The following is a 55,807-nucleotide window of genomic DNA, read 5'->3' as shown; positions in this document are numbered from 1 at the left end:
GACGAAAAACCAGCTGTGCGTGCTCGAGAAGCTCGAGACCGCCAGTGGGCCGCTCAGCGCCTATACCTTGCTCGATCAGCTGCGTGAGCGGGGCTTCCGCGCCCCGCTACAGGTCTACCGCGCGCTCGACACGCTGGTGAAATCCGGCTTCGTGCACCGGCTGGAAAGCATCAACTCCTTCGTCGCCTGCGCCGAACCGCACGACCACAGCCATTCGATGACCGCCTTCGCCATCTGCGACGCATGCGGGCAGGTGACCGAAATGTCCGATCACGACGTCGATCACCGGCTGAACGAATGGGTCAACTCGACCGGCTTCGCCGCCAAGAAGGCGGTGATCGAATTTCGTGGGACGTGCGCCAAGTGTCGGGCTGAAGCGGCTTAGAAGGCCGTTCGAGGGCAACTCGCCCCGTAGGGCTTCAACTCAACGCGCCGTCGACCAGGCGAACCACGAGGCAACCAGCGCCAGCAAGCCCGAAAGCGATCGTCGGGCGATGCGTTCCCGATGCGGATCATTCAGAAATGGTTCCAGTGTTCCCGCCAGCACGACGATAGTTCCATGCACGAGGGTCGCTACGACCACGTAGGTTCCAGTCAGCAGGAAGGTCTGCGCAAATATCGGCCGTTCAAGCTCAATGAATGTCGGCAGAACGGCCACGTAGAAGATCGCCGCCTTCGGGTTGAGGAGGTTGGTGACAAGACCTCGCGTAAAATATTTGCTACCTGAATCTTCTTGAGCCGAAAGCGCGCCTGTCTCGGTGGTCCATCCGTCCCAAGCCAGATAGAGCATGAACAGCACCCCCGCCCAGCGAAGACCCTCATAGAGCAGGGAAGACGCCTGGATCAGTTCGGCGACGCCTAGGGCGGCGATGCCGCCGATAATGGCGAGGCCGGTTGCGATGCCGGCCACCGTGGCGAAGCCGGCCCTGCGACCGTCGCTGGCCGAAACCAGCGCCAGATAGGTCATGTTTGGCCCGGGTGTCAGTTCGATTAGGAAGGACGCCAATACGAACGAGAGAAATGTCGAAGTCGACAGGGGCAGCATGTCGCTCAATGCGCCTCGTCCCAGTTGTTGGCCGCGCGGGCGTCGACGTGCAGCGGGATCGACATCGATACAGCCGGCATCGCCGCATTTTCCATGACATGGCGTACGACTGGGATCGTCGCCTCGACTTCGGCCTCGACCGTCTCGAAAATCAGTTCGTCATGCACCTGCAAGAGCATGCGGGCGGACAGCTTTGCCTTCTCCAGCGCCTCGTCCATGCGCACCATGGCGCGGCGGATGATGTCGGCGGCGGTGCCTTGCAGGCGGGCGTTGATCGAGGCGCGCTCGTTGAACGCGCGGATCGAGGGGTTGGACGATCTGATGTCGGGATAGTGAATGCGGCGGCCGAAGATCGTCTCGACGAAGCCATGCTCGCGGGCGTAGGCCTTGGTCTCCTCGATATAGTCGCGGATGCCGGGGAAACGCTCGAAGTATTTCTTGATGTAGTTGCTTGCCTCCTCGCGCGGGATCGACAGCTGGTTGGCAAGGCCGAAGGCGGAGATGCCGTAGATGATGCCGAAATTGATCGCCTTGGCGCGGCGGCGGACTTCCGAAGGCATGCCCTCCACAGGCACGTTGAACATTTCCGAGGCGGTGATTGCGTGGATGTCGGCGCCGTCGGCGAAAGCCTGCCGCAGTTGCGGGATCTCGGCGACATGGGCGAGCACGCGCAGTTCGATCTGGCTGTAGTCGGCCGAGACCAGCCGGTTGCCCTTGTCGGCGATGAAGGCGGTCCTGATCTTGCGCCCCTCGGCGGTGCGCACGGGAATGTTCTGCAGGTTCGGGTCGGAGGATGACAGGCGGCCCGTGGTGGTCGCGGCAAGCGCGTAGGAGGTGTGGACGCGTTTGGTGTCGGGATGGATGAAGCCGGGCAGCGCATCGGTATAGGTCGATTTCAGCTTGGTCAGCTGGCGCCAGTCGACGATCTTGCGCGGCAGTTCGTGACCCTCGGCGGCAAGGTCTTCCAGAAGTTGCGCCGAGGTCGACCACTGGCCGGTCTTGGTCTTGGAGCCACCGGGAAGGCCCATGCGGCCAAAGAGGATGTCGCCGAGCTGCTTGGGCGAGCCGATGTTGATGCGCTCGCCGACGAGCTGGTAGATTTCCTCCTCCAGCCGGGCGGCACCTTGCGCCAGTTCGCCCGACAGCCTGGACAAGATCTGCCGGTCGACCGAAATGCCGCGCTGTTCCATGCGCGCCAGCACCGGCACCAGCGGTCGTTCCAGCCGCTCGTAGACCGATACCAAGCCGGTGGCGGCAAGCCGGGGCTTCAGCACCAGCCAGAGCCTGAGCGTCACGTCGGCGTCCTCGGCGGCGTGGGCGGTTGCCTTGTCGATGTCGACCTGATCGAAACCGACCGAGTTCTTGCCGGAGCCGATCACGTCCTTGAGCTGGAGAGGGGTATGGCCAAGCCATTTATCGGCAAGCGCGTCCATGCCGTGGCCATGCGGGGTGCCGGCATCGAGCACATAGGAGATCAGCATGGTGTCATCGAATGGCGCGACATCGATGCCATAGCGGCTCATGATGACGAGATCGTATTTAAGGTTCTGCGCGATCTTGAGGACCGATTTGTCCTCCAGCAGTGGTTTCAGCACCGCCAGCGCCTCGCGAACAGGAATCTGGTTTTCGAGCGTACCGCCGCCGAGCAGGTCACCGTTGCCGCTCTTGTGGGCAAAGGGAATATAGGCGGCGCGGCCGGGCGCGGTCGCCATTGCCATGCCGATCAGTTCGGCCTGCATCGGATCGGCCGCTGTCGCCCTGACGTCGAAGGCGGCGATACCAGCCTCGCGCGCTTCGGCCACCCATGCTTTCAAGGTCGCGATGTCGCGAATGCATTGGTAGGCCGATATGTCGATCTTGCGGGTGGCCGCCCGCTCCAGCCGCAGCGCTGCGAGCAGGGAAGGCGTGTCGCCCTGCTTTGGTGTTTCGGTCGTTCCGTTGGCCTGGCTTGGCTCGGCCCCGTTTCGGGCCATGACGGGTGCTCCGGCGCCGACATCCGGCCCATGCGCGCTATCGGCGCGTTCGACGGTGACCGCGACGGCAGGGACATCCCCGGCCTCAGTGCTGGTCGCTTCCGCCACACGGCGGGTCAGCGAGGTGAATTCCATGGTCTTGAGGAAGCCGATCAGCTTCGGGCCATCCGGTGCATGCAGGACGAAGTCGTCCAGCCCCTCGGCCACCGGCACGTCGTTCTTCAGCGTCACCAGCTGGCGCGAGATGCGCGCCTTGTCGGTGTTGGCGATGATCGATTCGCGCCTCTTGTCCTGCTTGATCTCGCCGGCCCGGGCCAGCAGCCCGTCGAGGTCGCCGAACTGCTCCAGCAGTTGCGCCGCCGTCTTCGGGCCGATGCCGGGCACGCCGGGAACGTTATCCACGGAGTCGCCGGTCAACGCCTGCAGATCGACCATCTTTTCCGGCGGCACGCCCCATTTCTCGATCACTTCGGGAACACCGATCTGGCGATCCTTCATCGGGTCGTACATGCCGACCGTGGCACCGACCAGTTGCATAAGGTCCTTGTCGGAGGAGATGATGGTGGTGTCGCCGCCTGCCTCGCAGGCCAGCCGGCAATAGGTGGCGATGAGATCGTCGGCCTCGAAGCCTTCCATCTCGATGCAGGGCAGGTTGAACGCCCGGGTCGCCTGGCGGATCAGGCCGAATTGCGGGATCAGATCCTCGGGCGGCGCCGAACGGTTGGCCTTGTATTCGGGATAAAGGTTGTTGCGGAAGGTTTTCGAGGAATAGTCGAAGATGACTGCGAAATGCGTCGGCACAATGCCTACATCGGTGTTGCGGGCATCCTGCATCAGCTTCCACAGCATGTTGCAGAAACCGGAAACGGCGCCGACCGGCAGGCCGTCGGACTTGCGTGTCAGCGGCGGCAGCGCGTGATAGGCCCGGAAGATGTAGCCGGAGCCGTCGACAAGGAAGAGATGATCGCCTTTTTTCATGCCGGCAGGGATAGCGCGGCGCGACGGCTTGGTCCATGCCAAAGACATCGCCAGATATCGGTTCCGGCAAGACCCTGACAGACCAGGTCGAGGCGGCCTGATCACGGCCACGTTACAAAAGTGTAATACTCGTGCCCTTGAATCGCCACGTTCACAGACCCAAATAGATGTCATCGGCAGTTTTCGCCGAAGTCCGGAGCAAGGCCCGTCCCCCGCCTATCCCGGACACTTGCGGCAGCCTATCCCCCCTCTCCGGGCTGCCGCATCGTTTCGAGTAAAGGCCGCCGTGGTTCCCCTCCACCACGGCGGCATTTTTTTGCCTTGCGACATAGCCGCGCGGCCGTGGTCCAATCGTCTCGGGCTTTTCGTTTTGCCGCTCTGCCTTTACGGTTCCGGCACTGAATCGAAAGGCTTAGCAAATGTCCGCAATTTCCCCCGTCCTCGACCGCCTCGACAAGAATCTCGACCAGAGCCTCGAACGGCTGTTCGGCCTGCTGAGGATCAAGTCGATCTCCACCGATCCGGCCTATGCCGCAGACTGCCGCAAAGCGGCGGAATGGCTGGTGGCGGAGCTGAAGCTGATCGGCTTCGACGCCAGCGTGCGTGACACGCCCGGACATCCGATGGTCGTCGCGCATCATGACGGGCCGGCCGGTGCGCCGCATGTGCTGTTCTATGGCCACTACGACGTACAGCCGGTCGACCCGATCGAACTGTGGGAAAACGATCCGTTCGCGCCTGCCATCAAGGAGGTCGGGCCTGGCCACAAGGTGATCACCGGGCGTGGCTCGGCCGACGACAAGGGCCAGCTGATGACCTTCGTCGAGGCGTGCCGCGCCTGGAAGCAGGTGCATGGCAACCTGCCATGCAACATCACCATCCTGTTCGAGGGCGAGGAGGAGTCCGGCTCACCGTCGCTGAAGCCGTTCCTCGAAGCCAATGCCGGGGAGCTCAAGGCCGACTTCGCGCTGGTCTGCGATACCGGCATGTGGGACCGCGACACGCCGTCCATCTGCGTGGGACTGCGCGGACTGGTCGGCGAGGAGATCACGGTCAAGGCCGCCGACCGCGACCTGCATTCCGGCCTCTATGGCGGGGCCGCCGCCAACCCGATCCGCATCCTCACCAAGGTGCTGGCCGACATTCATGACAAGGACGGCCATATCACCATCCCCGGCTTCTATGACGGCGTCGAGGAAACGCCGTCGCAGGTACTGAAATCATGGGAGACGCTTGGCGAGACGGCCGAGACCTTCCTCGGGCCTGTCGGCCTGTCGATCCCGTCGGGGGAAAAAGGCCGTTCGGTGCTGGAACTGACCTGGGCACGGCCGACCGCCGAGTTCAACGGCATCATCGGCGGCTATACCGGAAAGGGGTTCAAGACGGTGATCGCGGCGGAGGCATCGGCGAAGGTGTCGTTCCGCCTCGTCCACAAGCAGGATCCCAAGAAGATCCGCGCAGCCTTCCAGAAATTCGTCAGCGAGCGCATTCCGGCCGACTGTTCGGTCGAGTTCCACCCGCATGGCGGCTCCCCGGCAATCCAGCTTTCCTACGACTCGCCTTTCCTGGCCAAGGCCAAGAATGCGCTGTCCGATGAGTGGCCGAAGCCTGCGGTGACGACCGGCAGCGGCGGCTCCATTCCGGTGGTCGGCGACTTCCAGACCTATCTCGGCATGGAATCGCTGCTGGTCGGCTTCGGCCTCGACGACGACCGCATCCATTCGCCCAACGAGAAATATGAGCTCTCATCCTTCCACAAGGGCCAGCGCTCCTGGGCGCGCATTCTCGATGCACTGACGCGCTGAGCGGCGGAAAACGAGATTTCTTGTTGATTTTTCACCGGATCGCGGCGAGGACGGGTAACGCCGCGACCGGAGAAGACAATGGCCGATATCCGTTTCCACAAGCATGATCTGCCTGACCTCACGCATTACAACGTCGGGGCAGTGGCCATCGACACGGAAACGCTGGGCCTCAACCCGCATCGCGACCGGCTGTGCGTGGTGCAGATCTCGCCCGGCGACGGCAGCGCCGACGTTATCCAGATCGCACCAGGGCAGAAGAAGGCGCCGAACCTCGTCAGCCTGCTCAGGAACCGCGGCATAACCAAGCTGTTCCACTACGGGCGCTTCGACCTTGCCGTGCTCTACAATGCGTTCGGGGTGATGCCCGAGCCGGTGTTCTGCACCAAGATCGCCTCGCGGCTGACCCGTACCTATACCGACCGTCACGGGCTGAAGGACATCTGCTTCGAGCTTCTCGGCGTCGGCCTCTCCAAGGCGCAGCAATCGTCGGACTGGGGGGCCGAAATACTGTCGCCCGAACAGCTCGAATATGCCGCTTCCGATGTGCTCTATCTGCACCGGCTACGCGATGTGCTCTCCGGGCGGCTGGCACGCGATGGGCGGACCAAGGAGGCCGATGCCTGTTTCCGCTTCCTGCCGACGCGGGCCAAGCTTGACCTGATGGGCTGGGGCGAAGAGGATATCTTCGCTCACAGCTGACAGGCCTCGCGCAACTGCGTTGCCGGAGCGTTCGGAACCACCTGCAAGCCGTCGCGTTTTTTCGGCTCAGTTTGTCGGTTCGAAGGGGATAACATGGCCGACCGAAAGCCCATAGCGACCGCGCCGACCGACGGCTCCAAGGTCACCGTCATGTGGAAAGACAGCGACGGCGTGCTGAACGAGTCCATCGCGCAATATCGCGACGACGGCTGGTGGGTCTACACCGACAGCCACACGCAAAAGAAGGTCGAGCCGACCAGCTGGCGGCCCGCCGCCAGCGATGATGACGATTAGATTTTGACGCGATCCCCCCAGGGAAAGCGCTACGCGCTTTTCCCGGGAAAACCGGCTCACAGTTTTCCTGGAATTGCTCTATCCCTTTGTTGGAGCATGATCTTTTTCGAAAACCGGTTCCCACTTTTCAGGATCATGCTCCAGTGAGCGCGCCGCTGGCGAGGCCGGCTGCTTTCGCATAGCCTGAAGCCGTTGATATCGAGGCCGATTCGGAGCTTTCCGCCCCGCATTCGCGCTCTTGCTTGGAGGAAAATCGCTATGGGTGTCGAAAGCCTTCTCGTCTTCATCATCATCGGTGCCATCGCCGGCTGGCTTGCCGGTCTCATCGTCTCGGGTTTCGGCTTCGGCCTGATCGGCAACATCATCGTCGGCATCGTCGGCGCTTTCATCGCCGGCTGGCTTTTCCCTCGGATCGGCTTTTCCATTGGCGGCGGCGTCATCGCTTCCATCATCCACGCCACGATCGGCGCCATTATCCTGCTGGTGCTGGTGAAGGTGCTGAAACGAGCCTGAGGCTCGACATCGGAAAGAGCGCGGCATGAAACAGAATACGCTCTATCTCGTCATTGGCGCGCTCGCCGTCGTGGTCATCGCGCTCGGCGTCTATGTCTACCGCGAGCAGACTAAGCCGAAAGGCGTTGAACTCAAGATCGACGACAAGGGCATTTCGATCCAGCAGAACTGAACCCGCCGTTGATTTGGCGGATGCAGGAGCGCGACATGGGGGCTTCCAACGCGCCGGAGGGCGACGATCAGCCCAGGATTAGCGTGGCGGAATGGGAGCGGCTGAACAGGCCGCCAAGGCGCGAAGCGCTGCTACGCTACCACTGGCGGACATTTCGCTTCCTGCGGACGGCCGCGCCGGTCAGCGAATTGCAGGGGCGACAACAGGCATTCCGCAACGCGGTCGTCGCCACCGTGGCATTCAACCGGCCCGATGTGATCGAGTGGCAGATCCATCTCGTGCGCCGATACCTAGCCGAACATGAGAGCTACATTGTCTTCGACAACAGCAAGAAGGACGAGGCGAGGAAGGCGATCCGCGACCTCTGCCGCCGCCAGCAGGTCCCCTATGTCGCCTTGCCGAAGAACAGGCTTGTCGTCTCCAGATCACACGGCCAGGCGCTGAACTGGATCGTGCGGAACTTCGTGACCGGTTTCGGCCCGAAGCTCTTCGGTTTCATCGACCATGATATCTTTCCCACGCAAGCATTCTCCATCCGCGACCGGCTCAAGGGCAAGAGCGCCTACGGTAGCGTGCGGCGCGATACGCCGACGCCGGGCGGCTGGTTCCTGTGGCCCGCCTTCTGCTTCTTCGACGGGAGCCTGCTGCGGCGACCGCTGGATTTCGCCCCGAGCTACAAGTTTCACATGGATTCAGGCGGCGGCAACTGGCCGGTGCTTTACCGGTCGATGGATCCGGCGTCGATCAGGTTTACGCAGGACACCTTGCTCCGCTTCGACGAGGGGGATGATCGGCATGAGGATTTTTTCATGTCTGTCGACGGCTGGCTGCATATAACGAATGCATCGAACTGGCGAAAACAGCCGGTCGACAGGCGCGAACACCTGGTTGCTTTGCTGCGGCAAGCCGGCGGTCCCGACCAGCCGGATGTGACGTTCGAGCCGATCTGAATGGGGTCTTCATGTCGCTCGATGTGCAGATGGCGGACGGCCTTGACCGATAGGCGCAAGGAGCATGGCTGGCGGCCTGAAATTCAAGGGCTATCTGGCAAAGGCAGCGGGTCTCTAGCATGACATCAAACCGGTTGGAGATTCGCCGGCGGGTGCAAACCGAGTATTTCCGGCGTTCGATCTGGACGAGAAGCACATCATGACACCCCAGATCGGCTTCAAGGCCAGTGAAGCGGTGCGGGCGGCCCTTTCAGCGATCGGAAGAACCGAGGACCTGCGCTTTTCGCCGGACAATCGGCTGCTGGCGATCGCGGGCTTCGCGCGCAAGCGGTGCCTGGTCCTGCGTGTCGATGTCGGGATGGGGCCGGGTAGTCCCGATGTCACGATCCATGATTTCATGGAGCTGAGATCGGAGAGCATCGGCGAGGTGCATGGGCTGGACTTCATCGATGACCGGACCCTGGTGGTGGCCAACCGCGACGGGAAGCTTGCGGTGTTCGAACTGCCGGTGGAAAGCATGGCGGGGCAGCATCGGGAAATCACGGCCGTTCGCCGGATCAACGGCAAGCCCTTTTGCAAACTTAAAACACCGGGCTCGGTCGTCGTCCGGCGTCAGTCCGGCGGCCGCATCAGCCTGCTGGTCTGCAACAATTACACGCATCTGGTCACCCGGCATGTGGCTGTCGGCTGGCTGGGCTACCGGACGATCAGGAACCGGCCATTGCTCAGGAATGGGCTGGACATTCCCGACGGCATCGCGCTCAGCCATGACGGCCGGTGGATTGCCGTCAGCAGCCACGGCACAAGGGACGTCAAGCTTTACCGGATGTCCCCATCGCTTGGGCCCGACAGCGAGCCCACCGGCATCCTGCAGGACGCCGGCTTTCCGCATGGCCTGCGCTTTACCGATGACGACCGGCACATCCTTGTCGCCGATGCGGGCAGCGCGGCGGTGCATGTCTATGCCAGCAATGGCGATTGGACCGGGCATCGCCGCCCGTCGCGTTCGGTCGCCGTGCTCGATGAGGAAATTTTTCAGCGCGGCAGAGCCAGCATCGAGGAAGGCGGCCCGAAAGGCCTCGACATCGACCGGTCGAACAGCGTCGTGGCGGTGACCTGCGAGGAGCAGGCACTGGCCTTTTTCTCTCTCATAGCGGTGACGGGCAGTGACGAATTTAGAAAATCGTAAGGAATTTCAAAAGGGTGCATAAACCCTGCTTTAACCCGCCCTTAAATCGCCGCATCTACTCTTCAACCGGAGCGCCATAGGCACCGGGGACAGACAGCGCAGCGCATGGCGAACCGCAGGGACAACCGTATCGAACCGAGTTTCGAGGGACCGCCGCAGGTGCGATCCCAGCCGGGTCTTTCGGTGAGCGAAGAGGATCGCGTCGTGCCGAGCAACCGCAAAGCCTCCGCAAAGCGCAAATCGTCGAAGGCGAAGTCGTCGCGCGGTGGGCGTGGCAGAAGCCGGCGCGGCCTGTTCGGTGTGTTTGGCCGGCTGTTCTATTGGTGCTTCGTGCTCGCCATCTGGGGCGGAATCGCGGTGGCGGGCGTTGTCGTCTACTACGGCGCCAAGATGCCGGCGGCCACCACCTGGTCGATCCCGGACCGCGCCCCCAACATCAAGATCGTCTCGGCCGACGGCCAGTTGCTCGCCAATCGCGGCATGAGCGGCGGCGAGGCGGTCGGCTTGCACGAAATGTCGCCCTATATTCCCGAGGCGGTGATCGCCATCGAGGACCGCCGTTTCTATTCGCATTTCGGCATCGACCCGATCGGCCTGTCGCGCGCCATGGTGACCAACGTCATCGGCGGGCATTTCTCGCAAGGCGGTTCGACGCTGACCCAGCAATTGGCCAAAAACCTGTTCCTGACGCCCGACCGCACGTTGGAGCGCAAGGTGCAGGAGGTGTTGCTGGCGCTGTGGCTGGAGCACAAGCACACCAAGGACCAGATCCTCGAAATGTATCTCAACCGGGTCTATTTCGGTTCCGGCGCCTATGGCGTCGAAGCGGCTTCCCGGCGCTATTTCGGCAAGAGCGCGCGCGACGTCACCCTGTCGGAAGCAGCGCTGCTTGCCGGCTTGCTGAAAGCCCCGTCGCGGCTGTCGCCGGCGCGCGATCCGAAGGCTGCCGAGGAGCGGTCGCAGCTCGTGCTCGCCGCCATGCGCGAGGAGGGCAAGATCAGCGAGAAGGAGCTCAAGACCGCGCTGAGCGCGCCGGCGACGCGCTCGCCGTCTTATTGGACCGGGTCGGAAAACTACGTTGCCGACACCATCATGGAAGAACTGCCCGACCTGATCGGCGACGTGCGCGGCGACATCGTCATCGATAGCACTGTCGACCTGAACCTGCAGAAGCTGGCCGAACAGTCGATCCGCAGGCTGATCGACGACAGCGGCAAGAAGCTCAACGTCACCCAGGGCGCGCTGGTGTCGATCGACGATTCCGGCGCGGTGCGCGCCATGGTCGGCGGCTACGATTACTCGACCAGCCAGTTCGACCGCGCCTCCGAGGCACGCCGCCAGCCGGGCTCGGCGTTCAAGCCGTTCGTCTATATGGCGGCGCTCGAAGCCGGCCGTACGCCCGACAGCGTCCGCAACGATGCGCCCATCAAGATCGGCAACTGGACGCCTGACAATTATGGCGGCAAGTATTTTGGCAAGGTGACGCTGGCGACCGCCTTGGCGAAGTCGCTGAACTCCGTCGCCGCGCAATTGACCATGGAGGTCGGGCCGAACGCGGTGGTCGAGGCGGCGCACCGCATGGGCGTGCAATCCGATCTGCAGTCCAACACCTCGATCGCGCTCGGCACGTCGGAAGTGACGCCGCTGGAACTGACCTCAGCTTATGTGCCTTTCGCCAATGGCGGTTACAAGCCGGACATCCACTTCATCCGCCGCATCACAACCGCCGACGGCAAGGTGCTGTACAACAGCGGTGGCGGCAGCGCGCCGCGTGTCGTCAAGCCCGAGATCGTCGGCATGATGAATTCGATGATGACCGGCACCGTCGAGATCGGCACCGCGAAGAAGGCAGCCTTTGCCTGGCCGTCCGCCGGCAAGACCGGCACCAGCCAGAATTCGCGCGACGCCTGGTTCGTCGGCTACACCGCCAATCTCACCGCAGGTGTGTGGTTCGGCAATGATGATGGCAGCCCGATGAAGAAGGTCACCGGCGGTGCGCTTCCGGCGCAGGCATGGCACGAGTTCATGGTCGCCGCGCATGAGGGTGTGCCGGTGAGGCCGCTGCCCGGCACCTGGAAATCGACGCCGCCCGACACGATCGTACCCGACGAGATACCGTCGGCCGGCAACAACCAGCCGGCGCCGGTTCCGTCCGCGTCGGTCGGCCAGCAGGCGCCGGCCGCTCCGATCCGCGCGGCGCGGCCGGCCCAGACTGTCGATGCCGATGGCTTCAGCATGCCGGCGGATGATGGCACCACGGCCTCGGTCGGACATCCCGTGCCGCCAGGCAGCGTCGGTGGCCCGCTGAAGAAGCGGCAGACCTCGATCCTCGACATCCTTGGCGGGGGGTGAGTTAACCGCCGTTCGCCTTTGGCTTGGCGCTGCCAAGCTTCTTGCTGTCAAAGGTCAACTTATCGCTATGGATCTTGCCGTCGCTGACGGTAAGATGTTTGGCGCAGGACAGCGCTCCGGACGACTTCGTCATCAGATCGTACATGAGCAAAGCCTGGCGATCATCGCCAAAGGCGGCAATCATGCGCACGCCGGTCACGTCCTGCGAGAGCTTCGTCAGGCCCTTCAGATAGGGTTCTTTGCCGGTCGACTGCTGCATCGGCCCATCGAAAACGACGTCCTCGGCGATATAGGATGCCGCCTTTTCGAGGTCATGGCTGGTCCACGCCGTGGTGAAGGCAGTGGCGATGTCGAGAGGTGCTGTCTGTGTCATGGCTCTGTCTCGTCGATTGGCTTGCATTGTCGAACCAACGAGGCGGCGGCTTCCCGGTTCCGGCTTTCTGGCGAATGGTGACATTTCGGCCTCTCGCCACCTCGCTGACGTTCGGCTACATCTCCAGCCAGGAGACCCGACATGGCTGAACTCGACACCCGAAAAACCATCGTGCTGACCGGCGCCAGCCGGGGCATCGGCCATGCCACGGTCAAGCGCTTTTCGCGCGAGGGGTGGCGCGTCATCACCTGTTCGCGCCAGGCCTTTGCCGAGGATTGCCCATGGCCGGCAGGTCCCGAGGACCACATCAAGGTCGATCTCGCCGACCAGGAAGACGTCGGCATCGCCGTCTCGGAAATCCGCCACCGGCTGGAAGCGCATGGCGGCCAGTTGCACGCGCTGGTCAACAATGCCGGCATTTCGCCGAAGCTCAGCGATGGCAACAGCCGCATGAACTCGATCGACACGCCGATGCATGTCTGGCGCGACGTGTTCCAGGTCAATTTCTTCGCGCCGATCATGCTGGCGCGCGGCCTGTTCAAGGAACTGGCGGCGGCCAAGGGATCGATCGTCAACGTCACCTCGATCGCCGGCACGCGCGTGCATCCCTTCGCCGGCACCGCCTATGCGACATCGAAGGCGGCGCTCGGCTCGCTGACGCGCGAAATGGCGCATGATTTCGGCCCCCACGGCATCCGCGTCAACGCCATCGCGCCGGGCGAGATCGACACGGCGATCCTGTCGCCGGGCACGGGCAAGATCGTCGAGACCATTCCGCTGAGGCGCCTCGGCACCACGGCCGAGGTCGCCGACATCATCTTCTTCCTGTGTTCGCAGCAGGCGTCCTACGTGACCGGCTCGGAAATCCACATCAATGGCGGCCAGCACGTGTGAGGCTTCAGGCTAGGATCGCCTCATCCGGTGATGGTGAGAACCGCCTTGCCGCTGAAGCTACGCTGTCGCAGTGCGTCCAGGGCCTGGGCGATGTCCGTCCACGGCACGGTCATGGCGACGCGGGTCTCCAGCCGGCCGGCCGCGGCCAGGGTGAGCAGCGAGGCGATGTCCGCGCCAATGTCAGGACCAGACGTGTAGTAGGCGAAGGTCTGCAGCCTCGCCCCCTCGTGGCCGGGAACGAACTGGCGGAACCCGACCGGCGTGAGTTCGCCACTGCTCGAACCGAACATGACGATGGTGCCGCCGGGTGCAACGCGTTCGATGGCGTGTGCCAGGCTTTCGCCGCCGACCGACTCGGTGATCAGTGAAAACAGCCCCTCGGCCTGCTCTATCGACTCGACAATCTGCTCGGCTCCGAGGCCGCGGAGATCCTCGGCATGCCGGGCGGCGGCGATTGCTGTCACGGAAGCGCCTTGCTCGCGGGCGATCTGGATCTGAAAACGGCCGACGGCGCCGCTTGCACCGGTGATCAGGACCCGCTGGCCGGCCAGGTCGCCGCCATGGCGCAAAGTCCGAAGCGCCGTGGTGCCCGCGACCGGAAGCGTGGCGGCGGAGGCAAAGCTAACCGCGTCGGGGATGACCGCAAGACGGTCGGTTGAAACGGCGACACGTTCGGCCCAGCCGGCCTGGTCGACCAAAGCCGCAACCCGGGCGCCCACGGCTGGCCCGGAGCCATCGGCGGCAGCCCGTTCGACAATCCCGGCGATGTCCTGGCCGGGTATCCAGCCATTCGGACGTATGGTGAGCAGGCGCAGCTCACCGCGGTTCAACGAGGTCGTGTGGACCGAGATCAGCGTTTCATTCGGGAGAGGCTGGGGTTCCTCGACTTCGGCGAGCGTCAGCCCGGTCACGCTATCGGAAGAAATGACTAGGGCGAGCATGGTCCATACCTCATTGCCGCATGGCGGAACGAACAGCTCCTGGGGCAACCGAAGAGAGTCCGGCCGCACGCTCCGGAGGTGCTCATTCACAAGCGCACCCTATCGATTTTCCCGTTTGAATAATTTAGATATCAAACCATATGATCGCTAAATTCCGTCAATCATGAGGCAGCCTCTCCGCTACCCCTGGCTCGATTTCGATGTGAACGATCCTTCCGTTCCGGCGATTGCCGTGCGCGTCGACGTTCCCGAGACCAGGGCGGAGGTGCCCGCCCATCGGCACCGCAAAGGCCAGCTCGTCTTCGCGCTCGGAGGCGGCGTCACATGCCGCGTCCCAAGCGGCCTATGGATGGTACCGCCGCATTGCGGGGTCTGGATTCCCGGCGACATGGAACACAGCAATGTCGCGACGGCCAACGCCCGGATCTTCTTCGTCTACATCGAGCCGGGAGCCGCCGACCTGCCGGATCGGTGCTGCACGCTGTCGATTTCGCCGCTGCTGCGCGAACTGATCATCGAGCTTTCCGATGGTGTCCAGGACGATCCGGCGCGGGATGAGCTGCTGACCAGGACGCTGCTCACCGAGTTGCCGCGCATGCCTGTCCAGCAACTGCACCTGCCGATCTCGTTCGAGCCGCGCTTGAAGAGAATCGCCGAAGCGTTGGCGGAAGATCCGGCCGACCGCAGCACTCTCGCACAATGGGCCAACCGCGTTGCGCTCAGCGAGAGCAGTCTCGCGCGCTTGGTGGTCAAGGAAACAGGGCTGAGCTTCGGCCGCTGGCGCCAGCAATTGCATTTGATCGTGGCAATTCGGGAATTGGCCTCCGGTGCCAGTGTGCAGCAGGTCTCTGGCGATCTCGGCTACGGTTCCGTCACCGCCTTCATCACCATGTTCAAGAAGGCGCTCGGGAAGCCGCCGGCAAAATATCTCGGCAGCATCGCGCAAAATGGCGGCTCTGCCTTCGTGGCGTAACCAGGATCTGCTTAGGCAGCGGACGGTTCAGCCGCCTCCGGCTTGTGGCCAAGCACCTCTTCGACGATCCCGCGCGCGATCTCGCGCTCGCCCATGATCACCGTGTCGGCGCCGAGCCCCTTGAGATGCTCGACTTCGGCGTCGGAATGGGCGCGGGCGATGACGTTGATGCCGGGATTGGCGGCGCGGGCACGCAGCACGACCTGACCGGCCTCGAACGCATTGGGGATGGCCAGGATCAGCCGCCTGGCGCCTTCCGGATTGGCGGCGGCGAAGACTTCGGCGTGGGCCGCATTGCCGGCAACGGTCTCGACGCCGTCCGCCTTCAGCTTCGCCAGTGTCTTGTCGGCGTCCTCGATGACGAGGAAGGGCAACGCTGCCTTTTTCAGCGCCGTCCCTACCAGGCTGCCGACACGGCCGTAACCGATCAGGATCGCATGATTGGTGAGTGCCGTCTTCGGTGGCGGACCGTCTTCATTTTTGGAAGTCGAGGCAACCGAGGCGACCTGGCCCGGTTCCGTCGCCGGACCAACCGGCTTTGCGTCGGCCGGTACCGCGGTCCTGGCGGCACGCGCCTCCAGCCACGGCTTCATCCAGTCGACGACAAGGAACATCAGCGGGTTGAGCAGGATCGACAGGATCGCGCCAGCCAGGATCAGGTCACGGCCCTGTTCCGGCAGAAGTTTCAAACCGACGCCGAGTTCCGCCAGGATGAAGGAGAATTCGCCGATCTGGGCAAGGCTTGCCGAAATCATCAAGGCGGTGGCCAGGGGATAGCCGAAGGCGACGACGATGACGAACGCCGCCAGCGACTTGCCGATGACGATGATGGCGAGCGTCGCCAGGATCGGCAGGCCATTGCTGACCAGGCTGAACGGGTCGAACAGCATGCCGACCGAGACGAAGAACAGCACCGAGAAAGCATCGCGCAGTGGCAGCGATTCTTCCGCCGCGCGATGGCTGAGTTCGGACTCGCTCATGATCATGCCGGCGAAGAAGGCGCCCAGCGCCAGCGAGACGCCGAACAGCTTGGCGGCGCCGAAAGCGACGCCGAGCGCAATGGCCAGCACCGAGAGGCGGAACAACTCGCGCGATCCGGTGTGGGCGACATAGTGCAGGATCCAGGGAATGACCCGGCGGCCGACCACGAGCATGACGACGACGAAGGCGGCGACCTTGGCCAGCGTGATGCCGACGACGCCCCAGATGCCGTAGCTTGCCGGCAACGACAGCAGGCCGCTAGCGTGCACATCCGCCTGTTCTTGGCCGCCAAGCACGCCGGCGAGGGCCGGCAAAAGCACCAGCGCCAGCACCATGGCCAGATCCTCGACGATCAGCCAGCCGACGGCGATGCGGCCGCGCTCGGTCTCGATCAGCCGGCGCTCCTGAAGCGCGCGCAGCAGCACCACGGTCGAGGCGACCGACAGCGCCAGACCGAACACAACCCCCGCGCCCATCGACCAGCCGAGCATCCAGGAAAGGCCGGCGCCGAGCGCGGTGGCAAAGCCGATCTGGACGATGGCGCCGGGCACGGCGATGGCGCGGACCGACAAGAGGTCCTTGAGCGAGAAATGCAGGCCGACGCCGAACATCAGCAGGATGACGCCGATCTCGGCCAATTCATTGGCGAGGCCGGCATCGGCGACGAAACCGGGCGTGTTCGGCCCCACCAGCACGCCGGCCACGAGATAGCCGACCAGCGGCGGAATGCGGAAACGATTGGCGAGAGCCCCGAAGACGAAAGCCAGCCCCAGACCGGCGACGATGGTGGCGATAAGGGGCGTGTCATGCGGCATTGTCTATGGAGCGCCTTTCAAGCTAGCGATGTCGGAAGTGCGCCGCCCGAAGCCGTCGCCTGTTTTGCAATATGATGGATGGGATGTCGGCGATGCAACCCGCACAGCGGCGAAATCGCCGGCGGGGAGACAAATGCTTGACCGCAGGTGCTTGAGCGCGGAGCCGCGCGGCCGCCCATCCGACCTGAAAATCGGGCGGTGTCGCCGCCCCAATGCCGATTGGCAGGCTGCCGATCAGGCGGCCCGCAGCATGGCCTCGATCTCTGGTATGGCGTGGTTGGTCAACGTCTTGGGGATTTCGGCGACGACCTTTTCCTCGACCTCCTTGTGCAATTTCTTGCGCATGGATCCGAGCACCATTGGCGGCGCGACGAGCACGATCTCGTTGAATTCGCCGCCATGCGCGAGTTTGTAGAGCCGGTCGGCGATCTCGTCGGCGAAGCGTTCCTTACCGATGCGGTGCCAGTCCGTGTCCTCGACCGCGCTGCGGTGCGCCGAGGGACCGTCATTGTGGCGACCCGGACTGTCACTGCCTTGCTCGCGCGTGGGCGGATTTTCCTGCTCCATCTCCTGCACGACCTGGAGGTCCGGAAATTTGTTGTCGCCGGCGTTCCTGAGGAAAAGTGCCTTTTCGCCATCAGCCACCATGATCCAGATACCGTGCTTCAGCTTGATCATGTGGCGGGTTCCTTTCTTCGACGTCATGGCTTTCCGCGCGCCCCGAACAGTTCGACTTCGGCACGAGGGGAACGCGTGGCGAACCGTTAATGTTCCAGCCTCTGGAATCGGCTTGAGGCCGGCGCGACGGACGCCGAAAGGCAGAGGCGCCCGAAGGCTGCTTTAATCTACTGAATTGGTAGAAATTAGAAAAAACTGTTTTGCGAGATGCTGCGCCAATGGCTAAAAAGACCTGAAATCAAGCTTTGCCGTGGCTGCTTGAATCCGCTCTTTGCGCGGATGTGGAATATTTTTCTCTTGCCCTTCGCAGTTGCGAAAAAGCGATTGCCTGCCATCACAGGATGCGCGAGTGCTTTGCTTCTGGTTTTCCGCGCCCGGGCGTAAAACTGCAGCCTGTTCAGGACTCTGCTCATTTTCATGCCGCACACCGCCCCCAAGCTCAATGCCTTCCCCGTCTTCGTGCGGGTCGAGGGCGAAGCCGTGGCCATTGTCGGCGGCGGCGAGGAAGCGCTGGCCAAAGCGCGGCTGATCGGACAGTCGAGTGCGGTTTTGCGCATCATCGCCCAAGACGCCGAACCGGAGCTGTTGGCTTTCATCGCCCAGACCGGCGCGAACCATGTCGCGGCGGCTTACGACGTGGCGCAGCTCGAAGGCGCGGTCTTGGTGTTTGCCGCCAGCGGCGAAGAGGCGCTGGACCGCCGGGTCGCCGAGGACGCGCGCACGCTGGGCATTCCAGTCAACGCCGTCGACCGGCCGGAACTTTGCGATTTCTTCACGCCGGCGCTGGTCAACCGTGCGCCGGTCGCCATCGCCATCGGCACCGAGGGTGCCGGCCCGGTGCTCGCCCAGATATTGCGCAGCCGCATTGACCGCATGCTGTCGCCGTCGCTCGGCAGGCTTGCGGCGCTTGCCGCTTCGTTCCGTGCCGCCGCCGAGAGACTGCCCAAGGGCAATATCCGCCGCCGCTTCTGGAGCGACTTCTTTGGCGGTGCGCCAGCGCGTGCCGTCGAGGCGGGCGAGCTTTCGCAGGCGCATGAAGCCGCGACCGACCTGTTGCTGTCGAACGCACCGGTCTCGGGCCACATCGCCCTGGTCGGCGCTGGTCCCGGTGCCGAGGATCTTCTGACGCTGCGGGCGCATCGCCTGCTGATGGAGGCCGACGTCATCGTCCATGACGCACTGGTGCCGGAGGCGGTCGTTGCCATGGGCCGCCGCGACGCCGAGCGCTTGCCGGTGGGAAAGCGCAAAGGCTGCCACACCAAGAGCCAGGCTGAAATCAATGCGCTGCTGGTCGAGCTCGGCCGCCAGGGCAAGCGCGTCGTGCGGCTCAAGTCGGGCGATCCGCTGGTGTTCGGCCGGGCCGGCGAAGAGATGGCGTCATTGCGCGATGCCGGCATCGCCTATGAGGTGGTTCCCGGCGTCACCGCGGCCTTTGCCGCCGCCGCCGATTTCGAACTGCCGCTCACTTTACGCGGGGTTTCATCGTCGATGGTGTTCACCACCGGCCACGACCTCAAGGGCAATTCATTGCCCGACTGGGCCAAGCTCGCGATTTCCGGCGCCACCGTCGCCGTCTACATGGGCCGCTCGGTTGCGGCCGAGGTTGCCGGCCGGCTGATCGAGGCCGGCCTGTCGCCGGACACGGCGGTCGCCGTGGTAGAGAATGCCAGCCTCGCCAACCGCCGCCGCTTCCACGGCACGCTGGCCGACCTGCCGTCGCTGGAAGCGCGCGCCGATCTCTCCGGGCCGGTCATGACCATTATCGGCGACGCCGTCGCCGGCGCCAATTTTGAACGTTCAGAGCCGCTTGCGGCACACACGCATGAAGGCGTGGCCAAGGCCACCTCCGAGAAAGTTCAGTCATGAAGATACTGACCGCCAACCGCCTGAGCGACGGCATCGCCGTGTGGTACGCCGATGGCGGCTGGGCCGAGACGGTGGACCACGCCGACCTTGCTCATGACAAGGCGGACGAAGACCGCCTGGAGGCGATCGGCGCCAAGGCCTGTGCCGACAATGAGGTGGTCGACGTCAACCTGATCGACGCTGAAGTCGTCGGCGGCATGGTCGAGCCGGTGCGGTTGCGCGAGAAGATCCGCGCCGCAGGTCCGACCATCCGCAACGATCTCGGCAAGCAGGCCGCCAAGCAGTCGACGTGGGCGGCCTAACAGACACCAGACGCGGGCGGACGCGCCCTGAAAGACGAAGCATGTACCGTTACGATGAGTTCGATCACGATTTTGTCCAGGCCCGCGTCGCCGAGTTCAGCGACCAGGTCCAGCGCCGGCTGTCCGGCGAGATCACCGAGGACCAGTTCAGGCCGCTGCGGCTGATGAACGGCGTCTACCTGCAGCTGCATGCCTACATGCTGCGCATCGCGGTGCCCTATGGCACGCTGAACGGCAAGCAGCTGCGCATGCTCGGCCACATCGCCCGCAAATACGACAAGGGCTATGGCCATTTCACCACGCGCCAGAACATCCAGTTCAACTGGCCGGCGTTGTCGGACATCCCGGCGATCCTGGCGGATCTCGCAAGCGTCGAGATGCACGCCATCCAGACCAGCGGCAATTGCATCCGCAACGTCACCGCCGACCATTTTGCCGGAGCCGCCGCCGACGAGGTCGCCGATCCGCGCCCTTATGCGGAAATCCTGCGCCAGTGGTCGTCGGTGCATCCGGAATTCTCGTTCCTGCCGCGCAAGTTCAAGATCGCGGTGACCGGTGCCGAGCGCGACCGCGCGGCCATCCAGACGCATGACATCGGCCTGCACCTGAAGAAGAATGCCGCCGGCGAACTGGGCTTTGCCGTCTATATCGGCGGCGGCCAGGGCCGCACGCCGATGGTGGCCCGCAAGATCCGCGACTTCCTGCCGGAAGCCGATCTTCTGTCCTACTGCACGGCGATCCTGCGCGTTTACAACCTCTATGGCCGCCGCGACAACAAGTACAAGGCACGCATCAAGATCCTGGTGCACGAGACCGGCGTCGAGGAAATCACCCGCCAGGTCGAGGCCGAGTGGCAAGAACTGAAGGACGCGGAGCTGAAGCTGCCGGATGCCGACATCCGCGCCATCGAGGCTTATTTCGCGCCGCCGGCGCTGACGGATCGGCCGGACGGCGACGAGACGGTCAAACTGGCACGTCTCGATTCCAGGGGCTTCTCGGAATGGCTCGACCAGAACGTGGTGACGCATCGCCATCCCGACTATGCGGCGGTGACGATCTCGCTCAAGGGCATCGGCGAAGTGCCGGGCGACGCTTCGGACAGCCAGATGGAAGCGGTCGCCGACATCGCCGAGAAATACGCTTTCGACGAGCTTCGCGTCAGCCATGAGCAGAACCTGATCCTGCCGCATGTGGCGCGCGCCGACCTCAAGGCCGTGTATGACGCGCTGGTCGACATCGGGTTGGCGACGGCCAATTCCAATTTGATATCGGACATCATCGCGTGCCCGGGCCTCGACTATTGCGCGCTGGCCACGGCGCGCTCGATCCCGATCGCGCAGGAAATCTCGCGCCGCTTCGCCTCGCTGGAGCGGCAGCGCGAGATCGGCGAGTTGAAGCTGAAGATTTCCGGCTGCATCAACGCCTGTGGCCACCACCATGTCGGCCATATCGGCATCCTCGGCGTCGAGAAGAAGGGCTCCGAGCTCTACCAGGTGACGCTGGGCGGCTCGGCCGACGAAAACACGTCGGTCGGCGAGATCATCGGCCGCGGCTTCTCGTCGGAAGAGATCACCGACGCCATCGAGCAGATCGTCGACACCTATCTCGGCCTTCGGGTCAACCCGCAGGAAAAATTCATCGACGCCTACCGCCGAGTCGGTCCCGCGCCGTTCAAGGAGGCGCTCTATGCTGGCGAAGCCAAGGCCGCTTGACCATATAGCCGACGTCGATGACGGCGCCGCCGCCAAGGCGGCGGGGCTCGATGCGCTGTATGGTCACCTGAACGCGCTCGAGATCATCGAACGCTCGGCGAGCGATCTGTTTCACGACGAGATCGCGGCCGTGTCGTCCTTCGGGGCGGATTCGGCTGTACTGCTGCACATGATCTCGGAGATCGACCGTACACTGCCTGTCATCTTCCTCGACACCGGCAAGCATTTCGAGGAGACGCTCGGCTACCGCGACGCGCTCGTCGCCGATTTCGGGCTGACCAACATAAGGGTGATCAAACCCGAGGAAGCGGCGCTCGAGCGGATCGACCCGACGGGCAATTTGCACCAGAGCAATACCGATGCCTGCTGCAACGTGCGCAAGGTCGAGCCGCTGGCGCGTGGCGTTGCACCGTTCCGTGCCTGGTTCACCGGGCGCAAGCGCTTCCAGGCCTCGACGCGCGCCGCATTGCCGGTGTTCGAAGCGGTCGGTCCGCGCATTCGCATCAATCCGCTGGCGCACTGGACGACATCGGACCAGGCGGACTACATGCGTGCGCATGCGCTGCGCGAAAATCCGCTCGTCGCCTATGGCTATCTGTCGATCGGCTGCTTCCCATGCACGCAGCCGGTGCAACCGGGCGAGGACGCGCGCAGCGGCCGCTGGGCCGGCCATGCCAAGACCGAGTGCGGCATTCATCTGTCGGGGCTGGAAGTATCGCTGACCGACGCATCCCTGTAGGATATGCTGGTATTCAGGTGAGACTGGCTGCAAATGCCAGCTTACTGCGCTTCCGGCCTTCGCCGGCCGAAGCACTCTTGAATGGCCGTGGTCATAAAGGCTACGGTCGGCGAAGGCCGGTGCTCACGTACTTCTAGTACGCTCCGCTCCGGTTCTCGGAAGCCGCCATTTTCGGCGCAGCCTGACCTGAATCTCAACACACCCTTGGCTCGTTTGAATATTTAGGAACTTTTTTGATGACTGAACCGACGACACCGGTCACCCGGCTCTGGACCCCGGATGGTTTTCGCGAGGATGAGTGGACGCATGCCGAGAGCGCGGACGCGCTCACGGGCAATGGCCGCTTCATCCTGCCGCTGCAGGCATTCCTAGATCTCGATCCGGAGGTGCGCCGCTCCGCCAGGGAGCGGCTCGGCGTGGCGCTGCAGCCCGGCGATCAGCTCGAGAAGATAGCCGACCTGCTCGACCAGCTGTCGCTGGTGGCATTGGCCTTTCCTGCCTTCAGCGATGGCCGCTCCTTCTCCAAGGGAGAATTGCTGCGCGAGCGCTATGATTTCGAGGGCGCCGTCCGCGCGACCGGCCAGGTCCTCGTCGACCAGCTGCCGCATATGCTGCGCCTCGGCTTCGACGAGTTCGAAATCTCCAACCCTGTGCTGTTGAAGCGCCTGGAGGAGGGCCGCATCGGCGGCCTGGGGCTCTACTACCAGCCGGCCGAGGCGCAGGAACCCAAGGGCCCGAAATATTCCTGGCGGCGCCTTCGCAACAGCTGACGCAGCGGTAATCGCCGACGTCTTTACATCAGCTCTGATCGGGCCTTCTCTGGGCTATCCGGACGGAAACATCCGCCGGGTGCGAGGAGGGAATCATGACTTTCGACTACGTCATCGCCGGCGGCGGGTCCGCCGGCTGCACGCTTGCCGCGCGTCTCTCCGAGGATCCATCGAAGACGGTCTGCCTGGTCGAAGCCGGCGGCGAGGGCAGGAACCTGTTCATCCGCGCCCCGGCCGGCGTCATCGCGCTGTTGCCCGGCCGGCCGAAGATCCACAACTGGGCATTCGAGACGGTGCCGCAGCAGGGTCTTGGCGGCCGCAAGGGCTACCAGCCGCGCGGCAAGGCGCTTGGCGGCTCGAGTGCCATCAATGCCATGCTCTATGTCAGGGGCCATCGCGGCGACTATGACGAGTGGGCCAATTTCGGCTGCGACGGCTGGTCGTGGGACGAGGTGTTGCCATATTTTCGGCGCGCGGAAGGCAACCAGCGCGGGAGCGATGCCCTGCACGGCGATGACGGGCCGCTGCGGGTTGCCGAGCAGCAGGAGCCGCGTGCGCTCTCCCGGGCCTTTGTCGAGGCTTGCGGCGAAAACCAGATCCGCCGCAATGACGATTTCAATGGACCGGAACAGGAAGGAGCAGGACTCTATCAGGTCACGCAGTTCTGGGGCGGACACCGCAATGGCGAACGCTGTTCGGCGGCGGCGGCCTATCTGCATCCGGCGATCGGCCGGCCAAATCTGACCGTCATCACCGGAGCGCATGCCACTGGGATTGTCCTTGACGGCAAGCGGGCCACTGGCGTGCGCTATCGCAAGGGCAACAGCGAAGCCGTTGCGCGAGCCACGCGCGAGGTCATCGTCTGCGGCGGCGCCTTTGGCTCGCCGCAACTGTTGATGCTGTCTGGAGTAGGACCAGCCGTCGAGCTTGCCGCCCACGGAATTCCGATGGTCCATGAATTGCCTGGCGTCGGCAAGAACCTGCAGGATCATCTGGATTTCATCATGGGCTGGACATCGAGGGATGCCGACATGATGGGCATCGGGCTGCGCGGTCTGCCTGGCTTGCTGCGGCATATGCTGCGCTGGCGCAAGGATGGCGGCGGCATGATCGCCACGCCCTATGCGGAGGGCGGCGCCTTCCTCAAATCCGACCCAGCGATCGACCGCCCTGACCTGCAACTCCATTTTTGCATCGCCATCGTCGATGATCATGGCCGCAAGCTGCATATGGGCTACGGCTTCTCCTGCCATGTCTGCGTGCTGCGGCCGCATTCGCGCGGCGAAGTCGGGCTGTCGACGCCGGACCCGTTGGCGCCACCGCGCATCGATCCGCGCTTCCTGTCCGACGAACGCGACGCCCATCTGCTCCTCAAGGGCGTCAGGACGATGCGCGGCATCCTGGAAGCGCCGGCGCTGGCCAAATACCGCGCCAAGGAGATCTACACCGCCGGCGCTTCGAGCGATGCCGATTTGATGGCCCATATCCGCGCCCGCGCCGATACCGTCTATCACCCCGTGGGCACCTGCAGGATGGGCGTCGACGATATGGCGGTAGTCGATCCGCAACTGCGTGTGCGCGGCATGCAGGCCTTGCGTGTCGTCGACGCTTCGGTGATGCCGACGCTGATCGGCGGCAACACCAACGCGCCGACCATCATGATCGCCGAAAAGGCCGCCGACATGATCAAGACGGCCGCCTGATTGTAGCTCTGGTCGAACCAGCGGCGCCGTTTTCCTCTGCAGCGAAGTGCTCACTGACCGGGGGCACAGCTATCGACGCCAACTGGTCGTACCAATTGTGCGATTTGTGCTTTCCCTTTCGTCGTCCTGCCCTTAGGATATGGCTATTATTTCGTGATCCGAAATAAATATGGCTACAAGGGAGGAACCGGAAATGGCTGGCAAGAAGATATTGATGCTCGTTGGCGAGTTCAGCGAGGAGTATGAGATTTTCGTCTTTGAACAGGCCATGCATGCCGTCGGCCACACGGTGCATGTCGTCTGTCCGGAGAAGAAGGCGGGCGACGTCCTGAAGACCTCGCTGCACGACTTCGAAGGCCACCAGACCTATACGGAAAAGCTCGGCCACGACTATATCCTCAACAAGACGTTTTCCGAGGTGGACCCGGCCAAATACGACGCCGTCTACGCGGCGGGCGGACGCGGGCCGGAATACATCCGCATCGACAAGCGCGTGCAGGCGCTGGTGCGCCATTTCCACGAGGCCGGCAAGCCGATCTTCACCATCTGCCACGGCGTGCAGATCCTGATCGCCGTCGACGGCGTGGTGCGCGGCAGGGAAGTCGCGGCACTTCACTATTGCGAGCCGGAAGTGACGCTGGCCGGTGGCATCTACATCGACGTCGCGCCGACCGGCGCCCATGTCGACGGCAATCTCGTGTCGGCCAAGGGCTGGCCGGGTCTATCCAACTTTATCCGCGAATGCCTGAAAGTGCTGGGCACGGAAATCCGCCATGGCGAGATCCTGATGCGCGACGAACGCCAAGCGGCCTGACCCGGACGTTGCCAGCCGCCGCGCCCAAGGCGCGGCGGTTTTCAACGGGAAACGCTACGCGCTTTTCCCCGGGGAACCGTCACACTTTTTCTGAAATTGCCTAGACCGCTGCCCGTGCCTCGCGGAACGACACCAGCTTGCGGCGGCTTTCATCCCACAATGCCAGTTTGACGCAGCGCAGGCTCTCGATCAGCGTGACGCGGCCGATGCCACGCAGCTCCGGATAGTCGCGCAGCACTTCCTGCAGCCTGTATCCGGGCACTTTGGCGGAGAGGTGGTGAACGTGGTGGACACCGATGTTGCCGGTGAACCAGTTCAGCACCCGCGGCAGGTCGTAGTAGGATGACCCGTGCAAAGCGGCATGCTGGAATTCCCATTCGGAATCCTTTGCCCATTCCGTCTCCTCGAACTGATGCTGGACGTAGAACAGCCAGATGCCGGCCGAACCGGCGAGGATGACGATCGGCAGATGGACCACCAGGAAGGCGCCGGGGCCAACGAACCAGATGAGGATGGCCGCGGCAAGCGCGATGCCGAGATTGGTGGTCATCGACGACACCCAGGGCGTCAGGCCGCCGCGCATCATGCCGACAGGCAGCCTTTGCTCGAAGATGAACAGCCAGATCGGCCCCAGGCCGAACATCACGAGGGGATGGCGATAGAGACGATAGGCCAGGCGGCCTCGCCATGACAGTTGCCGATATTCGGCAACGGTCAGCGTCCTGATGTCTCCCATGCCACGCTCGTCGAGATTGCCGGCGCTGGCATGATGCACGGCGTGAGCGCGCCGCCAGCAGTCATAGGGCGTCAAGGTCAGAATGCCGAGCGCGCGGCCGATCCAGTCGTCGGCGTAGCGATTGGCGAAGAAGGAGCCATGGCCGCAATCGTGCTGGATCATGAAGATCCGCACCAGGAACCCGGCCGCGGGAAGGATGAGGATCAGTCCCCACCAATGGCCATAGGCATAGGCAGCCGAAGAGAGCGCCCAGAGCGTGACGAACGGAATGAGGGTGATGGCGAGCTCAAGTGTGCTGCGCCGCCGGTCGGGCTTCTTGTAGCGCGCCAGAATTTTGAGCCAGGCGCGCTTGCTGTTGGCCGCGGCCTCGGGGGAAATCATGTTCATCAGGAACCATAGGCGGCGCGTTCCGCCACCGCAAGACAAAGATCACGCGAAATTACTGTGCGTAATTGTCGCGCGATGGATCAATTCCGTACCATGGCGCCACGACGGGCATGCTCTTGACTTTCCACTTAGCATCCCTTTTGATACGTATCACTAATACGTATAAGGAACCTTTCTTGAAGCGAGCCACTCAAAAGGATGTCGCACGGCTGGCCGGAGTTTCGCAGGCCAGCGTCTCGATGGTGATGAGTGGCGGCGGGTCTCCGGCGCTGTCATCCGAGACCTGGGAGCGGATCACCAATGCGGCGGCGCAGCTCGGCTATACGCCCAACCGGTTTGCGCAGGCGCTCAAGACCAATCGCACCATGACCATTGCCTGCATCGTGCCCGACATCACCAATCCCTTCTATCCGGCGCTGATGCGGGGCATCCAGTCGGTGGCCGAAGAGCTCAACTATGACGTGATCGCGGTCAGCACCGATGGTTCCGCCGAACGGGAGCGGCATTTCCTCGACTGGTCCAGGCAGGGACGCGTCGACGGCGTGATAGGGGTGTTCTTCACGCTGCGCGCTGGTGATTTCAAGCCACTGGTCGATGCGGGCGTGCCTGTGGTGCGCATCGAATCGAGCAAGAAGCGCGGTGGCGATATCGCCATCGACGATATTTTCATCGACAGCTACGCCGCCGCCCTTGCGGTAACGCAATTTCTCATCGGCCGCGGCCATCACCGCATCGCCATGGTTGCCGGCCGGGGTGGCCCTCAGGGCGTTCGGGTCGAGGGCTATCGCACCGCGCTGGCCGAAGCAGGCGGCGCGCCCTACGTCGTCATCGACGAGGAGTTCAGCGAAACCGGCGGTGCCCGGGCCGCGGAGGCGGTGCTGGCCAGCGGCTATGCGCCGACGGCGATCTTTGCCGCCAATGACCTCATGGCCATTGGCGTGATGCAGGCGCTGCGCGATCGCGGCATCGCCATCCCCGGCGATATCGCCGTCGCCGGCTTCGACGACATTTCAGCCGCCCGGCTGGTCACGCCGTCCTTGACCACCGTCTCCCAGTTCCAGGGCGATATCGGGGTCAAGGCAGCGCAGATCCTGATGGAAAGGCTGCGCGGCTCCAAGCCCGGCGCCGGCACCGCGCTCGAAATGCCCTTCAGCCTGATCGAACGTGGCTCAACCTGAAACAAGAAACGAAAATCATCGGAGGAGAAAACATGGAACGCCGTACGTTGCTCAAGACCGGCCTCGGCCTCGCCGCTCTGCCGCTGCTCCCACGCCTGGCCTTTGGCGAGGACAAGAAGCCCGTCGGTTTCTGGTACGAGTCCGCCTCGCCGGAAAACCAGGACAATCTCAAGACCATCTTGATCGACCCATTCAATGCCGCGCATCCGCAGGACGATCTCTCTATCGATTTCCGCGGCTCCGACCTCGACAAGCAGTTGCGCATCGCCATGCTCTCGGGCAATGGCCCGGATGTCGTCTTCACCGCCGGTCCAAGCTATGTGGCGTCGATGGCGCAAGCGGGGCAGTTGCTGCCGCTCGACGATTACGCCGCAAAGCTCGGCTGGAACGACCGGCTGCTGCCGCTGTTCATGGAACTGGGCAAGTATGACGGCAAGCTCTACGCGCTTGCCAAGACCTATGAGACGCTGGGCCTGTTCTACAACAAGACGCTGTTCGACAAGAACGGCTGGAAGGCGCCCGCCACCATCGCCGAACTCGAGACGCTCGCCGACGAGATGAAGGGCAAGGGCCTGGTCCCGTTCGGCTGCGGCAATGCCGATTGGCGGCCGGCCAACGAGCACCATGTCTCGATCGTGCTCAATTCGGTGGCCGGCCCCGACAATGTCTACAAGGCGCTGACCGGTGCCATTCCCTGGACAGACGCCTCCATCCTGGCCGCCATCGATAAGCTCGATGAGTGGTGGCAGAAGGGCTACTACGGCCCGAACTACTTCTCGCTGACGCTGGAGCAGGCATTCGCCCAGGTGGCGACCGGCCAGGCCGGCATGGCGCCGAGCGGCACCTGGAGCTTCACCAACATCCCGACCTATTTCCCGACCAACAACGCCGAAGCGGCGTTCGTCGGCTTTCCAAGCACGAGCGGCCCGCCGGTCTATGCGCTCGGCATTGGCTCGACGCTCTCGATCAACGCGAAATCCGAAAATGCCGACGGCGCGGCGGCGGTGCTCGACTATATTTTCAACGACAAGTTCTACAGCGAGATGAACTCTGTGTGGCAGGGCGAGTGGAACCTGCCGTTGAAGGACCTGTCCGGGGTAAAACTCTCCGATAAGGTGCTGCCGCTCTACACCGAGGTGATGAAGAACCTGTCGACGGCCGTCGGCGCCGGCCAGTACGGCTACACGACATGGACTTTCCTGCCGCCCGCCACCGACACCTATCTGGTCAGCGGCATGGAAGAAGTCTGGCTGAAGAAGATCAGTTCGAAGGACTACCTCAAGAAACTCGATGAGACCTTCCAGCAGGAAAAGGCGGCCGGCAAGGTGCCGGCGGTTCCGAAGCGGGCCTGAAGCGGGCCTGAAGCGGGCTTGACGCGGCGGGCACCGGCAGCGCCGCGAACCATCCGAACGCAGCGAAAGGAGCGGCGCCCGTCCGGCGCCCTCTAAAACCCAGGGCAATCGTCCATGCACCGGCTCTATCTCGTCCCGACGCTGATCATCAATTTCGTCATCGTCCTCGTCCCGGCCTTGCTGACGGTCGTCCTGGCGTTCTGCAGCTGGGACGGCATTTCGACGCCGACCTTTTCGGGACTGGACAATTTCCGGGCGCTGTTCGCCGACGGCGTCTTCTGGTCGGCGCTGGCCAACAACATCATCTGGACCTGCATCTTCCTCATCGTGCCGATCGCCATGGGGCTGCTGGCGGCCTCGATGCTGCTGATCGTCAGGCGCGGCAGCAATTTCTTCCAGGTCGTCTACTTCCTGCCCGTGGTCATCGCCACGGTGATCACGGCCCGCGTCTGGCAGGGGATGATCTACAGCCCGGTCACCGGCGTGTTCGGCATGTTGGCACGCATGGGCCTGCATGTGGCCAATCCGCTGGCACAGCCATCGACAGCGCTGTTGGGCGTGGCGACCGTCGATCTTTGGCATTGGTGGGGATTTCTGTGCGTCATCTTCTTCGCGGCGCTGCGCCAGGTGCCGCAGGAGCATATCGAGGCGGCGCGCATCGAGGGCGCCAGCTATGGGCAAATGATGCGCTACGTGCTGCTGCCGGCGATCCGGCCGACCATCATGCTGATGATGATCATGACGGTGATCTGGAGCTTCCTCGCCTTCGACTTCGTCTACATCCTGACCCAGGGCGGCCCGGCGTTTTCGAGCGAGGTGCTGTCGACGCTGGCCTACCGTCATGCCTTTTACGATCTCAACGTCGGCCAGGCAGCCGCTGCGGCGCTGGTTATCAGCCTGTTCGGCCTCGTCGGCACCTTCTTCTACGTACGCCTGCAGACGCAGGAGGGCGAGCAATGAGAATGGTCGAAAGCCGGGCCACACTGACGGTCTCCTACATCGTGCTGGGCATCGGTGCCTTCATCGCCCTGTTTCCGATCGCCCTGCTGGTGCTCAATTCGCTGAAGCCAGCGGCGCAGATCGTGCAGAGCCCGCTGGCGCTGCCCAATCCCATCCGCTGGGAGAATTTCGTCAATGCCTGGACCCACGCCAAGTTCTCGAAGACCTTCGTCAACTCGCTGCTGCTTTCAGGAACGACGATCCTCCTCGTCTGCTCGACGTCCTCGCTGTCGGCCTACGTGCTGGCGCGCAGGAAAATCGCTTCGTGGAAGATCTGGACGTTCTACCTGCTGGCGACGACCACGGCGCCGATCCAGCTCTATATTTTCCCGCTCTATTTCGGCTTCGCCAAGCTCGGGCTGATCAACAACGTGTTCGGCGTCGCGCTGATCTACACCGCCCTCTACAGTCCATTCGCGGTGATGCTGCTGAGGACGTATTTCATCGCCGTGCCGAAGGAACTCGAGGAGGCCGCGCTGATCGACGGCGCCACCTCCTGGCAGGTGTTTTCCAGGGTCATGCTGCCCATCGTGTCGCCCGGCATCCTGACGGTGGCATTGATCATCGGGCTCAACTCCTGGAACGAATTCCTGATCGCGACGACCTTCCTGCAGAAGGCGGACAAGGTCACCGCCGTGATCGCATTTTACCTGCTCAGCGGGCAGTACAGCTCGGACTGGGGTGAGATCATGGCTGCCGCGCTGATCATCGTGGTGCCGGTGGTGGTGCTGTTCGTCGCCATGCAGAAACGGTTCATCGAAGGCATGGCGGGCGGCTCGGTCAAGGGCTGAAATTTTTGGATTATCTGGAGCAGAACATGCAGTTGCCAAACGACTATCTGGAACGGGTCTATGCCGGTGTGCTCGGCAAGCTGGTGGGCGTCTATCTCGGCCGGCCATTCGAGGGTTGGACTTACCAGAAGATCATGAAGGAGCTCGGCCCGATCGACTACTACGTGCATGAGCGCCTGAACCAGCCGCTGGTGGTGACAGATGACGACGTTGCCGGCACCTTCACGTTCATCCGCGCGCTCGAGGATTACGGCATCTCGCCCGATCTGCCGGCCGAGGCCATCGGCAAGGCATGGCTGAACTATATCGTCGAGGAGCGTTCGATCCTGTGGTGGGGCGGCAGCGGCAACTCGACCGAGCATACTGCATGGCTCAATCTCAAGAAGGGCATACCGGCCCCGCATTCGGGTTCCATCGCCACCAATGGTGCGACCGTCGCCGAGCAGATCGGCGCCCAGATCTTCATCGACGGCTGGGCGATGGTGGCGCCTGGGCAGCCGCAACTGGCGGCAAAGCTTGCCGAACAGGCCGGCAAGGTCTCGCATGACGGCGAATCCGTCCATGCGGCGATGCTGTGGGCGGCAATGGAGGCCGAAGCCTTTGTCTCCAGCGACATCGACCATCTCATCGATACCGGCCTGTCGGTCATCCCGCGCGACAGCCTGATCGCCAAACTCATCGCCGACATCCGCGGCTGGGTGAAGGCACATCCCGACTGGCACGACACGCGCCAGAAGATCGAAGACAAATACGGCTACGACAAATATCCAGGTAATTGCCATGTCGTGCCCAACCACGCGCTGATGGTGATGGCCGTGCTCTATGCGCCGGACGATTTCCAAAAGGCGCAGATGATCGTCAACACGTCGGGCTGGGACACCGATTGCAATGCGGGCAATGTCGGCTGCCTGCTTGCCCTGATGCTCGGCCTCGACGGCATCGAGGCCGGACCGGACTGGCGCGGGCCGATCGCCGACCGCCTGCTGATTTCCTCGGCCGACGGCGGCAACTCGATCAACGACGCGGTGCGAACAGCCTACTATATCGCCAATCTCGGCATGGCGCTCGCCGGTGGAAATCCGCTCGACGCGCCGAAGGCCGGCGCCCAATTCCACTTCTCGCTTTCCGGCAGCCAGCAGGGTTTTCGGCCGGTGGAGGGGCATGGCTCGGCCAGCGGCGTTCGCGTCGGCAATGTCGAGTTCGAGAATGGCCGTGCCCTGACCGTAAGCTATGAAGCCCTGGCTCCCGGCCTGGCTGCCGTCGTGACGACACCGACCTTCTCGCCGCGGGAGGTGCTGTCGATGCGCACCTACGACCTGATGGCCACGCCGCTGGCCTATCCCGGGCAGGTCGTCAAGGCGCGCGTCGTCGCCGATCGCCGCAACAAGGGCGCGGTGTCGGTGCGGCTGCGCATTCGCGCCTATGATGGCGACGATCGCCTGCGCGACATCGATAGCGATGCGATTTCCCTGAATGCCGGCGAGGACCGCGTGCTTTCATGGCGCCTGCCGGATCTCGACGGCCAGCCGATCGCCGAGATCGGCATCATGCTCACCAGCGAGGGCAGGCGCGCCGACGGTCGTGTGCTGCTCGACTATCTCAGATGGGATGGGGCGCCGGACCTGAACTTGCATCGGCCGGCCGGCGATTGCGATTTCTGGCGCATGGCCTGGGTCAACGGCGTCAGCTTCTTTTCCAAGCGTTTTCCGCCGAGTTTCCGCATTTCGCAGAGCCGCGACGAGGGCATCGTCATTCACGGCACGCGGCAGTGGACCGACTACAAGGTATCGAGCGACATCGTCATCCACCTTGGCAATTACGGCGGTGTCTGCGCGCGCGTCCAGGGCTTGCGGCGCTACTACGCCGTGCGTGCCACGCGCGATGGCAAGCTGCAGATCGTGCGTACACGGGATGCCGATACGGTCGTTCTAGCGGAGACCGATTTCGAACTGGTCTTCGAAAAGACCATTCCGGTGACGCTGACCGTCAAGGGCAGCCGCATCACGGCGCTTTTCGGCGGCGTGGCGCTCGAGGCTGACGACACGAGTGCGCAGGCGCTCACCAACGGCGGCATCGGATTGCTGATCGCGGAAGGCGCGCTGTCCACCGACAACATACATGTGAGCGCGACCTGAACGTCTCGCGACCACAATCCCAGGAAAGATCCCGATGGCTTCAGTCGAAATCGCCAACGTCCTCAAATCCTACGCCGGGCACGAGGTGCTGCACGGCGTCTCGGTCAAGATTCCGGACGGTCAATTCGTGGTTCTCGTCGGTCCGTCGGGCTGCGGCAAGTCTACTTTGCTGCGCATGATCGCCGGACTGGAGGATATTTCGGGCGGCACGATCAGCATCGGCGACAGAGTGGTCAACGACCTGCCGCCCAAGCAACGCGACATATCCATGGTGTTCCAGAATTATGCGCTCTATCCGCATATGACGGTTGCTGAAAACATGGCGTTCTCGATGACGCTTGCCAAGGCGCCGAAGGCGGAAAAGGCCGAGCGGGTGGCCAAGGCCGCGGAAATCCTGGGCCTGACGCCGCTGCTCGATCGCTATCCGCGCCAGCTGTCGGGCGGCCAGCGGCAGCGTGTCGCCATGGGGCGGTCGATCGTGCGCAACCCGCAGGTCTTCCTGTTTGACGAGCCGCTGTCGAACCTGGACGCCAAACTGCGCGTGGCCATGCGCGCCGAGATCAAGGCGCTGCACCAGCGCCTGCGCACCACCACTGTCTATGTAACGCACGACCAGGTCGAAGCCATGACGATGGCCGACCAGATCGTCGTGTTGAACAACGGACGGGTGGAGCAGATCGGCACGCCGCTCGATCTCTAAGATCACCCGGTCAATATGTTCGTCGCGACCTTCATCGGCTCCCCTTCGATGAACATCATCAGCGGCGTGGTCGCACGCGATAACGGCATGCCGGCGGTGCGAACAGCCGACGGGACATTGTTGCCGGTCGGTTCAGCCTTCAGCGCGCCAGACGGAAAGCCGGTCCAATACGGGTTCCGGCCAGAGCATTTGAGCGTCTGTGCGCCGGGCAAGGGGACTGCCGCATTGGTTGGCGTGGTCGAGCCGATGGGCTCGGAGACCCAGGTTCATCTGACGATCGGCGGTGAGCCGGCGGTCGCCGTGTTTCGCGACAGAATCAGCGCCCGTCCCGGAGAGACGCTCTTCGTCGCCCCCGACATCGCCAAGCTGAACCTGTTCGATGCCGGAACGGGCAAGGCCCTGGATATTTGACGAGCCAATTCGTGTGCGAATCCTGGCTGGAGCCCTGCGTCGCATAGGGCCAGATGCGTCGCTACCGGCGCCCGCTGCTGCCTGAGGGGCTGCCGGCTGCCCGATCGAGGCGGTCAAGCAAATCCCTGAAGCGGTCGGGAATGTCGGCGTCGATGCGGAAGGCCGGCAGGGTGCGCAGAAAGCGCGTCATTGCCTTGGCGCCGACCTGGCGCCTGACCTCCGCGGCAAGCCGGTTTTCCTTTTCAGCCTTGTTGCGGGTCATCATTTCAAAATCCTGTGTCGGCTCCGAAACTCCTCCAGCAAGCGAATGGTTCCCGCATCACGCGCTTGTTGCAAGCAAAGCCGGCAAGTACGGTAAAGTTTGAATTAAAATCGAAGTATTGCCATTGGCCGCCATTTGGGCCGGCCGAAGGCCTTCACGGTCGCTTGCCCCTTGATTTTTGAGCGTCAAACCTCGATATCGGGCACAAAATCCAAACCATTCGAGATGACGGGAAACGGCGATGAGCGACCAGGCAAAAGACGAACGCGCGCCCAACGAAGCCGAGGCGGCCGAGGCCAATGCCGAGCGCACGGAAGGCGGCATCGACGGCGACTATGAAGCGCTTGTGCGATTGCTCAAGGAAAATGAAGAGCTGAAGGACCGCGCGCTGCGCGTCGCGGCCGAGATGGAAAACCTGCGTCGCCGCACCGCGCGCGACGTACACGACGCACGCACCTATGCGGTGGCGAATTTCGCCCGCGACATGCTGTCGGTGTCGGACAATCTGCGCCGCGCGCTGGACGCCATTCCGGCCGAGGCCAAGGCGTCGGGCGATGCCGGCTTCAAGGCGCTGATCGAAGGCGTCGACCTCACCGAGCGCGCCATGCTGTCGGCGCTGGAACGGCACGGGGTCAAGAAATTGACTCCGGAAGGCGAGAAATTCGATCCCAATTTCCATCAGGCGATGTTCGAAGTGCCCAATCCCGATGTCCCGGCCAACACGGTGGTTCAGGTCGTGCAGCCGGGCTATTCGATCGGCGAGCGTGTGCTGCGGCCGGCCATGGTCGGCGTCGCCAAGGGCGGCCCGAAGGTCGCCGCCGAAGCGCCGGTCGAACCGGGGCCGGTCAACGAGCAGGCGGAGAAGGATGCCTGATTAAGGCAGTGGGGGAGTAAGGCAGTAAGGCAGTAGGGGAGTAGGGAGTAGGGAGTAGGGAAAAGGGAGTCCCACCGACGGTGCGGCTTCGTGCTAAACATACTCCCCTACTCCCCTACTCCCCTACTGCCTGGCCTTCCATGCACCCCATCGCCCTTCTCGACTATGCCGGCATTGCCGTTTTTGCGGCGACGGGGGCGTTGGCTGCGTCGCGCAAGCAGCTCGACGTCATCGGTTTCCTGTTCCTGGCCAGCGTCACCGGCATCGGCGGCGGCACGTTTCGCGACCTCATCCTCAATGTGCCTGTGTTCTGGGTGGGAAACCGCGACTATGTGCTGATCTGCGCGGTGGTGGCGGTCCTGGTGTTCTTCACCGCGCACCGCGTCGAATCCCGCTACAGACTGCTGCTCTGGCTCGACGCCATCGGGCTGGCCGCCTTTTCGGTGATGGGCGCGGCAAAGGGCCTGGCAATCACTGGATCGCCGGTGGTTTCCATCATCACCGGCATGCTGACCGCGACCTTCGGCGGCATATTGCGCGATCTCCTGGCCGGTGAGCCATCGGTGCTGCTGAAGCCCGAGATCTACGTCACGGCTGCCCTGGCGGGCGCCGCTATCTTCACACTGGGCGACGTCGCCGGACTGCCGCAGCTTGTCTCAGGCTTGGCCGGTTTCGCCGTGGCGCTTGCGGTGCGTGGCGGTGCGCTTCGTTTCGGCTGGGCATTTCCGTCCTACAAGAGCCGGCCCGGCCGGCGGCCTGAGGATATTCCGTAAAAGAGGCAGTAAGGACTAGTCAGTAGTGAGTAGTGAGAGGAGCGTGACTCGTGACGTCTTGCCTGCTGCCTCACGCGGCGAAGCGCTGGGCTTCCCCGCCATAGTAGTTGACGTAGCGGGCACCGATCTCCTTGACCGGCATCACCACGAAGACGTCGACCGTCGAAAACTCGCGGTCGATGACGCAGCCGTCGCCGATGCGGGCACCGACGCGCAGATAGCCCTTGACCAAAGGCGGCATCGCCGCGATCGCTGCCTTGGCATTGACCGCCTCGATCGGCATCAGGTCCATGGAACAATAGCGCCCGGACACGGCGCGCACGTCCCAGGCCGAGTTCGTACGGCAATGATGAGAGAGATAGGTGAGCGCCTCGGCATGCGCCGCCGGCACGGTGCCCTGGAAGGAAGCGCAGCCGGTCATCACGCCGATTTCGTAGTGATTGATGTAGGCCCAGATGCCTTGCCAGAGCGCCTCGATGGTGCGCTTCGATCGGTATTCGGGCAAAACGCAGGAACGGCCGAGCTCGAGAAAACGTTGGCCAGGGTGACGGGCGATGAGCTTGGTCAGCTCGAATTCACCTTCGGAATAGAAGCCTCCGGCGGCGGCCGCGATTTCTTGCCGCAGCAGGCGATAGGTGCCGACGATACGGCGATGCTCGGGGCCGGAAATTGAGTTGTCGAAGACAAGCAGATGGTCGCAGAGCGGATCGAACCGGTCGGCGTCACGGCGGTCCTGCGCCTGGAACAGATCTTTCCTGGCACCAAGCTCGTCGTAAAACACCCGGTAACGCACCTCCTGCGCGGCCGCGATCTCGGCCTCGTTGCGAGCAAGCCGCACTTCGAGATTGCCGATTCGGCCGAGTGCTGCGCCCTTTATGACGGAATCGACATTACGTCCGGCAAGCAAGGCGCTGCTGGCGTTCGGCCGAGTGTCACATTCCGGCATAACTGTATGCACGAGTGATTCTCCTTCGAGCCATCCCTCTCGGCACGGGGATACGGTGTAGGTGCAACAGGATTGTGACAGTACCGTGATACGACGTCGCGGGCAATACTTCGTCGGCTGGCGAAAACGGTCAACCGGCTACGTTAGGTGAGGAGACTTGAGGCGCGACGCGCCCGCGCGGGTTCGGGCAACGCGCTCCAGTCCTTGTTTTCATGCATGTCGTTTTTCCGAAGCCGAGGCCCACTTTTGGGCAAATGGATCAGCCGCGTGCCGGAAAAAAACCAGCTCAAGCGGCGACCTGGCCCTCGACGGCGTTGACCAGGGCGTCGGGATCGAGCGGCTTGGTGACAAAACCGCTGGCGCCGTGAGCAAGCACGGCATGGCGGGTCTTTTCCTGGCTATCGGCCGACAGCACCATGATCGGCACGGGCGGCGCGGATGTCTCCTCCTCATGGCGACGGATCGCGGCAATGGCGTCCAGCCCATCCATGACCGGCATATGCAGGTCCATCAGCACCACGTCGAAGCGGTGCTTGTGCCCGGCGCTGGTGACGGCCTCGACCGCTGCCTTGCCATTGCCGACCACCTGGACGCGATGCCCAGCCTTCAGCAGCGTGGCACGGGCCAGCATGGCATTGATGTCGTTGTCCTCGGCGATCAGCACGGACAGGCCTTGCTGGCGCTCGCTCGATGCACGCAGCGCCGGTGCCCGACGCTTTTCCGGCTGCGGGTGGGCAAGTGCCGGCGCATGGCTGCTCAAGAGGACACGCAAAAGTGTTCCCCCGCGCACCGGCCGGGCAAGGAAGGTCGTGTAGCCGCTGGCGCGGAATTCGCCCAGCATGCCGCGGTCGGTCGGTGCGATCAGCGTGATGGCCTCGCAATCGGAGAAGCCGCTTTGGCGCAACCGCCTGAGCAGTCTTCCGTCGCTCTCTTCCATGGCCGCGTCGACCAGAAGCACGTCGCAGCCGTGAGCGAAGGGCGCCGCCTGCGCCACGGTGGTGGCGATCCCGGCAGTGCCGCCACTGGCGCGGATGGTGCGGGCGATGGCATCGGCCTCGACGGCGTTCCTGGACAGGATCACAGCGCGCCTGCCGGCAAGCGCGTCGAGCCGGCCCTGCGGCGCCTCGGTGGCCGCTGTGGCGGGGATCTCGAAGACGAATTCCGATCCCTGACCAAGCCGGCTGGAGACCGAGATCGTGCCGCCCATGGCAGCCACCAGACGCTTGGAGATGGCAAGTCCCAGGCCGGCCCCGCCATGCGTGCGCGTCGAGGTGCCGTCGGCCTGCTCGAACTCCTCGAAGATACGCTCCATATCCTCGTCGCGCAGGCCGGGACCGGTATCGGCGATGGTGAAGCAGATGCGGTCGGTGGTCGCGGTGCGGGCGCGCGCGACGCTGACCAGCACGCCGCCGCCGTCGGTGAACTTGATGGCGTTGCCGATGAGGTTGAGCAGCACCTGCCTGACCCTACCCGGATCGGCGGTGATCATCTGCGGCACATCCGGTTCGACGTGGCAGCCGAGGCCGATATCCTTGGCGAAGGCGCGCGCGGCCAGGAGTTCGATGATGTTGTCGGCGATCTCGCGCACCGACATCGGCTGCGGCTCGGGGTCGAAGCGCCCGGCCTCGATCTTGGAATAGTCGAGCAGGTCCTCGATCAGGGCGAGCAAGGCGCTGGCCGATGTCGAGATGGCGCCGACATAAGTCTGCTGCTCCGGCGACAGGCTGGTGTCGGCGAGCAGCCTGGCCATGCCCATGATGCCGTTCATCGGCGTGCGGATCTCATGGCTGACGGTGGCGAGGAAGCGCGATTTGGCCTGGCTTGCGTATTCGGCCCGCTCGCGCGCGGTGATCAGCGAGGATTCGGCGCGCTTGCGGGCGGTGATGTCGCGGGCGATCGCGCGATGCGAAGCCGCTCCGCTGTCCTTGTCGCGCACCGACAGTTCGATCCACGAGAACCAGCGCGGGCCGCTCGGCGTGCGGATGGCGACATCGGTGGAACTCAGGCATTCATGGTCGGAAAAGGCGGCATCGGGGACGATGCCGACCTCGATGCCGAGTTCGGCCAGCGTCTTGCCGGCAAGGTCGCGCTGATCGGTTTCGACGAGGTCGGCGAATACTTTGTTGGCATAGACGATGTAGCCATCGCGGTCGCGATGGATGACGAGGTCGCCAAGTGCGTCGATGAGACCGCGAAAGCGCTCTTCGCTTTCCTGCATTTCCCACATGCGGTCGGCCAGCGTCTCGATCTCGGCGCGGCTGCGGGCGCTGGTCTCGTCGAGCAGGACCGCGGTGCGGTGTACGCTGCGCCTGGCATGCAGATGCATGGCAAGGCCGGCGAGGCCGGTTGCCAGCAGAGCGAGGCTGATGAAGATCGGGGCTCCGGTCAGATGCGCGAGGCCCGCCAGCACGACGATGGCAAAGAAGGTCACAAGCGGCAGACCTTCCCGCCCGGCCAATTGCTGCTCGGGCACCAGCGGTGGCGCGGCGATGAACCGCCGCGCCGGCGCCGGCGCGGCAAGCGCGTCGACGTCGTCGCCAATATCCGCCTGTTGGCTGCCGGATTCCGCGATCATGCGAAACCCTTGCCAGACAGAGATTATGGAAAATTGCGGCGGATCGTTCGAATTTTAGCGGTTAAGCGTTTTTGTCCCGACAGCGGCGGATTTGCCACCGGATTGGCCGATTCTGGCCTACCAGGCAGGTCACATGTCGACGACGACGCGCCCACGGATCTTGCCGTCGACGATGTCGCGCGCGGCATCGATGATGCCGTCGAAGCCGATAGTCGTGGACAGGCCGGCGAGCTTCTGCAGGTCGAGATCGGAGCCGATGCGCCGCCAGGCTTCGAGGCGCACTGCCTTCGGCGCCATCACCGAATCGATGCCGAGCAGGGAAACGCCGCGCAGGATGAAGGGGGCTACGCTCGACGGCAGATCCATGCCGCCGGCCAGGCCGCAGGCGGCGACCGCGCCGCCATAGGAGGTCATCGACAGCACATTGGCCAGCGTGTGGCTGCCGACCGCATCGATGCCGCCGGCCCAGCGTTCCTTGGCCAGCGGCTTGGCGGGCTGGTTGAGCTCGTCGCGCGAGATCACTTCGGCGGCGCCAAGATTGATCAGATAGGGGCTTTCGGCATTGCGGCCGGTCGAGGCAATGACATGGTAGCCGAGGCTGGACAGGATGGAGACCGCGACCGAACCGACGCCACCGGCGGCGCCCGTCACCACCACCGGGCCGCGATCGGGTAGGATGCCGTGCCGCTCCAGCGCCATGACGCAGAGCATGGCGGTATAGCCGGCGGTGCCGACCGCCATCGCATCATGCGGGCTCATGCCTTCCGGCAGCGGCACCAGCCAGTCGCCGTTGACACGGGCGCGCCCCGCATAGGCGCCGAAATGCGTTTCGCCGACACCCCAGCCGTTCAAGATCACCTTGTCTCCCTTGCGCCAGCCGGAATGGGAAGACGAGACGACGGTGCCGGAGAGATCGATGCCCGGCACCAGCGGCCAGCGGCGGATCACCGGCGCCTTGCCCGTAATGGCCAGTCCGTCCTTGTAATTCACCGTCGTTGCCTCCACCGCGACAGTGACGTCGCCGTCCATCAGGTCGGCATCGGTTAGATTTGTCACGGCTACCGACTGCTTCTTGTCGGCGTCGCGCGAAACGAGGATGGCTTTGAAGGTTTCGGGCATCTTCTTCTCCGCGAGTTTGCTTGGCGGTGTGAACTGTGCGGCGATGGCCGCGCGCGGTCAATCTTTGGAAGGCTTGGCGTCCGAAGCCTCGGCGCTCGAAGGCTTGGCGTTGGAAGGCTTGGCGTTGGAAGGCTTGGGCTCGCGCCGCCAGCCGATGAGCTCGTCGAAGACGACCAATGCCGCGCCCACGGAAATGAAGGCGTCGGCGAGGTTGAAGACGGCGAAGGACCAGACCGGAGTGTGAAACAGGATGTAGTCGATGACATGGCCGTAGACGGCGCGATCGATCAGATTGCCCAGCGCCCCGCCGATGATCAGGGCAAAGCCGGTGCGGGCGATGACATGGCCCGATGGCGTGTGCGTAGCAAGGTAGAGCACGAAAGCGACGACCAACACGGCGATGACCACGAGGCCAGTATCGCCGAGGGAGGAGAACATCGAAAAGGCGATGCCGGTGTTGTAGGTGCGAAACAACGCCAGGAACGGCAAGAGATCGAGCTTTTCCTGAAAGGGCAGGCCGGTCTCGACCAGGTGCTTTATCCACTGGTCGAGCGCTATGGCGACGATGGCGAGCAGTGCATAGGGGGACCATGATCTCACGGGCAGGCAACCTTCACTGCTGGTCGGCGACGGGTTCGAGCTTCAGCGCGCCGCGCCGGATCTCGAACAGCATGATGCCGGTGGCGACGGCCAGATTGAGCGAATCGGCGCGGCCCGCTTGGGGAATCCTGAGCAGCCTGTCGCAACTCGCCGCCAGGCTTTCAGGCAGGCCCTGCTGCTCGTTGCCCATCATCAGGAGCACCGGGCCGCGGGAAAAATCGACCGAACGGTAGTCGACCGCGCCCTTCAGGTGGGTGCCGGCGACGAGGCCTGAGAAGGCTCCGCGCCAGGCGAGGAAAGCCTCGGTCGTCGCCTTGGCGATGGGTACGGCGAAGATCGAACCCATGGTCGCGCGCACCGTCTCCACGGAAAACGGATCGGTGGTGTCGCCGACCAGGATGACACCCTTGGCGCCGACGGCGTCGACGGTGCGGATGACGGTACCGAGGTTGCCGGGATCGCGCACCCGGTCGAGCGCCACCCAGACGTCGCCATTGTCGGCGTGGACATCTTTCAGGGCCAGGAATTTCTGCGAGAAGACGCCGACCACCATTTGCGGATTGTCGCGGCGGGTGATGGCGACAAGCACTTTTTCCGTCACTTCGAGCACCATGCCGCCGGCGGCAACCGTGCGCGCCGCGACCTTTTCCACCGCGGGGTTGCCGCGTCCGGCCTTGGCGAACACAAGCGTCCGGATCTGCCAGCCCAGATCGAGCGCATCGATGATCAGCTTCAGCCCTTCGGCCATGAAGGCGTTCTGCTGGTCCCGGAATTTCTTCAAGGCGAGCGCCTTGATGTCCTTGACCAGCGGATTGGCGAGGCTGGTGACTTCCTTAACCTGCCCGGGTGCGCCGGCATGCCGTTCGTTCATACAGGACTCCGGAGCATTCAGGCCACCCAGCGCGAAAACAGTGAGGTCGAAAGTGCCCGGCCGGCGGACTTTTCACGGATGATCAACTCGCCCGATTCGACCTTGCCGCCCATGCCGGCAAAGGTATCGCGCATCAAGGCATGGATGGCGAAGAAGGAAGCTCGGATCGAATAGGCGGTCAGCACCACGGCGAGCGGCTTTGGTGTCAGGATCGAGCGGCAGAGATCGGTGAGCGCCGGCAAATCCTCGAACAATTGCCAGACTTCGCCCTTGGGGCCGCGTCCATAGGCCGGCGGATCGAAGAGCACGATGTCGTAGCGGCTGCCGCGGCGTTCCTCGCGCTCGGCGAACTTCACCGCGTCGTCGACGATCCAGCGGATCGGCTTGCCACCAAGCCCGGCCATCTCCTGGTTTTCACGAGCCCAGCCGATGGCTTTCTTCGAGGCGTCGACATGGGTGACCTCGGCGCCGGCGCGGGCCGCCACCAGCGAGGCAAGACCCGTGTAGCCGAACAGGTTCAGCACCTTGACCGGACGCTTGGCCGCCGTGATCAGCCCGGCCATGTGGTCCCAGTGCGAGGCCTGCTCGGGAAAGACGCCGACATGGCGAAACGAGGTGAAACGGCCGAGATAATCGATGCCGTCATGCTTCATCGGCCAGGTCTCGCCGAGCGGCGTCTTCGGAAAACGCCAGCGGCCAATGCCTTCCTCGTCGGTATCGCCGGTGAAGACAGCGTCGGCACGCTCCCAGTCCTTCGCCGGCAAGGCCTTTTGCCAGATCGCCTGGCCCTCCGGCCGCACGATCCGGTAGGGGCCGTACTGCTCGAGTTTTTGGCCTGTACCGCTGTCGAGCAGCGCATAATCGGCATTCGGCGCCACTTCGAGGATCACGGGAAGCTGCTCGGCGGGCAGGGCGCCATCGCGGCGGGCAAGGACGCGCGGCGCGGATTTCGGCTCGGGCTGGTTGTCCGGTTTCACGATGTGTTGTTCGCGCGGCCTGGCGTCTGCCTTGACCGCCGGCCGATTCTCCGGCGGGCGCGGCTGTGCGGCCCCACTTTTCGTCGGCTGGTGCGGGCGGCCGTCGCGGCGTTTGTCGCGAAAAGACTTCAAGAAGCAGCATCTCCGGCGGTTCGGCCCGCTTCTGCCACAGCTTCACCCCTGTGCGCAACAAACGGCGATCGCCGACGGCTCCAACCGGTCAGCCGTGCCGGATCGAAAGCAAGCCGACAACCAGCGATACGAAGCCGGCGGCCTTGATGCCGGTGACGACCATATGGCCGGTTTCCCAACGCAGCCGGATGGCGTCGAAGTTCTCCGGTATCGGTCCCGGTACCCATGTGGCCAGAACATCATTCGCCGGTTTGACCAGAATGGACCACATCACCAGGGAGATGGCATAAAGCACGGCGGCGGCCAGCACGAACCAGAAGGCCGGACGATCGGCACGCAGCAACCACGCCAGAAGCCCCGGACAGGCAATCGCAGCCACGTCCAGGGGAGCGCCAATAACCGCGAACAGCAGGAATTGGCCGTTGAAAACGGTGGTTTCGCGCCAGAGGGATGGCGACCATTTGGTCAGTCGAGGGACCGATTCCAGGACATGGGCGAAGGACGGTCCAAGGCTGAGCGCCGCGATGGTGGCGGTCAGGGCACACCAGAACAACAGGAAGCCGCGAATCTCCGTCATCTTCGGATAACGGGAGGATGCCGAACGTGTTCCAGGTCAGATCGCTTGCCGTCGAAAGCGCGGGAGCCCTATCGTCCGGCAGTACCGGATTGCAGCATCATGTCCCGCTCCGAACGCCTTCTCGACCTCATCCAGTGCCTGCGCCGGCACCGCCGGCCGGTGAGCGGTCAGGCGCTGGCCGCTGAACTCGGGATTTCGATCCGCACGCTCTACCGCGACATCGCAACGCTGCAGGGGCAGGGCGCGCCGATCGAGGGTGAGGCGGGAGTCGGTTATGTGCTCAAGCCCGGTTTCATGCTGCCGCCGCTGATGTTCAGCGACGAGGAGATCGAGGCCATCGTGCTCGGCTCGCGCTGGGTCGCAAAGCAGCCGGACCGGCGTCTCTCGGCCGCGGCCGCCAATGCGCTGGCCAAGATTGCCGCGGTGTTGCCGGACGATCTGCGCCAGGATCTCGATGCCTCGACGCTGCTTGTCGGGCCGCCCGCGGCGATCATCGAGGGCATCGACCTCGGCGTCGTGCGGCAGGCCATCCGCAACGAACGCAAGCTCGGCTTCCTCTATCGCGACGCGGGTGGCGCCGCTTCCGAGCGCGTGGTCTGGCCGTTTGCGCTCGGCTTCTTCGACAAGGTGCGGGTGGTGGTGGCGTGGTGCGAAATGCGGCAGGATTTTCGCCATTTTCGCGCCGACCGTATCGCCGAGCTGAAGGCAACCGACATGCGCTACCCGCGCCGCCGGCAGGCGCTGCTCAAGGAATGGCGAGCCACGCTCGACCAGCCGCGTGGTCCATGAACACTGCTGCCAGAATCTGACAGTATGTCATCCTATACAGGGCACATATCGAAACGCTCAGCCCTGGAGAACAGATATGGCAACCCCGAATTTCGTTATCCTCTATGTCGACCAGCCGCTGCGGAGCGGCGCCTTCTATAGTGCGCTGCTGGGACGCGAGCCGGTGGAAAGCGCGCCGACCTTCGTGCTGTTCGTGCTCGACAACGGCTTCAAGCTCGGCCTCTGGTCGCGGCATACGGTGGAGCCGGCGGCCGAAGCGGTCGGTGGCGGCGCCGAGATCGTCTTTGCGCTCGATACGCCTGAGGCGGTCGATGCTGCCCATGCCGACTGGTCCGGGCGTGGCCTGAAGATCCTGCAGGCGCCGACCGACATGGATTTCGGCCGCACATTCGTCGCGCTCGATCCCGACAATCATCGGCTGCGCGTCTACTGGCTGTCCGACGGGGAACAGGCCGACGGGGAAAAGAAATGAGCGCGCATTGGATTGCGGTGGCGTCGGCGCAACATGTCCGGCGCGGCCGCCAGGGCGGCTTCATGCAGGTCAACCACGGCAAGTCGGCACCCCTGCGCCGCGTCAAGCCCGGCGATGGCGTCGTCTATTATTCGCCGACCACTATCCTGGGCGAGAAAGATGGCCTGCAGTCGTTCACGGCGATCGGCACAGTGCGGGAAGGCGAACCCTATCAAGGCGAGATGGGCGGCGGCTTCACGCCGTTCCGCCGCGATGTCGACTGGGTAAGGGCCGAGGAAACGCCGATCAAGCCGTTGCTCGACAGGCTGGACTTCACCACCGGCAAATCGAATTGGGGGTATCAGCTGCGCTTTGGCTTGTCCCCAATCAGCGCGGCCGACTTCGCGGTGATCGCCGGGGCGATGGGTGCCGAAGTGGCCGTGCCGGCGTCAAGCTAGTTCTTGAGCGCCTCATAGACGGCAATGCCGGCGGCAAGATCCTCGAGCGCGGCGCCGACCGATTTGAACAGCGTGATTTCGCGGGCGCTTTCGCGGCCCTTCTTCTGGCCGCGCGCCAGTTCGTGCAAGTCGGCGACGATGGCTTCCGGCTTCAACACGCCCGAGGCCAACGGCTGGACGATGTCGCCGGCCTCCTTGGTGGCGCCGGCGCGGGTGTCGACATAGACGCGGGCGCGCACGATGGCGTCGTCGTCGCTTTCGCGCATCGCCGGCGTGAAGCCGCCGACCAGGTCGACATGGGTTCCGGGCTTGAGCAGTGCGCCCTTGATGAGCGGCGTGGTGGTGATTGTCGCCGAGGAGATAATGTCGGCCTGCCCAAGTTCGGCATCGAGATCGGTCGCGGCGCTGGCCGCGAAGCCCTCGGCGCGCAGCTCGGCCGCGACTTTCTCGGCGTTGGCCGGCGTGCGGTTCCAGATGCGGATGGTCTTGATCGGCCGCACTGCCGAATGCGCCTTGGCGAGGAAGGGCGACAGCGCTCCGGCGCCGACCACGAGCAGCCGCGCGGCATCGTCACGGGCGAGATAGGACGCCGCCAGCGCCGAGGCACAGGCCGTTCGCCACTGGGTCAGCCGCTGGCCGTCGATCAAGGCTTCCGGTTCGCCGGTGGCGCCGTCGAGCAGGAGATAGAGCCCCATCACCGCAGGCTTGCCGACGGCGTTGTTGTCGGGTGAGACGGTGACGATCTTGACGCCGATGTGACCGCCGGCCGAGGTGCCGGCGGCGTTGAAATCGGTCCATGCCGGCATCAGCAGCAAGGTCGAGGCCGCGCCGTCCGGCCGTTCGACAGCGTGATGATGCCTGACCGGCTGCACCGCGCCCTCGCGAAACGCCGTGCGCAATGTCTCGACCAGTCCAGGAAAGATCAGCGCACGGTCGACCTCGGCGGCCGAAATGGTCAGCATGAAAAGCTCCGTTGAACGAAAGACGGCGACCGGCGGTTCAAGCGGTCGGCTTCGGCAATGCTGCCCCTGGGACAGGCTCCTGCGGTGCCGCCGGCGCGCGGCTGACCGCCTGGCGCAGGCTTTCGGCCTCGACGCCGCGCTGGCGCGCCAGCTTGCGGTAACGGCCCTGCTTGACCCAGGTTGCCAGGCTGCCGACGATCATGCCGATGGCGAGAGCCGCGAACAGGAAGATGAACAGTGGCAAGCTCAGCGTCAGCTTTGGATTGCCTGGGTTGAACGGGTCCAGCGTGAAGGCGACGAGTTCGCGGTTGGCGACGGCGAGCGCGATCAGGATGATCGCGAGGGGCACGAAGACCACGATGAGCATGAAACGATTGAGCATTGTGTTTTCCGTCGGAAGCTGGCGCTGACGCCGCGCCTACTTGCCGCCGTTCAGCCTTTCGCGCAGTTCCTTACCGGTCTTGAAGAACGGCACCCACTTCTCCTCGACCTCGACGGATTCGCCGGTGCGCGGATTGCGGCCGGTGCGGGCAGGGCGGTTTTTCACCGAAAACGCACCGAAGCCGCGCAACTCGACCCGGTTGCCTTCGGCAAGCGCGTCGGTGATCTCATCGAAGATCGCGCCGACGATGTTTTCGACGTCGCGCAGGAAAAGATGCGGATTGCGCGTGGCAATAATCTGCACAAGTTCGGACTTGATCATCAGACGGGTCCCCGTGAAAGCACTGCGGTCAAAATTATGAGGATGATTTTATTTGCTTTTTCAGCTGTCCCAAACGGCGCTCAAGGGTGCCAGACGGAAACGAGACCGTCAAGAAACAAGCGGTCGGCGCCAAGTTCATGGATGATGTCGCCGCCGGAATCGGGCAGGCCGAGCGCGCTGCCGATCGTTTTCACCATGGATTTTGACCACAGGAAGCCGCCGCGCCGTTCTGTCTCCTTCCACTCGACCACCTTGAGTTTGGCATCGACCCCCTTGGTCGCCAGCCAGTCGATTGCCACGGTCTCGCCGCCGACAGCGTCGATCAGTCCGTTGGCGACGCCCTGGCGACCGGTGAAGATCGAACCATCGGCCAGCGCCAGCGCTTGCTCATGGGTCATCTTGCGGCGCTCGGCAACGATGCCGACGAACCAGTCGTAGCTGTCGAGGATAAGCTTGCGGACCATGGCGCGCTCGTCGTCATTGGTCGGCTTGAAGGGCGAGGGCGAGGCCTTCAGCGGCGAGGATTTCACCTCTTCCAGCTTGACGCCGAGCTTGTCCATCATGCCGCTGACGTCAGGATACTGGATCAGCACGCCGATCGAGCCGACAATCGAGGTCTTGCGGGCGACGATGTGATCGGCGGCACTGGCGATCATGTAGCCCGCCGAAGCGGCGAGCGTGCCGACCTCGGCCACGACAGGCTTGTCGGCGGCCAGCTTGCGCACCTCCTCGTAGATCGATTCACCGCCGACGGTGGTGCCGCCGGGCGAATCGATCGCCAGGATCACGCCCTTCACTTTCGACGACTGGCGGATGGTCTCCAGCCGCTTGATCAGTTCGTCATCCTCGGTGATGGTGCCTTCGATCCTGACCTTGGCGATATGGTCGACCGTCGCGCCGCCGAAATCGTCGCCATAAAGCCAGGCCGACAGCGCAATCACCCCGAGGGCCACGATGCCGAAGGCCGCGACACGCCAGAATGTCAGCTTGCGCCGCAAACGGCGGCGGTCGATCAGGTCGTCGGCTCTTAGTGCCATGGTCAGCCTCACAGTCGGCGGGAAGAGACGCTTTTAGACCATGATGTCCCTATCGGGAAGCAGTTCCGTCCTTTTACGGCGCGGCAATCCGCGCACGGCGTTTCCATGCGGTCGGTTTTGTGGATGGCCCGCGCAACGCACGCAAGATGAGCCGAGGCGCGCCAGTCATGAAAAAACGACGCAAGGGCGTCCATTTCTGCTATGAAGCAGCGGCTGTTGTGCTGACCTCGTTTTCGTTTGTACAACGACAGCTGTCACATTTTTGCGGTTTTCGTGGGCTTGTGCTTGCTTGAGAGCGCTGGCGTCCCACCTATAGGCGGTGCTCCCCGGCGGGCGGGGTTTTAGAAGAAAGCAGTCATGTTAGCGCGAACGATTGAACCGACCAGTCCCGAGGCGGAGTTGGCGCCCCCGGCGGATGACCAGACGCGGGGCGATGCGTTCGACCGCGCCCAGCGTCATTCGCGCCGCGTGCGGGTGCTCAAATTCGCCGTGCCCTTGGCCGCGGCGCTGATCGCCGTCGCCTTCCCGGTCTATTCCTATCTCGCCGCACCCGTTTCCGTCGCCGTGCAGGCGGAAGGTACCGCCTTTTCGAATGGCAAGCTGGTGATGGCCAATCCCAAGCTCAACGGTTTCACCAAGCTGAAGCAGCCCTATTCGATGACGGCCCTGCGGGCGATACAGGACGTCAGCACGCAAGGCATCATCGAGCTTGAGGGCATAGACGCCAAGGTGCCGATCGCGCCCGACAATGTCGCGGCGGTCAAAGCCTCGCACGGTACCTACGATCGCGACGGCAATACGATGAAACTGAACAGCGATGTCACGATCACCACGACAGACGGCTTGCAAGCCAAGTTCAAATCGGTCTTCCTCGACATGGGCAAAGGCACTATGAAGACGGATGATCCCGTCGATGTCAGCCGTGGCGGGTCGCAGATCACGGCGGATTCGATGTCGGTCCAGGACAATGGCAAGGTCCTGGTGTTCGAGAACAAAGTGCGCGTCAACATCGATCCCGCCGCTCTGAAGGCGGCTGAGGCAAAGGGCGAAGAAGCGAATGTGGCTCAATAGTTCGACACGGCTGGTGGCCGCAACGTCAGCGCTGCTCCTGCTGGGCCTGGCACCGTCGTTGGCGCAGTCCGGTGCCGCCAGCCAGATGTCCGGGCTCAAACTGTCCGGAGACCAGCCGATCCAGATCGAGAGCGACAAGCTGGAAGTCCATCAGGCCGACAGCACCGCAATCTTCACCGGCAACGTCACCGTCGTGCAAGGGGCTACCATGATGAAGGCCGGCAAGATGACCGTCTACTACGTCAAAGATCCCAACGCTGGTGCCAAAGGCACGGAAGCCGCCGGCGCGGCGGCCATGACCGGCTCAGCCAACATCGATCATCTCGAGGTCAGCAGCAAGGTCTACATAAAGTCGAACGACCAGGTCGCCACCGGTGACAACGGAACCTTCGACATGAAGACCCAAGTGCTGGTGCTGTCGGGGAAGGAAGTCGTTCTCTCGCAAGGAGACAACGTTCTCAAGGGCTGCAAGCTCACCGTGCAGATGAAGAGCGGCCTGGCCCAAGTCGACGCCTGTGGCGGTCGTGTCATCATGTCGATCACGCCGCCGCCGAAATCGGGAGCGACGAACCCCTGATGGCCAGCCTGTCGTCGCTGACGGCACGTCTTCCGGGACGAGCCGCAGCTAAGCTTTCGGCTCCGGCCACGATCACCGTCGACAAGGCGAAGTTCAAGGGAACCTTGATCGCCAAGGGTCTGACCAAGAGCTACAAGGGCCGCAAGGTCGTCAGTGGCGTCACGCTCGGCGTGCGTGCCGGCGAGGCTGTGGGGCTGCTTGGCCCCAACGGCGCCGGCAAGACCACCTGCTTCTACATGGTCACCGGCCTGGTGCCGGTCGATGAAGGCACGATCGAGATCGACGGCTTCGACGTCACCTCGATGCCGATGTACCGCCGCGCTCGCCTCGGCATCGGCTACTTGCCGCAGGAAGCATCGATTTTCCGTGGCCTCAACGTCGAGCAGAATATCCGCGCCGTGCTGGAAGTGGTCGAAAAGGACCGCAAGGTGCGCGAGCGCAACCTGGACGAACTGCTCGAGGAATTCCACATCAGCCATCTGCGCAAGGCGCCATCCATGTCGCTGTCTGGCGGCGAGCGGCGGCGCCTGGAAATCGCACGCGCTTTGGCGACGCGCCCGGCCTACATGCTGCTCGACGAGCCCTTTGCCGGTATCGATCCGATTGCCGTCGCCGACATCCAGCAGCTTGTGCGCCACCTGACGGCGCGCGGCATTGGCGTGCTGATCACCGACCACAATGTGCGTGAGACGCTCGGCCTGATCGATCGCGCCTACATCATCCACGCCGGCCAGGTGCTGACCCATGGCCGGGCCGATGAAGTGGTGGCAAACCCCGACGTGCGGCGACTTTACCTCGGTGAGGGTTTTACGCTGTAAGCGGTTCACCGTTTCACGGAAACGCTAAGCCGCTCAGCCTTTTGTCGTGACGCAATTCCCTGGGGAAAGCGTTGGGTGCTTTTCCCAGGGAAGGCCGTCTGACACTTTGCCTGGAATCGCTCTGAGCGTGAAATTTGTTTCCTGACACGATTTTTGGCGCGTTGCGGCCCGTTTTTCCGCGATTTTGCTCCGGGATAACGCTCCGGTAAGCGGGTTTTGCTAGCCTTTGCCTTGACAAGCAAAAGCCGGGCCAGTTTCTATGGCCGGCCGCGAAAATTCTTTTCCGGATGTCCGGATGCGTAGACGAGGCGTTTGAAACCGAACCATGGCGTTGGCGGCCAAACTACAGCTCCGACAATCGCAGTCGCTGGTGATGACACCGCAGCTGATGCAGTCGATTCGGCTGCTGCAGTTCACCCATGTCGAACTCGAACATTTCATCGACGAGGAGATCGAGCGCAACCCCCTCCTGGAGCGCGCCGAGCCGCAGGACGATGCCGTGGGCGACCTGGCGCAGAAAACCGAGGCGGAGCCGCAAGCGGCCGCCGAAGGCGACTGGTTCGAGAACGAGGCGGGCTGGAGCGCCGAGGCGATCTCGGAAAAGCTCGATACGTCCCTGGAAAACCTGTTTCCCGACGACCCGGGCACCAGCGAGCGGCTCGGGCCTGACCTGACGGCGCAATGGAAATCGGCTTCCGGCAATAGCGGCGGCTCCTCGTCCGAAGGGCTCGATGCCGGCGACATGGCGGCGAGCGCCATCACGCTGCGCGACCATGTCGGCGAGCAAATCGCACTCGCCTTCGTCGATCCCGCGGCACGCCTGATCGCCAGGGAACTCGCCGATGGCCTCGACGAAACCGGCTATGTCAGGGCCGATCTCGCCGAAATCGCCACGCGGCTGGGCGCCGACGCCGCTGCCGTGGGCAAGGTGCTGGTCGTGTGCCAGACCTTCGAGCCGGTGGGGCTGTTCGCGCGCGATCTTGCCGAATGCCTGTCGCTGCAGCTTGCCATGCGTGACCGGCTCGATCCGGCGATGAAGGCCCTGGTCGCCAATCTCGAACTGTTGGCGCGGCGCGATTTCCACGCGCTGAAACGGATCTGCGGCGTCGACGAAGAAGACCTGCTCGACATGCTGGCCGAGATCCGAGCTCTCGATCCGCGGCCGGGCATGGCGTTTTCGGGCGGCGCCAGCGACGCCATCGTCGCCGATGTCGAGGTGCGCGCGGCCAATGACGGCAGCTGGACCGTCGAACTCAATGCCGAAACGCTGCCGCGCGTGCTGGTCGATCATATCTATTTCGCCCAGGTCTCTCCGCACGCCAAGAACCAGGCGGAAAAGGATTTCCTGGCCGAGTGCCTGCAAAACGCCAACTGGCTGACGCGCAGCCTCGACCAGCGGGCAAAGACGATCCTCAAAGTGGCCTCGGAGATCGTCCGCCAGCAAGATGCCTTCCTGGTCCATGGCGTGCGCCACCTGAAGCCGCTCAACCTGCGCACGGTGGCCGATGCCATCGGCATGCACGAATCGACCGTGAGCCGGGTCACCGCGAACAAATACATGCTGACCCCGCGCGGTGTGTTTGAGCTGCGCTATTTCTTCACCGCTTCGATCGCGGCATCGGGCGGCGGCGACGCGCATTCCTCGGAAGCCGTGCGTGACCGTATCAAGCAGATGATCGACGAGGAGAAGCCCGTCGACGTGCTGTCGGACGATGCGATCGTCGACATGCTCAGGGAAAGCGGCGTCGATATTGCGCGGCGAACGGTCGCCAAATACCGGGAAGGCATGAATATTCCATCCTCCGTGCAGCGCCGGCGCGAGAAACGAGCGTTGGCCAGCGCCGGACGCTAGAGGCAATTCCCGAGGGAATTGCGTGAAGGCAAAGAGATGAAGCGGTTCGGCGTTTCCGCGAAACGACGAACCGCTCCAGACGCCCCCGATTTTCCACAGCTTTCGAGCTTCATTGACAAGCCGCGGTGAAGTGGCTAGAAGCCCGCCCGCATGAGACGGGCTCGATGCCCGCTAGCGGATGGTCCGTCACGACAATGACCTCGGGATGGTCAAGAAGGCGGCTTGTGATCAACCGGAAAGTTTGGATTTAAATCGGCGCGAGTGACGCCGCAAAGCTTGTGCGCACGGACCACGAGTATAAACTCTGGCCAGTTTGAAGCCTGAGCAAGGAAGGTCAGTTTTCAGATGAATCTGCGCATATCGGGAAAACACATGGATATCGGCGATGCGTTCCGCACACGCATCAACGATCGTGTCGGCGAAGCAATCGGCAAATATTTCGATCGCGGCTTCGCGGGACACGTCACGGTCATCAAATCGGGCTCGCGCTATTCGGCGGATTGCATGATCCGGCTGGATTCGGGCGCTTCGCTGCAGGCCACCGGCGATGCCCAGGATCCGACGCTTGCCTTCGAGACGGCGGCGGACCGGTTGGAGACCCGGCTTCGGCGCTATAAGCGTCGCCTGAAATCGCACAATTCAGGCTCCGCCAATGGCGATCCGACCAACATCGCCTATACGGTGATGGCGCCGCTGGCTGATGACGACGAGGATATTCCGGAGAATTTCGCGCCGGCCATCGTCGCCGAATCGACCATGACGCTGAAGACAATGTCGGTGGCGTCGGCGGTGATCGAACTCGACACCAAGGACAGCCCGGTCTTCGTCTTCCGTAACGCTGGAACCGACCATCTCAACATCGTCTATCGTCGGCCCGATGGAAATATCGGCTGGATCGACCCGTCCACGACCAAGGTCTCACAAGGGTGACGACAAGAGTCGCACAGGGCGTGACGACAAGGGTCGCACTGGGCGTGACGACAAGGGTCGCACTGGGATAAAAGCCGGCCGCACGAGGGGTGGGGACTGGTGACGGCAGGCGAACAAGGATTTTCAAGTATGGGTCTGAGCGATCTTATCAGCGTTCCGGCGATTTTGCCGGCGTTGAAGGCCAACTCCAAGAAGCAGCTTCTGCAGTTGCTGTCCGAGCGTGCCGCGGCGATTTCGGGCATTCCGGAACGGGAGGTGTTCGACACCATCCTGCAGCGTGAGCGGCTGGGCTCGACCGGCGTCGGCAATGGCATCGCCATTCCGCACGGCAAGCTGGCCGGCGTGAAGCGCATTGCCGGTGTTTTCGCCCGGCTGGAGACGCCGGTCGATTTCGAATCGCTGGACGACCAGCCTGTCGATCTGGTGTTTCTGCTGCTGGCGCCGGAAGGGGCGGGCGCCGATCACCTGAAGGCGCTGTCGCGCATTGCCCGGGTGCTGCGCGACGCCGACACCGTGGCCAAGGTCAGGGGTACGCGCGATGCCACGGCGATCCACGCGCTTTTGTCGGATACGCAGGCCTCGCACGCCGCCTGATGTCTTTTTTGAACGGATATCCAAGGGCCGCGGTGAGCGGCCCTTTTCGTTTCAGCCGGCCAGTCCGCCGATTTTTGTCTTAATGCAATTCCCAAGGGAAAACGCCATGCGTTTTTCCCGGGAAAACCGCCAAACACTCTTCTTGGAATTGCCTTAATGAATGGCGACGGTGGTCAAGTCGTTTTCCATGGCGCCGGCCAGTGCGCGGTCACGCGCGTCGGAAAGCAGGATCGGCTGGCCATTGGCGGCAAACAGGGCCCACAATTCCATGCCGGGCGCGATTTCACCGATGTTGGGGAAGCGGCCGAGCAGTTCATCGCTCGAGACCTTGCGCAGATAAGCGACCGAGCCCTCGCCGAGATGGGCGAATTCGCCATTGGTCATGGTGATATTTTCAGTTCTGGTCATTTCAAGCCTCCTTGGCGCGAGGACGCCGCCCTTTTCAGGGGCATAGGCCATCCCGCATGAGAGCCATCGGTAAAGATCAGTCTTTCACCGATATGTTTATTTTCCGTACCAGCCGTTCGGACTCCGGCCGATCGAGGTCGATCGACAAAAGGCCGTTCTTCAGTTCCGCCGCGATAACCCGCATGCCGTCGGCCAGCACGAAGCAGCGCTGGAACTGGCGCGCGGCAATGCCGCGATGGAGGAATTCGCGCTCGGTGTCGTCGGTCTGACGGCCGCGCACGACCAACTGGTTTTCCTCCGTTGTCACATCGAGATCGCTTTCGGCGAAACCGGCGACGGCGAGCGTGATGCGCAGCCTTTCGGCCTTGCCGTCGGCACCGCTGAGCCGTTCGATGTTGTAGGGAGGGTAGCTGTCGCCGGATTTCGCCAGACGTTCCAGCGTCTTTTCCATGGCGTCGAAACCCAGGAGAAGCGGGCTGGAGAAAGGCGTCATTCGGCTCATGTTACGCTGTCCTCTCAAGAGCGACATAAAGTGGAAAAACCCAGATGGCATTTTTCCCGTTGTCCTTGATATGGTCCGCCCCACGACCAAGTTCAAGCCGTCAAAAGACCCGCCCAAAAAGACCAGGCCTTGGACTCACAGGAATAATCGACGACTCACAGGAATAATCGACATGGCGCTTGAAACGACGCGCGGATGCAAGGAGAAGCGCTGGGGTCGGGATCGTTCCCGGTCGAGCGGTTCGACTGTTTGCAGACGTTTCGGCGTCCTACGGGCGCGTGATCGACCCGGTGAGCTCACGGCCAGCCAAACAAGGAATTGAAATGCCTCAACCACGCAAGATCATCATCGACACCGACCCCGGCCAGGACGATGCCGTCGCCATTCTGCTGGCACTTGGCAGCCCCGAACTGGAGATCGTCGGCATATCCGCCGTCGCCGGCAACGTGCCGCTGAAGCTTACCGAAAACAATGCCCGCAAGATCTGCGAACTGGCCGGCCGGCCCGACATCAAGGTCTATGCCGGCGCCATCCGTCCGCTGGCGCGCGAACTGGTCACCGCCGAGGCAGTGCACGGCAAGACCGGCCTCAACGGGCCGCAATTGCCCGAACCGACGATGAAGCTGCAGGAGCAGTATGCCGTCGACTTCATCGTCGAGACGCTGATGAAGGAAGACAGTGGCACCATCACGCTCTGCCCGCTCGGACCGCTCACCAACATCGCGCTGG

Annotated in this window: 56 protein-coding genes and 1 pseudogene (2 of these 57 running past the window's edge); 36 read left to right on the top strand and 21 right to left on the bottom strand. The window is 63.5% G+C overall.

The window, feature by feature from the left end; translation table 11 throughout:
- Positions 1-385 carry the 3' portion of a Fur family transcriptional regulator gene (locus tag FJ978_RS06700; RefSeq protein WP_013892962.1) on the top strand. 20 nt of this gene lie to the left of the window's left edge, so the window shows 385 of its 405 coding nt (coding positions 21-405); the start codon falls outside the window, past its left edge; the stop codon is at positions 383-385.
- Positions 386-424: 39 nt separating this feature from the next.
- Here the strand turns inward: FJ978_RS06700 and FJ978_RS06695 are convergent, their stop codons facing one another.
- Together FJ978_RS06695 and polA are read right to left on the bottom strand one after the other, a co-directional pair.
- A complete protein-coding gene (locus tag FJ978_RS06695; protein WP_140571268.1) occupies positions 425-1,045 on the bottom strand; it encodes a LysE family translocator in 621 nt (206 codons plus the stop codon).
- A gap of 5 nt (positions 1,046-1,050) precedes the next feature.
- Positions 1,051-3,996, bottom strand: coding sequence for a DNA polymerase I (gene polA, locus FJ978_RS06690; RefSeq protein WP_181176705.1), 2,946 nt, complete (start codon positions 3,994-3,996; stop codon positions 1,051-1,053).
- A gap of 419 nt (positions 3,997-4,415) precedes the next feature.
- Between polA and FJ978_RS06685 the strand changes: the two genes are divergently transcribed.
- The 8 genes from FJ978_RS06685 to FJ978_RS06650 all read left to right on the top strand — a co-directional run bounded on the left by FJ978_RS06685 (position 4,416) and on the right by FJ978_RS06650 (position 11,970).
- Positions 4,416-5,801, top strand: a complete 1,386-nt coding sequence (locus tag FJ978_RS06685; RefSeq protein ID WP_140571135.1) for a M20/M25/M40 family metallo-hydrolase — start codon at positions 4,416-4,418, stop codon at positions 5,799-5,801.
- A gap of 78 nt (positions 5,802-5,879) precedes the next feature.
- Entirely contained in the window at positions 5,880-6,500 is a 621-nt protein-coding gene (locus FJ978_RS06680) for a ribonuclease D (protein ID WP_140571133.1), read from the top strand.
- Between the two features lie 93 nt (positions 6,501-6,593).
- Positions 6,594-6,794, top strand: coding sequence for a hypothetical protein (locus FJ978_RS06675; protein WP_140571131.1), 201 nt, complete (start codon positions 6,594-6,596; stop codon positions 6,792-6,794).
- A gap of 258 nt (positions 6,795-7,052) precedes the next feature.
- A complete protein-coding gene (locus tag FJ978_RS06670) occupies positions 7,053-7,307 on the top strand; it encodes a GlsB/YeaQ/YmgE family stress response membrane protein (RefSeq protein ID WP_013892967.1) in 255 nt (84 codons plus the stop codon).
- A 25-nt stretch (positions 7,308-7,332) separates the two neighbouring features.
- Positions 7,333-7,479, top strand: a complete 147-nt coding sequence (locus tag FJ978_RS06665; RefSeq protein ID WP_140571129.1) for a hypothetical protein — start codon at positions 7,333-7,335, stop codon at positions 7,477-7,479.
- A gap of 35 nt (positions 7,480-7,514) precedes the next feature.
- Complete coding sequence (locus tag FJ978_RS06660) at positions 7,515-8,429, top strand: hypothetical protein (protein ID WP_140571127.1); 915 nt, start codon at positions 7,515-7,517, stop codon at positions 8,427-8,429.
- 199 nt (positions 8,430-8,628) lie between these two features.
- Positions 8,629-9,618 carry a lactonase family protein gene (locus FJ978_RS06655; RefSeq protein WP_140571125.1) on the top strand — a complete coding sequence of 330 codons (990 nt, stop codon included), beginning with the start codon at positions 8,629-8,631 and terminating at the stop codon, positions 9,616-9,618.
- A gap of 105 nt (positions 9,619-9,723) precedes the next feature.
- The gene (locus FJ978_RS06650; RefSeq protein ID WP_140571123.1) at positions 9,724-11,970 is read left to right on the top strand and encodes a transglycosylase domain-containing protein; all 2,247 of its coding nucleotides are present in this window, start codon (positions 9,724-9,726) and stop codon (positions 11,968-11,970) included.
- Between the two features lies 1 nt (position 11,971).
- Here FJ978_RS06650 and FJ978_RS06645 read toward each other — a convergent pair whose 3' ends face one another.
- On the bottom strand, positions 11,972-12,343 hold the full coding sequence (locus FJ978_RS06645) for a nuclear transport factor 2 family protein (protein ID WP_140571121.1): 372 nt from the start codon (positions 12,341-12,343) through the stop codon (positions 11,972-11,974).
- Between the two features lie 141 nt (positions 12,344-12,484).
- Between FJ978_RS06645 and FJ978_RS06640 the strand changes: the two genes are divergently transcribed.
- Positions 12,485-13,237 carry an SDR family oxidoreductase gene (locus FJ978_RS06640; protein WP_140571119.1) on the top strand — a complete coding sequence of 251 codons (753 nt, stop codon included), beginning with the start codon at positions 12,485-12,487 and terminating at the stop codon, positions 13,235-13,237.
- Between the two features lie 20 nt (positions 13,238-13,257).
- Here the strand turns inward: FJ978_RS06640 and FJ978_RS06635 are convergent, their stop codons facing one another.
- Positions 13,258-14,178 carry a zinc-binding dehydrogenase gene (locus FJ978_RS06635; RefSeq protein WP_140571117.1) on the bottom strand — a complete coding sequence of 307 codons (921 nt, stop codon included), beginning with the start codon at positions 14,176-14,178 and terminating at the stop codon, positions 13,258-13,260.
- A 163-nt stretch (positions 14,179-14,341) separates the two neighbouring features.
- On the opposite strand from FJ978_RS06635, the gene FJ978_RS06630 reads away from it, so the two are divergent.
- Positions 14,342-15,151: a helix-turn-helix transcriptional regulator gene (locus tag FJ978_RS06630; RefSeq protein WP_140571115.1), complete on the top strand. Its 810-nt coding sequence runs from the start codon at positions 14,342-14,344 to the stop codon at positions 15,149-15,151.
- An 11-nt stretch (positions 15,152-15,162) separates the two neighbouring features.
- Here FJ978_RS06630 and FJ978_RS06625 read toward each other — a convergent pair whose 3' ends face one another.
- Complete coding sequence (locus FJ978_RS06625; protein WP_140571113.1) at positions 15,163-16,947, bottom strand: cation:proton antiporter; 1,785 nt, start codon at positions 16,945-16,947, stop codon at positions 15,163-15,165.
- Positions 16,948-17,181: 234 nt separating this feature from the next.
- Complete coding sequence (locus tag FJ978_RS06620) at positions 17,182-17,625, bottom strand: host attachment family protein (protein ID WP_140571111.1); 444 nt, start codon at positions 17,623-17,625, stop codon at positions 17,182-17,184.
- A gap of 417 nt (positions 17,626-18,042) precedes the next feature.
- Here FJ978_RS06620 and cysG point away from each other — a divergent pair, with 417 nt between their 5' ends.
- The 7 genes from cysG to FJ978_RS06585 all read left to right on the top strand — a co-directional run bounded on the left by cysG (position 18,043) and on the right by FJ978_RS06585 (position 25,531).
- Positions 18,043-19,491, top strand: coding sequence for a siroheme synthase CysG (gene cysG, locus FJ978_RS06615; protein WP_140571109.1), 1,449 nt, complete (start codon positions 18,043-18,045; stop codon positions 19,489-19,491).
- Entirely contained in the window at positions 19,488-19,793 is a 306-nt protein-coding gene (locus FJ978_RS06610; protein ID WP_140571107.1) for a DUF2849 domain-containing protein, read from the top strand. The genes cysG and FJ978_RS06610 overlap by 4 nt, the downstream gene beginning before the upstream one ends.
- A 41-nt stretch (positions 19,794-19,834) precedes the next feature.
- Positions 19,835-21,505 carry a nitrite/sulfite reductase gene (locus FJ978_RS06605; protein ID WP_140571105.1) on the top strand — a complete coding sequence of 557 codons (1,671 nt, stop codon included), beginning with the start codon at positions 19,835-19,837 and terminating at the stop codon, positions 21,503-21,505.
- On the top strand, positions 21,480-22,244 hold the full coding sequence (locus tag FJ978_RS06600; RefSeq protein WP_013892981.1) for a phosphoadenylyl-sulfate reductase: 765 nt from the start codon (positions 21,480-21,482) through the stop codon (positions 22,242-22,244). Before FJ978_RS06605 ends, FJ978_RS06600 begins: the two co-directional genes overlap by 26 nt.
- A gap of 236 nt (positions 22,245-22,480) precedes the next feature.
- Positions 22,481-23,014, top strand: a complete 534-nt coding sequence (locus FJ978_RS06595; protein ID WP_140571103.1) for a DUF934 domain-containing protein — start codon at positions 22,481-22,483, stop codon at positions 23,012-23,014.
- A gap of 95 nt (positions 23,015-23,109) precedes the next feature.
- On the top strand, positions 23,110-24,717 hold the full coding sequence (locus FJ978_RS06590; protein WP_140571101.1) for a GMC family oxidoreductase N-terminal domain-containing protein: 1,608 nt from the start codon (positions 23,110-23,112) through the stop codon (positions 24,715-24,717).
- Between the two features lie 193 nt (positions 24,718-24,910).
- Positions 24,911-25,531 (top strand): DJ-1/PfpI family protein, encoded by a 621-nt coding sequence (locus FJ978_RS06585; protein ID WP_140571099.1) that lies wholly within the window; start codon positions 24,911-24,913, stop codon positions 25,529-25,531.
- Between the two features lie 100 nt (positions 25,532-25,631).
- Here FJ978_RS06585 and FJ978_RS06580 read toward each other — a convergent pair whose 3' ends face one another.
- Entirely contained in the window at positions 25,632-26,654 is a 1,023-nt protein-coding gene (locus FJ978_RS06580) for a fatty acid desaturase (protein WP_013892984.1), read from the bottom strand.
- Positions 26,655-26,830: 176 nt separating this feature from the next.
- On the opposite strand from FJ978_RS06580, the gene FJ978_RS06575 reads away from it, so the two are divergent.
- The 6 genes and pseudogenes from FJ978_RS06575 to ugpC all read left to right on the top strand — a co-directional run bounded on the left by FJ978_RS06575 (position 26,831) and on the right by ugpC (position 34,220).
- Positions 26,831-27,832, top strand: coding sequence for a LacI family DNA-binding transcriptional regulator (locus tag FJ978_RS06575; RefSeq protein ID WP_140571097.1), 1,002 nt, complete (start codon positions 26,831-26,833; stop codon positions 27,830-27,832).
- A gap of 32 nt (positions 27,833-27,864) precedes the next feature.
- Complete coding sequence (locus FJ978_RS06570) at positions 27,865-29,184, top strand: extracellular solute-binding protein (RefSeq protein ID WP_140571095.1); 1,320 nt, start codon at positions 27,865-27,867, stop codon at positions 29,182-29,184.
- Between the two features lie 114 nt (positions 29,185-29,298).
- Positions 29,299-30,144: a sugar ABC transporter permease gene (locus tag FJ978_RS06565; RefSeq protein WP_013892987.1), complete on the top strand. Its 846-nt coding sequence runs from the start codon at positions 29,299-29,301 to the stop codon at positions 30,142-30,144.
- Positions 30,141-30,974: a carbohydrate ABC transporter permease gene (locus FJ978_RS06560; RefSeq protein WP_140571093.1), complete on the top strand. Its 834-nt coding sequence runs from the start codon at positions 30,141-30,143 to the stop codon at positions 30,972-30,974. Before FJ978_RS06565 ends, FJ978_RS06560 begins: the two co-directional genes overlap by 4 nt.
- 26 nt (positions 30,975-31,000) lie before the next feature.
- The gene (locus FJ978_RS06555) at positions 31,001-33,109 is read left to right on the top strand and encodes an ADP-ribosylglycohydrolase family protein (RefSeq protein ID WP_140571091.1); all 2,109 of its coding nucleotides are present in this window, start codon (positions 31,001-31,003) and stop codon (positions 33,107-33,109) included.
- 34 nt (positions 33,110-33,143) lie between these two features.
- Positions 33,144-34,220, top strand: a pseudogene (gene ugpC / locus FJ978_RS06550) (sn-glycerol-3-phosphate ABC transporter ATP-binding protein UgpC).
- Between the two features lie 61 nt (positions 34,221-34,281).
- Here ugpC and FJ978_RS06545 read toward each other — a convergent pair.
- The gene (locus FJ978_RS06545; protein WP_140571089.1) at positions 34,282-34,485 is read right to left on the bottom strand and encodes a NepR family anti-sigma factor; all 204 of its coding nucleotides are present in this window, start codon (positions 34,483-34,485) and stop codon (positions 34,282-34,284) included.
- A 238-nt stretch (positions 34,486-34,723) separates the two neighbouring features.
- On the opposite strand from FJ978_RS06545, the gene grpE reads away from it, so the two are divergent.
- The gene (grpE, locus tag FJ978_RS06540; RefSeq protein WP_013892992.1) at positions 34,724-35,356 is read left to right on the top strand and encodes a nucleotide exchange factor GrpE; all 633 of its coding nucleotides are present in this window, start codon (positions 34,724-34,726) and stop codon (positions 35,354-35,356) included.
- A gap of 140 nt (positions 35,357-35,496) precedes the next feature.
- Positions 35,497-36,129, top strand: a complete 633-nt coding sequence (locus tag FJ978_RS06535) for a trimeric intracellular cation channel family protein (RefSeq protein ID WP_140571087.1) — start codon at positions 35,497-35,499, stop codon at positions 36,127-36,129.
- Between the two features lie 70 nt (positions 36,130-36,199).
- Here the strand turns inward: FJ978_RS06535 and FJ978_RS06530 are convergent, their stop codons facing one another.
- The 7 genes from FJ978_RS06530 to FJ978_RS06500 all read right to left on the bottom strand — a co-directional run bounded on the left by FJ978_RS06530 (position 36,200) and on the right by FJ978_RS06500 (position 43,926).
- A complete protein-coding gene (locus FJ978_RS06530) occupies positions 36,200-37,075 on the bottom strand; it encodes a GNAT family N-acetyltransferase (protein ID WP_041164038.1) in 876 nt (291 codons plus the stop codon).
- Positions 37,076-37,361: 286 nt separating this feature from the next.
- The gene (locus FJ978_RS06525) at positions 37,362-39,650 is read right to left on the bottom strand and encodes a PAS domain-containing hybrid sensor histidine kinase/response regulator (protein ID WP_140571085.1); all 2,289 of its coding nucleotides are present in this window, start codon (positions 39,648-39,650) and stop codon (positions 37,362-37,364) included.
- Between the two features lie 129 nt (positions 39,651-39,779).
- Positions 39,780-40,769 carry an MDR family oxidoreductase gene (locus FJ978_RS06520; RefSeq protein WP_140571083.1) on the bottom strand — a complete coding sequence of 330 codons (990 nt, stop codon included), beginning with the start codon at positions 40,767-40,769 and terminating at the stop codon, positions 39,780-39,782.
- 57 nt (positions 40,770-40,826) lie between these two features.
- Positions 40,827-41,369: a signal peptidase II gene (gene lspA, locus FJ978_RS06515; protein ID WP_013892997.1), complete on the bottom strand. Its 543-nt coding sequence runs from the start codon at positions 41,367-41,369 to the stop codon at positions 40,827-40,829.
- Positions 41,370-41,382: 13 nt separating this feature from the next.
- Positions 41,383-42,240 (bottom strand): RNA methyltransferase, encoded by an 858-nt coding sequence (locus FJ978_RS06510; RefSeq protein ID WP_140571081.1) that lies wholly within the window; start codon positions 42,238-42,240, stop codon positions 41,383-41,385.
- Positions 42,241-42,257: 17 nt separating this feature from the next.
- Positions 42,258-43,349, bottom strand: coding sequence for a class I SAM-dependent rRNA methyltransferase (locus tag FJ978_RS06505; protein ID WP_140571079.1), 1,092 nt, complete (start codon positions 43,347-43,349; stop codon positions 42,258-42,260).
- Positions 43,350-43,437: 88 nt separating this feature from the next.
- A complete protein-coding gene (locus FJ978_RS06500) occupies positions 43,438-43,926 on the bottom strand; it encodes a DUF1772 domain-containing protein (protein ID WP_140571077.1) in 489 nt (162 codons plus the stop codon).
- Positions 43,927-44,025: 99 nt separating this feature from the next.
- Between FJ978_RS06500 and FJ978_RS06495 the strand changes: the two genes are divergently transcribed.
- The 3 genes from FJ978_RS06495 (at position 44,026) to FJ978_RS06485 (ending at position 45,624) form a co-directional block, all read left to right on the top strand.
- Positions 44,026-44,715 carry a YafY family protein gene (locus tag FJ978_RS06495; RefSeq protein ID WP_140571075.1) on the top strand — a complete coding sequence of 230 codons (690 nt, stop codon included), beginning with the start codon at positions 44,026-44,028 and terminating at the stop codon, positions 44,713-44,715.
- A gap of 76 nt (positions 44,716-44,791) precedes the next feature.
- Complete coding sequence (locus FJ978_RS06490) at positions 44,792-45,187, top strand: VOC family protein (protein ID WP_013893002.1); 396 nt, start codon at positions 44,792-44,794, stop codon at positions 45,185-45,187.
- Entirely contained in the window at positions 45,184-45,624 is a 441-nt protein-coding gene (locus tag FJ978_RS06485) for an EVE domain-containing protein (protein WP_140571073.1), read from the top strand. The genes FJ978_RS06490 and FJ978_RS06485 overlap by 4 nt, the downstream gene beginning before the upstream one ends.
- Here FJ978_RS06485 and FJ978_RS06480 read toward each other — a convergent pair.
- The 4 genes from FJ978_RS06480 to sppA form a co-directional block, all read right to left on the bottom strand.
- Complete coding sequence (locus tag FJ978_RS06480) at positions 45,621-46,586, bottom strand: ornithine cyclodeaminase family protein (protein ID WP_140571071.1); 966 nt, start codon at positions 46,584-46,586, stop codon at positions 45,621-45,623. The genes FJ978_RS06485 and FJ978_RS06480 overlap by 4 nt on opposite strands.
- Before the next feature lie 37 nt (positions 46,587-46,623).
- Positions 46,624-46,968, bottom strand: coding sequence for a DUF1049 domain-containing protein (locus tag FJ978_RS06475; RefSeq protein ID WP_140571069.1), 345 nt, complete (start codon positions 46,966-46,968; stop codon positions 46,624-46,626).
- Positions 46,969-47,004: 36 nt separating this feature from the next.
- Positions 47,005-47,289 carry an integration host factor subunit beta gene (locus FJ978_RS06470; RefSeq protein WP_006200394.1) on the bottom strand — a complete coding sequence of 95 codons (285 nt, stop codon included), beginning with the start codon at positions 47,287-47,289 and terminating at the stop codon, positions 47,005-47,007.
- 80 nt (positions 47,290-47,369) lie between these two features.
- Positions 47,370-48,326: a signal peptide peptidase SppA gene (gene sppA / locus FJ978_RS06465; RefSeq protein ID WP_140571067.1), complete on the bottom strand. Its 957-nt coding sequence runs from the start codon at positions 48,324-48,326 to the stop codon at positions 47,370-47,372.
- Positions 48,327-48,683: 357 nt separating this feature from the next.
- Between sppA and lptC the strand changes: the two genes are divergently transcribed.
- From lptC to ptsN, 6 genes are all read left to right on the top strand, one after another.
- The gene (gene lptC, locus FJ978_RS06460; protein ID WP_140571065.1) at positions 48,684-49,397 is read left to right on the top strand and encodes an LPS export ABC transporter periplasmic protein LptC; all 714 of its coding nucleotides are present in this window, start codon (positions 48,684-48,686) and stop codon (positions 49,395-49,397) included.
- Positions 49,384-49,974 (top strand): LptA/OstA family protein, encoded by a 591-nt coding sequence (locus FJ978_RS06455; RefSeq protein ID WP_140571063.1) that lies wholly within the window; start codon positions 49,384-49,386, stop codon positions 49,972-49,974. The genes lptC and FJ978_RS06455 overlap by 14 nt, the downstream gene beginning before the upstream one ends.
- Positions 49,974-50,792 (top strand): LPS export ABC transporter ATP-binding protein, encoded by an 819-nt coding sequence (lptB, locus tag FJ978_RS06450; RefSeq protein ID WP_013893009.1) that lies wholly within the window; start codon positions 49,974-49,976, stop codon positions 50,790-50,792. The genes FJ978_RS06455 and lptB overlap by 1 nt, the downstream gene beginning before the upstream one ends.
- Before the next feature lie 325 nt (positions 50,793-51,117).
- Positions 51,118-52,644, top strand: a complete 1,527-nt coding sequence (gene rpoN / locus FJ978_RS06445) for an RNA polymerase factor sigma-54 (RefSeq protein ID WP_140571061.1) — start codon at positions 51,118-51,120, stop codon at positions 52,642-52,644.
- Between the two features lie 345 nt (positions 52,645-52,989).
- A complete protein-coding gene (gene raiA, locus FJ978_RS06440) occupies positions 52,990-53,574 on the top strand; it encodes a ribosome-associated translation inhibitor RaiA (protein ID WP_013893011.1) in 585 nt (194 codons plus the stop codon).
- A 129-nt stretch (positions 53,575-53,703) separates the two neighbouring features.
- A complete protein-coding gene (gene ptsN / locus FJ978_RS06435; RefSeq protein WP_013893012.1) occupies positions 53,704-54,168 on the top strand; it encodes a PTS IIA-like nitrogen regulatory protein PtsN in 465 nt (154 codons plus the stop codon).
- 153 nt (positions 54,169-54,321) lie between these two features.
- Here the strand turns inward: ptsN and FJ978_RS06425 are convergent, their stop codons facing one another.
- Both FJ978_RS06425 and FJ978_RS06420 read right to left on the bottom strand, forming a co-directional pair.
- Positions 54,322-54,576, bottom strand: coding sequence for a DUF1150 family protein (locus FJ978_RS06425; RefSeq protein ID WP_013893013.1), 255 nt, complete (start codon positions 54,574-54,576; stop codon positions 54,322-54,324).
- 76 nt (positions 54,577-54,652) lie between these two features.
- Complete coding sequence (locus FJ978_RS06420; RefSeq protein WP_013893014.1) at positions 54,653-55,078, bottom strand: Hsp20 family protein; 426 nt, start codon at positions 55,076-55,078, stop codon at positions 54,653-54,655.
- A 323-nt stretch (positions 55,079-55,401) separates the two neighbouring features.
- Here FJ978_RS06420 and FJ978_RS06415 point away from each other — a divergent pair, with 323 nt between their 5' ends.
- On the top strand, positions 55,402-55,807 hold the beginning of the coding sequence (locus tag FJ978_RS06415; RefSeq protein WP_140571057.1) for a nucleoside hydrolase. Its footprint extends 536 nt past the window's final position; the window shows 406 of its 942 coding nt (coding positions 1-406); it begins with the start codon at positions 55,402-55,404; its stop codon lies off the right edge, out of view.

The organism is Mesorhizobium sp. B1-1-7 (assembly GCF_006442705.1).
Taxonomy (GTDB): domain Bacteria; phylum Pseudomonadota; class Alphaproteobacteria; order Rhizobiales; family Rhizobiaceae; genus Mesorhizobium; species Mesorhizobium opportunistum.
The sequence above is the reverse complement of the archived record's forward strand: the minus strand, read 5'-3'. Positions and strand labels throughout refer to the sequence as shown.

Bases quoted from the DNA above. Each gene is read 5' to 3' on its own strand.
- FJ978_RS06695 (WP_140571268.1), bottom strand. From the start codon at position 1,045: ATGCTGCCCCTGTCGACTTCGACATTTCTCTCGTTCGTATTGGCGTCC.
- polA (WP_181176705.1), bottom strand. From the start codon at position 3,996: ATGAAAAAAGGCGATCATCTCTTCCTTGTCGACGGCTCCGGCTACATC.
- FJ978_RS06685 (WP_140571135.1), top strand. From the start codon at position 4,416: ATGTCCGCAATTTCCCCCGTCCTCGACCGCCTCGACAAGAATCTCGAC.
- FJ978_RS06680 (WP_140571133.1), top strand. From the start codon at position 5,880: ATGGCCGATATCCGTTTCCACAAGCATGATCTGCCTGACCTCACGCAT.
- FJ978_RS06675 (WP_140571131.1), top strand. From the start codon at position 6,594: ATGGCCGACCGAAAGCCCATAGCGACCGCGCCGACCGACGGCTCCAAG.
- FJ978_RS06670 (WP_013892967.1), top strand. From the start codon at position 7,053: ATGGGTGTCGAAAGCCTTCTCGTCTTCATCATCATCGGTGCCATCGCC.
- FJ978_RS06665 (WP_140571129.1), top strand. From the start codon at position 7,333: ATGAAACAGAATACGCTCTATCTCGTCATTGGCGCGCTCGCCGTCGTG.
- FJ978_RS06660 (WP_140571127.1), top strand. From the start codon at position 7,515: ATGGGGGCTTCCAACGCGCCGGAGGGCGACGATCAGCCCAGGATTAGC.
- FJ978_RS06655 (WP_140571125.1), top strand. From the start codon at position 8,629: ATGACACCCCAGATCGGCTTCAAGGCCAGTGAAGCGGTGCGGGCGGCC.
- FJ978_RS06650 (WP_140571123.1), top strand. From the start codon at position 9,724: ATGGCGAACCGCAGGGACAACCGTATCGAACCGAGTTTCGAGGGACCG.
- FJ978_RS06645 (WP_140571121.1), bottom strand. From the start codon at position 12,343: ATGACACAGACAGCACCTCTCGACATCGCCACTGCCTTCACCACGGCG.
- FJ978_RS06640 (WP_140571119.1), top strand. From the start codon at position 12,485: ATGGCTGAACTCGACACCCGAAAAACCATCGTGCTGACCGGCGCCAGC.
- FJ978_RS06635 (WP_140571117.1), bottom strand. From the start codon at position 14,178: ATGCTCGCCCTAGTCATTTCTTCCGATAGCGTGACCGGGCTGACGCTC.
- FJ978_RS06630 (WP_140571115.1), top strand. From the start codon at position 14,342: ATGAGGCAGCCTCTCCGCTACCCCTGGCTCGATTTCGATGTGAACGAT.
- FJ978_RS06625 (WP_140571113.1), bottom strand. From the start codon at position 16,947: ATGCCGCATGACACGCCCCTTATCGCCACCATCGTCGCCGGTCTGGGG.
- FJ978_RS06620 (WP_140571111.1), bottom strand. From the start codon at position 17,625: ATGATCAAGCTGAAGCACGGTATCTGGATCATGGTGGCTGATGGCGAA.
- cysG (WP_140571109.1), top strand. From the start codon at position 18,043: ATGCCGCACACCGCCCCCAAGCTCAATGCCTTCCCCGTCTTCGTGCGG.
- FJ978_RS06610 (WP_140571107.1), top strand. From the start codon at position 19,488: ATGAAGATACTGACCGCCAACCGCCTGAGCGACGGCATCGCCGTGTGG.
- FJ978_RS06605 (WP_140571105.1), top strand. From the start codon at position 19,835: ATGTACCGTTACGATGAGTTCGATCACGATTTTGTCCAGGCCCGCGTC.
- FJ978_RS06600 (WP_013892981.1), top strand. From the start codon at position 21,480: ATGCTGGCGAAGCCAAGGCCGCTTGACCATATAGCCGACGTCGATGAC.
- FJ978_RS06595 (WP_140571103.1), top strand. From the start codon at position 22,481: ATGACTGAACCGACGACACCGGTCACCCGGCTCTGGACCCCGGATGGT.
- FJ978_RS06590 (WP_140571101.1), top strand. From the start codon at position 23,110: ATGACTTTCGACTACGTCATCGCCGGCGGCGGGTCCGCCGGCTGCACG.
- FJ978_RS06585 (WP_140571099.1), top strand. From the start codon at position 24,911: ATGGCTGGCAAGAAGATATTGATGCTCGTTGGCGAGTTCAGCGAGGAG.
- FJ978_RS06580 (WP_013892984.1), bottom strand. From the start codon at position 26,654: ATGAACATGATTTCCCCCGAGGCCGCGGCCAACAGCAAGCGCGCCTGG.
- FJ978_RS06570 (WP_140571095.1), top strand. From the start codon at position 27,865: ATGGAACGCCGTACGTTGCTCAAGACCGGCCTCGGCCTCGCCGCTCTG.
- FJ978_RS06565 (WP_013892987.1), top strand. From the start codon at position 29,299: ATGCACCGGCTCTATCTCGTCCCGACGCTGATCATCAATTTCGTCATC.
- FJ978_RS06560 (WP_140571093.1), top strand. From the start codon at position 30,141: ATGAGAATGGTCGAAAGCCGGGCCACACTGACGGTCTCCTACATCGTG.
- FJ978_RS06555 (WP_140571091.1), top strand. From the start codon at position 31,001: ATGCAGTTGCCAAACGACTATCTGGAACGGGTCTATGCCGGTGTGCTC.
- FJ978_RS06545 (WP_140571089.1), bottom strand. From the start codon at position 34,485: ATGATGACCCGCAACAAGGCTGAAAAGGAAAACCGGCTTGCCGCGGAG.
- grpE (WP_013892992.1), top strand. From the start codon at position 34,724: ATGAGCGACCAGGCAAAAGACGAACGCGCGCCCAACGAAGCCGAGGCG.
- FJ978_RS06535 (WP_140571087.1), top strand. From the start codon at position 35,497: ATGCACCCCATCGCCCTTCTCGACTATGCCGGCATTGCCGTTTTTGCG.
- FJ978_RS06530 (WP_041164038.1), bottom strand. From the start codon at position 37,075: ATGCCGGAATGTGACACTCGGCCGAACGCCAGCAGCGCCTTGCTTGCC.
- FJ978_RS06525 (WP_140571085.1), bottom strand. From the start codon at position 39,650: ATGATCGCGGAATCCGGCAGCCAACAGGCGGATATTGGCGACGACGTC.
- FJ978_RS06520 (WP_140571083.1), bottom strand. From the start codon at position 40,769: ATGCCCGAAACCTTCAAAGCCATCCTCGTTTCGCGCGACGCCGACAAG.
- FJ978_RS06510 (WP_140571081.1), bottom strand. From the start codon at position 42,240: ATGAACGAACGGCATGCCGGCGCACCCGGGCAGGTTAAGGAAGTCACC.
- FJ978_RS06500 (WP_140571077.1), bottom strand. From the start codon at position 43,926: ATGACGGAGATTCGCGGCTTCCTGTTGTTCTGGTGTGCCCTGACCGCC.
- FJ978_RS06495 (WP_140571075.1), top strand. From the start codon at position 44,026: ATGTCCCGCTCCGAACGCCTTCTCGACCTCATCCAGTGCCTGCGCCGG.
- FJ978_RS06490 (WP_013893002.1), top strand. From the start codon at position 44,792: ATGGCAACCCCGAATTTCGTTATCCTCTATGTCGACCAGCCGCTGCGG.
- FJ978_RS06485 (WP_140571073.1), top strand. From the start codon at position 45,184: ATGAGCGCGCATTGGATTGCGGTGGCGTCGGCGCAACATGTCCGGCGC.
- FJ978_RS06480 (WP_140571071.1), bottom strand. From the start codon at position 46,586: ATGCTGACCATTTCGGCCGCCGAGGTCGACCGTGCGCTGATCTTTCCT.
- FJ978_RS06475 (WP_140571069.1), bottom strand. From the start codon at position 46,968: ATGCTCAATCGTTTCATGCTCATCGTGGTCTTCGTGCCCCTCGCGATC.
- FJ978_RS06470 (WP_006200394.1), bottom strand. From the start codon at position 47,289: ATGATCAAGTCCGAACTTGTGCAGATTATTGCCACGCGCAATCCGCAT.
- sppA (WP_140571067.1), bottom strand. From the start codon at position 48,326: ATGGCACTAAGAGCCGACGACCTGATCGACCGCCGCCGTTTGCGGCGC.
- lptC (WP_140571065.1), top strand. From the start codon at position 48,684: ATGTTAGCGCGAACGATTGAACCGACCAGTCCCGAGGCGGAGTTGGCG.
- FJ978_RS06455 (WP_140571063.1), top strand. From the start codon at position 49,384: ATGTGGCTCAATAGTTCGACACGGCTGGTGGCCGCAACGTCAGCGCTG.
- lptB (WP_013893009.1), top strand. From the start codon at position 49,974: ATGGCCAGCCTGTCGTCGCTGACGGCACGTCTTCCGGGACGAGCCGCA.
- rpoN (WP_140571061.1), top strand. From the start codon at position 51,118: ATGGCGTTGGCGGCCAAACTACAGCTCCGACAATCGCAGTCGCTGGTG.
- raiA (WP_013893011.1), top strand. From the start codon at position 52,990: ATGAATCTGCGCATATCGGGAAAACACATGGATATCGGCGATGCGTTC.
- ptsN (WP_013893012.1), top strand. From the start codon at position 53,704: ATGGGTCTGAGCGATCTTATCAGCGTTCCGGCGATTTTGCCGGCGTTG.
- FJ978_RS06425 (WP_013893013.1), bottom strand. From the start codon at position 54,576: ATGACCAGAACTGAAAATATCACCATGACCAATGGCGAATTCGCCCAT.
- FJ978_RS06420 (WP_013893014.1), bottom strand. From the start codon at position 55,078: ATGAGCCGAATGACGCCTTTCTCCAGCCCGCTTCTCCTGGGTTTCGAC.